We start from the raw sequence: 57,671 nt of genomic DNA on the forward strand, positions 1-57,671 counted from the left end.
TGTGCAGGCACAAAATGCTCTATTGGTAGGTATAGACCCCACTTTAAATAAAAAATTAAGCGAAACAATTTCAGATATTATTCAAAAATTGAATCAATCCAAAAAGAAATTAAAACAAAAAAAATTTAATGCTCTCCAAAAGTGGTTAGGTCTGGATTTAGAGTTCGGTGCGGGTCAAATTTCTTATATTCGTGATTTAGATAGACTCATTCTAGATGCTGATCAGCTGTCCCAACGTATTCACATTGAAATCCAAAAGTCTAGTTCTCGATTTCAGCAAGCAGTTGGTTTAAGAGAGCAAATGGCGCGCTACATTCAAGCAGCAAGACAATTTTTAACAGAATACACAGATTTTTCTCATCATCGCCATCCACTTGATAACTTTGAGGAGCGATTGGCTAAAAAAATACAAACATTAGAGTCGGTACAAGCAAACAATGATATTTCTCTCATGCAAATGCAATTGACTCAACAACTTTCATTAACTCTGACGGATCGTTTTCGTGAAGCGCAGCAAGTATTAATCCCAGCTTGGCAATATCATCTTGAGCAAACTCAAATTAAAAATGGCGCAGTCGATATTGACAAGTTAGATCAAAGTCGCGAACAACTGATTCGATCTTTAAAAAAATCACTAATTAAAGAATAAGGTGTGTTATGTCTGATTTTCCAATTCAAAAGAAAAATGAATCCTTAAGCTTAATCTCTACGGAGGAAAAGTTTTCCAAGTTAGATTTAAAAGAAATTGGGTTGACGACGTCAGACCTTGCAGCAGTCGAATCAGTTCACCAAGAACTAGCTGATATGAATCATGCTACGGTTGCTGAATATGGGAAAAATATCGCGACTAAAACAGCGACTTATACGGATGAATTACTGGATCTAGTTAAAAATAAAGATTTGGATGCAACAGGTCAAAAGTTAAATGAAGTTGTTACAGTGGCTCAACAGCTCAATACAAACAGTATTTTAAGCCCTGCTAAAAGTTCAGGCTTCTTGGGCAGTATCATAAATCGATTTAAAGGTGCGAAGCAGAGCTTTGATCAAAAGTTCAATTCCACTAAAGAACAAATAGATGCTTTAGTTAAAGAAATTGAAACCTCTCAACAAGGTTTAAAAGACCGTGTAAATACATTGGATCGTATGTTTGATGGTGTGCAGGATGAATATAAACAATTAGGGGTTTATATTGCTGCAGGGAAAATTAAACAACAAGAAGTTCAAGAGCAAATAGCTGAATTGAGTACGCTAGAACAAGATGCGCAAACCAATCAAAAAATCTACGACTTAAATCACTTAGCAAACAATTTGGAAAAAAGAGTGAGTGATTTACAGGTATTGCAACAATCTGCGATGCAGACATTACCGATGATTCGAATTATTCAATCAAATAATTCAATGTTGGTGGATAAGTTTTATGCGATAAAAAATATCACGCTTCCTGCTTGGAAAAATCAAATTAGTTTAGCGATTTCATTACAGGAACAAAAAAATAGCGTCCAATTGGCTAATACTATTGATGATGCGACGAATGAGTTACTTAAACGGAATGCAGATTTATTACACCAGAATTCAGTCGATACTGCTCGAGCAAATCAACGTTCAGTGATTGACATTGAAACACTTGAACATGTTCAAAATACCCTCATTAAAACAGTGAATGATGTTATTAGTATTCAGAAAGAAGGGATGCAAAAACGTGAAGAGGCATCAATCCGTATTAAGGCTTTGCAAGGAAATCTTCAACAACTTGTTTTGGATTCGAGTCAAAATCAGCTAAAACACTAATTTCTTGAGGTTTAAATTTGAATAAAACCAATGAATATCTTGTGGCGCAGACTGAGATTAAGAAAAGATTGCCCGAATTGTACAAACGAAATCGCATACTTAATTTATGGGGATTTTTGAGTACCAGTGTATTCATCATTTCAGTCGTGTCGCTTTTTATTCATCAGGACATGATTTATGGTTTTATGGGCATGAGTGAAACTGTTCAGCAGCTTCATTTGCCACATAGTTTAGATGAAGTCGTAAACGTGTACCAACATCAGCCTGACTATTTTTTTAATTTGATATCTTGGTTAGGTTGGTTCATTGTAAAAGTATTTAGCTCAGTCATTGGTGCTTTTTTTATTGTTCATTTTTTAAAGAAAATACGTTTTTTCTATGTGCGCTTTCAATCATTTGTGCTTAAGTTGGTTGGTTGGTTAATTGCTGTCATCTTAATTTGGTCAGGTTTGACCTATGTTCAATATGACTTGAATGATGAGTCATTGGAACAACAATATCAATTAAGTCATTATGATAAATCGATTCACGAAAGTCAGATTGCTGTCATCATGACTGAACAACAGGTCAATCCAGTGACTCAAGCCTACGTCCTTGCGCAAGTGGCCTTGATTCACAAACCTGAAGATACCAAGCTAGCAACTGCATATTTAGCTCGACTTGCGCAAGCTGAAAGAAATGAAAAACAGTTTGTCGAATATGGTTTTAATGCAGAGCAGTTATGGTCAATGCAGCAACAAGTTTATGGTCAATCTATTACTCCTTGGGCAAAAGCGATAGATCATCGGGCAAATCAGGCACGACTAATTTCAGAAGTCGTCAAGATGATATTAATGGTGTTCTCAGCCATCATGTTATTGTTAATGCTTATTTTCTTTGGATTAGCTCGTAGTTTTAAAAGCAGAATTCAAACGATCACTCAACGTTTGGAGATATAGTTAAAGTTTGTACTGTTACGACCATCATAAAAGAATCATTCATTTTTAAATGAATGATTTTTTAATTCAATTTTTCGATAGTCTTTATGCAAACTAACTGTTTTACCTATTTTTGTATTTCTTCTAATATAGCTTTATCAAATAAATATTACTCCTTTGGAGACGTTAGCAATGTTAGATCAAAATACTTCAGCTCAATTAAAAACGCTTTTAGAACGCCTTGAAGGTCCAATCGAATTGGTTGCGACTTTAAATGATTCAGACAAATCTGCAAAAATCAAAGAACTTGTGGAAGAAGTGGCAGCACTTTCTCCATTCGTCACAGCTCGTTTTGATGGTCAAAATAAACGTGCGCCGAGCTTTGGTATTGCAAAAGCAGGTGAAGAACCGCGTGTCTTCTTCGCAGGTTTACCAATGGGTCATGAGTTCACTTCTTTGATTTTGGCATTGCTACAAACTTCTGGTTATGCACCAAAAGTATCTGATGAAGTATTAGCATCCATCAAAGCTTTAGAAATCAAATCTGACTTTGACGTATTCGTATCTTTAAGCTGTCATAACTGTCCAGATGTGGTTCAAGCACTTAACTTGATCGCAATCTACAACCCTGGCACAACTGCAACCATGATTGATGGTGCATTCTTCCAAGACGAAGTTGAAGAACGCAAAATCATGGCTGTCCCAATGGTGTTCCAAGACAACGAACATATTGGTCAAGGTCGTATGACATTGGAAGAAATTGTTGCGAAGCTCGATACTAACTCTGCAGCGAAAGATGCTGAAAAACTCAATGCCAAAGATGCATTTGACGTGCTTGTGATCGGTGGTGGTCCTGCAGGTAACACATCTGCAATCTATGCGGCTCGTAAAGGTATCCGTACAGGAATCGTTGCTGAGCGCATGGGTGGTCAGGTCATGGACACCATGGATATTGAAAACTTTACATCAGTGCAAAAGACGCAAGGTCCTAAGTTTGCGGCTGAAATGGAAGCACATGTTCGTGAATACGGTGTCGACATCATGAACCTACAACGTGTGTCTGACATCAAAGGTGCAGATGAAACTGCCAACGGTTTAGTTGAAGTGACTTTAGAGAATGGTGCAAAACTTGAATCGAAAACGGTCATCCTGTCTACAGGTGCTCGTTGGAGAGAAATGAATGTACCAGGTGAGCAAGAATACAAAACCCGTGGTGTTGCGTACTGCCCACACTGTGATGGTCCATTGTTCAAAGGCAAACGTGTGGCTGTGATCGGTGGTGGTAACTCTGGTGTTGAAGCTGCGATTGATTTGGCTGGTATTGTTGAGCATGTCACTTTAGTTGAGTTTGATACTAAGCTACGTGCTGACCAAGTCCTTCAAGATAAATTGAACAGCTTACCTAACACGACTGTCATCAAAAATGCGTTGTCTACGGAAGTGGTCGGTGATGGCAAACAAGTGACTGCACTGAAATACAAAGATCGTGCGACGGATGAAGAACACACAGTCGAATTGGCGGGAATCTTCGTACAAATCGGTTTGTTACCCAACACGGATTTCTTAAAAGAAACCCAAGTTGAGTTAACCAACCGTGGTGAGATTCTGATTAACGATCGCAACGAAACCAATGTAAAAGGTGTATTTGCTGCGGGTGACTGTACAACAGTACCTTATAAACAAATCATCATTGCCACTGGTGAAGGCGCGAAAGCATCACTGTCAGCGTTTGATTACATCATTCGTTCTGGAGAGTAGTTCAATCATATTCTTTAAATAAGAAGTTTTTAGTTTTTTTAGTTTACAGAGGTTGAAGATGCTAACACTTCAGCCTCTTTTTTTTGTAATCATTCCCTTGCTTTATATTATTTGTTAAATCAAATCTATATTTTATTTGTAATTTTATTTCACAATAAATAGGTGTTTTGTGTAACAGGACCTGTTTATCGTGTCTGTTTTTTGTTTAAATATTAATAAATTCTTTAGCTTTATTAAATTATAAAAGACAGATAATAACCATGCTTGCCAACATCTTTTCGGCATTGGAACAGCTCGGCCTAACCGCCCAAAACAGAGCCCTCCACATCCAATTCAGTCATTCACAGCTGAATAGCCAAGTCTTCCTACAACGTATCGATGGCAGCCATGCCCTTAACGAAGGCGTGCAAGCAGAACTCGTCTGTCTCTCGACCAATGCCTTAATTCCACTCAAACAATTCATCGGCACACAAGTCGCCGTCGATCAAGTCACTGATCAAGGAACCCTGTTTAGAACCACTGGCATCATCACCGAAGCCTCACAAGGACAAAGCGATGGGGCACTGACTCTTTACAAACTTACGCTTAACGATGCAACCTCACTTTGGCACAAACGCCGCAACAGCCGTGTATTTATGAATAAATCCGTGGTCGAAGTGGTGGAAATCCTCTTTGAAGAATGGCAAAACAAAAGCCCACTCTTTGCCTCTAGCCTCAGCCTCGACCACAGTGGATTACAACGACAATACGACATCCGACCCTTCATCATGCAAAGCAACGAAAGCGACTACGACTTTCTGACTCGCTTACTACGCAGTGAAGGCATTAACTGGCTCATTGATGAAGCGCAACCGATTGTACCGAGCAACAACAGCCCGATCGAAGCACAAAAGCTCCGCCTGATTGACGACAACAGCCAATACCAAGCGCTTAACCGACGCAACATCCGCTACCACCGTAGTGATGCGACAGAACAATTTGATAGCATCACCAGCTTTATCGGACAACGCAGCCTACAACCCACCGCAGTCCACCTACAACGCTGGCAAGCCACAGCCCTCGAACAAGAAGAAGGCGCAGGCTCAGTCCAAAGCAAACACCAACACAGTGACCACCAAGACAATGCCAGCCTAGGCCTCGAACAAGCATGGCACATCAGCCCTGCATGGATCCAAGACCTCAAAGGTGAAGATCAAGCCACCGCCTCAGGCAACAGCCAAGTCGAAAAACTCAACCAACACCTCAGCGACTACTATGCTGGACAAAGCAAACAATTCATCGCCAAAGCCAGCGTCAGAGACAGCCAGGTCGGCTACTGGTTCAAACTCGATGGCCATCCAGAAATTGAACAACACAGCGGAGCTGACCAAGAATTCCTCATTGTAGGCAAACGCTACTACAACCAAAACAACCTACCCAAAGACTTAGACCAACAAGTCCAACAACTGCTACAACGCAGCCAATGGACGCCAAAACACAAGACAAACACCAACCAAGCAACCCACACGGACCAAGAACGCCAAGCCAGCGAACTTATCCTACAACGACGCAACATCAAAACCGTACCCGAATACAACCCACTACAACATCGACCTAGCACCCATCCGCAACGCGCCAAAGTGGTGGGACCTGCAGGAGAAGAAATCCATGTCGATGAATGGGGACGTATCAAAGTACGCTTCCTGTTTACCCGAGCAGAAGACCACCAATTTGATGGTGGTGCAGGCAGTAACAACAACGACACCGATTCAGCTTGGGTTGATGTACTGACCCCATGGGCAGGCGAAGGCTATGGCGCACGCTTCCTTCCTCGAATCAATGAAATCGTAGTTATCGACTTCTTTGACGGCAACATCGACCGTCCCTTTGTGGTGGGCCGCCTACATGAAGCCCAACGCAGCCCAACCCGATTCGACAGTCAAGGCCAACTGCCGGACACCAAAAAACTCGCAGGGATTAAAAGTAAAGAAGTCCAAGGCGAAGGCTATGGACAACTCCGCTTTGATGACACCACAGGACAAATCTCCACCCAACTGCAAAACACCCACGGGGCGAGCCAACTCAACCTAGGGAATCTCAGTCATCCCAAAGAAACCGCAGAAAGTGAAGGACGAGGCGAAGGTTTCGAACTTAGAACTGACCAATGGGGTGCAGTACGAGCAGGCGAAGGCATACTCATCTCCACCTACAAACAAGAACAAGCCAAAGCAAACCATCTCGATGCAAGCGAAGCCAAACAACAACTCGAAAGTAGCTTAAACAACGCCAAAGCTTTGAGTGAAGTGGCAAAAAATCAACAAACTGATCCACTGAGCTTACTCGAAAACCTACAAGGCTACCTCAAGAACTTAGAGAGTGAAGACCAAAGCAAAGCCGCAGCTTTCAAACAAGCGATCATGCTCTTGGCTTCACCAAGTTCAATTGCCCTAGAAAGTAACGAAGACATCCACCTCAGTGCAGATGGACAGATCAACCAAATTGCACAAGGAAGCATCAACACCAGCACCCAAGACAGCATCATCGGACATGCCAGCAAAAAGATCAGTTTATTTGCCGCGCAAGAAGGGGCACGACTGTATGCAGGCAAAGGCAAGATCGAGATTCAAGCCCAAGGAGATGGTGCTGATCTGATTGCAAGAAAGGGGGTGCAGATTATTTCGACGGAAGATCGAATTGAAATTAAAGCGGCAAAAAAAATAGTGTTGATCGGTGGCGGCTCACAGATTGAAATTAGCAGTTCGGGAGTTTTACCGACCACAGCTGGTAAGTTTGAAGTCAAGGCTGGACAACATTTATTTAAACCGGGAGCGAGTGTAAGTACTTCAGCTCAATTGCCAACAATGCAACCGTTAAAAGGCGCATTGAATCTTTTAAGAAGTTATGGTGGAAGTGAATTCTTTAAAGGAGCTGGATATAAAGTTATTGACTCTCTTGGTAAGACAATAACAGGGAAATTAGATGCGAATGGTTTTGCTCAAGTAACAGGAATTGCTCCTGGTGGTGCACAAGTCATTTTTGATAAAGATGAGCGAAGTCCTTGGGCATTATCAAGTCATTTTTCGCGAAGTTATGATTGGGCAGATGCAGTAATTCCTGGTGCATCTAATTTTGTGAACTCGAGCTTAAATCAGCTGGGTCAGAATTTAATGGCTCAAGTTAAAAATAATTTGACTCAACTTGATAGTATGAATTTAAAGGATATAGGCAAGAATGCTTTAAAAGGTCTAGCAGACCAAACTGTTGGCCAACTCAAAAATCAAGTGGCAAGTTCTACCTTAGGTGGAATTTCAGAAAAATTAAATTTAGGTTTAAGTCCTGATCAATTGAAGACTATAAGCCAAATGGCAGTAAATCCTTCTCAATCACTAGATATGATTCGTACGCAAGGCGTTGATTTTATAACTCAGCAGGCCACATCGAAGTTGATTCCGAATTTTATGAATTCAACTGGGTTTATGCCAAATACAAATTTTGATACAGCATTGGATCAGGAAAATATTACGAATCAATCTGAAAAGGTCATTGTAACTGATGACTACATTGCACAGAAATATTATCAATCTGGCGGATTAACGTATACCGAAACAACAAGAATCAGTACGAAATCGAATCCAGCTCCATTGTTAACAAATCAAAAGACTGTTGAGGTTAATAAGCCTATACAAGTGAATAAAGTAGATGTGAGTACAAAGAATTCAACATCAGTAGATGATCAGTTTATTTCACAAAAATATTATCAATCTGGCGGCATTAAATATACGGAAACAACTCGATTAAAAACGAGTAATGATCGTCCTGATTTAGAACAATATAACGCGAAAAATTTAAAAGATTAAAAATATATAGGTTAGTCATGGCAACTGAAAACGAACAAGTTTCTAATAAGGCACAATCGAGTGTTGAACTTGCTGTATTTAATTTAGACAGTGTGAGTAGTGTAGCGGACTTACAAGTTATTGCTAATCAAATTGAAAATTTCCTTGTGGTCTGTGGCCAAACATCATTACTTAAAGTCAAAGCAAATGCCCATATAACTACTGTAGCTAATATATATGCTTTAAGTGGAAGTGTGCTTGATTTATTGTTGTATGCAATGTCTCCTCAAACAGAAGTGCTTTCAATACAACGAAATGCTTTACTTGGTGCGAATTTAATTGGATTGTTTGCAGAGCCTAAACATGAAGCACATGCAAGGATGGGTTTACGTCCCATTTTAGGATTAATGGCTGAATGTCTATATCCTGAAAATGGTAAAATTAAGTCAACTGACATTCGACGTATGGAATTACATCTTAATGCAAGAATGGCAGGGAATTTAGAGACCTATCTAAAAGAGACACAAGCTAAATTAGCGGACTTATTAACGAATGCAAATGCCTTGGCTGTTCAGATTCTAAAATCTCTTCAATCATCTTCATTATCGTCTGTTGTAACGGAAATAACATCGAGCGCATCAGCTGAAAAAAGAGATCCAAATTTACAATTTCAAAATTGGGCAATACCATTAATAGATTTACTCAGTGTTGAGCCTCGAGCAGATTTAACGCCTAAAATTGAATCAACTCCGAGTCATTTTGAAACTTTACTTGTAGAGGCGATTACTTCGATTAGTAACGATTTGCAGAATCAGACAAACCCAAGCTTGCAATACAGTCTTGGTTGGCTCATTCAACAAACACTTAAGGCTATTCAAGATAATCAAAATAAGGGAAATGCCAGTGTTCCGATTAATCAAACTGGTGAGTTTGAGCGTCAAACTGATGGCGATATCCTTGAATTTGTCAGTTTGCAAGCAGATGCATTAATGGATCCTCCATGTTTGAATCCAGCTGAACCAACAACAAGTGCTGAAACCAATACTGCTCATAGTATTAGCTATTCTATAGGTGCTGAACGAGTTTCCCATGTAGACTTCAGCCTACCTAAGCTGGGATTAGTATTCAATCGACTTTATAACTCCCAAATGGCGGAATTCGATAACGGTGCTTTGGGTGCTCGTTGGTTAATGCCTTTTTCTAATTTGATTGTTCCAAATGAAAAGGGTTATTTGTTTATTGATGCAAAAGGCAGAAAACAACAATTGCCATCGATCATTATGAGTGAATCCTATGAAGTTCCATTCCAAGGTATTACAACGCGTCTAAATGAACAGGGTGAATTAGTCCTAAATTTTGGAACAGAATGGGATTATCAATTTAGTACATTCGATCAAGGTCAAAGTTATCAGCTTACACAAGAGAAAAATTCATCAACTCAAGAACAAGTTGATCTTCGTTATATATTGCTAAATAGCAAAGCTTATTTACAAACCGTCCATTTTAATTTTAAGAAGACTCAGCAAATTTTGAAATTTGCTTACAATGATGAAGCAAAAATTATCGCCATATTTGTGGATGATCAAGAACAACCTCTTGCTCGTTATGGGTACGATCATGACGGAAATTTAGTAGAAGCATATGATGAGAATGGTCACGCTCGTCAGTATTCATATAATGCGTATCATCAATTAACACGTTATACCGATCGATCAGGTCGTGGTCAAAATATTCGTTATGATTCGAATGAACCAAATGCAAAAGCCATTGAAGAATGGTCGGATGATGGAAGCTTTAAAACAACTTTAAAATGGCATCCTCGTCTGCGCCAAGTCGCTGTGTATGATGCTTACAACGTGCCGACTTATTACTACTTTGATTTAGATGGTTTTACTTATCGTATTCGATTAGCAGATGGTCGTGAAAAATGGTATTCACGTGATCAACATAAACGTATCACTCGAGAGATTGATTACAGTGGTCGTGAAACTCAACAGCAATACAATGAAGAAGGTCAGCTGAGTAAAATCATTCAACCAAATGGCGGAGTGATTCGATTTGCTTATGATGAATATAAAAATCTAACTGAAATAAAAGATCCTGAAGGTCATATTTGGAAACGCGAATACAATGCAGATGGCTTGATGACCAAAGAAATCAATCCATTGGGTCACACAACACAATATAATTACAATGCCGAAGGTCAATTGATTGAAATTACTGATGCCAAAGGTGGTGTTAAGAAAATCCAATACAACGACCTTGGACAAATGATCTCCTATATCGATTGTTCGGGTAAAGAAAGTGCTTGGCAATATGATGAGGAAGGGCTACTTAAGCAACAACAAGCCGCAGGTCAAACAGGTGTGCAATACATCTATAGTGATCAAGGTATAGACAAAGGCCAACTCAAAACGATCATTTACCCAGATGAACAAAAAGAACACTTTGAACATGACCAAGAAGGACGCCTTCTCAAACACATTGATACCAAAGGACTGGTGACTCAATATCACTACAATGCAGTGGGGCTATTAGAAAAACGCCTTGATGCCAACAAACACCAAATTGCTTATCAATGGGATAAACAAGGGCGTATACAGAAACTTATCAACCAAAACCATGCAGAATATGTATTCGAATACAACAGTTATGGTTATCTCACACGCGAACAAGCCTTTGATGGTGAAGAAAAACACTATAGTTACGATGAGCTTGGTCGACTTAGCCACATTCAACAACCGAATATCATCACACAATTTGGCTACTATGAAGGCGGACAAATTGCGTCAAAAACCTACATTCACCGCGAAAGTAAACAACAACAAACAGAAGAGTTTACTTACAATCTGAATAGCCAGTTAATTCAAGCAAAGAACCAACAGAGCCAAAACGACTTCTACCATAATGCGATAGGACAATTGGTTAGAGAACACCAACACTACCAAGTGCCAAATCTGAAACCAATGACTGCAGTACTACGCTATGAATACGATGAACTCGGCAATCTCATCAAAACTGTTCGTCCGGATGGTCAGGAAATTAGCCACTTAACTTATGGATCAGGACACATCTATGGTCTTGCCCTAAATAAAAAAGACATGGTGGGTTTTAAACGTGATGACCTACACCGAGAAACAGAACGCTACCTTGCCAATGGATTAATCCAAAGCAACCAATACAACGACGTTGGATTACTGATTGCACAGCGCATATATGTAGAACAAGAAATAGCCAATAGAACACAACATCAGGCACAACGCCAATACACTTATGATGCCAACTATTTGTTGACTCAAGTTCAAGATAGTCAAAAAGGTAAACTTAGTTGTCACTACGATGCGATTGGTCGCTTAATACAAGCGCAAAGCTCAAAGCAAACCGAACGTTACCATTTTGACCCAGCGGGCAACTTAATAGACCCAATTGCAACGCAAAGTGCAGAAATCAAAAACAACTTGGTGAAACACTATCAAGGCAAACACTACAAATACGATGCCCAAGGTAATGTGATTGAAACCCAGCAGGCAGACCAACAGTTGAAACTGAAGTGGGACAACTTAAATCGCTTAATCGAAAGCGACCACAACGGGCAAATCACTGAATATGGCTACGATGTCTTTGGGCGACGCCTGTATAAAGCCAACAAAGCAAATAACAGCCTGACCTTATTTGGTTGGGATGGGGATTTAATGATCTGGGAATCAAAAACCAGTTCAAAATTAACAGATAAAAATAACACAGAACAAAATAGTCAAAGTTATACCAAACACTATATCTATGAGCCGAATAGCTTTGTACCGCTATTACAAGCAGGGTATCAACAGTTTATACAACTGATAGAAACACCGAATTACGAAAGATTTAAAACGGAACAGTATTCCATCCATAAAGATCCAGTATGGAGAACAGATACAAGAAAGAATAGAGCAGAGTTAGAACGGATTGCGTTTTACCACTGTGACCAAGTAGGAACACCTCAAGCCTTAAGTAATGAACAAGGCGAATGTATTTGGGAGTTAACCCTGAATACATGGGGACAAACACAACAGATCAAAACAAAGAACCAAGAGAACCCATTAGAACAAAGTGATATCCGTTTCCAAGGGCAATATCATGATGAGGAAACAGGACTACATTACAACCGTTACAGATACTACGAACCATTTAGTGCACGGTATATAAGTAAAGATCCGATCGGTCTATTAGGTGGTTTAAATAACTTTGCTTATGTGAGTGATCCAAATCAGTGGATCGATCCGTTGGGGTTGGATGAAACTCTTGGTAGCGCTATGAGAGAGGCATTTGTTGAACGCATTCCTGGAGCAAAAATACCAACTAGACTTAAGGATGCACCAGAACTATATCAAATGACTGATAGGGTACTAACTGGTATGAATGTAAACGCTACTGCTGCAGCTTTAGTTGGTGTAACAGCATCTGCAGGCTATGATGGTAATGGGAAGTATAATGTTAGAGGCGGAAATGCATACGGAGTTGCTTTGGAAGTTACTTCAACAAGAGAAGTTATTAATGCGGGTACGCAAACAGATGGTAAATATTATGAATTGTGTGCTAGCGCAGGACTAGGATTAGCAGTACAAACTTGTGTTGGTTATTCAAGGGGGGGAGGGGTTTATGGAAATGCTTCAGTGGGTGTGGGATTAGGAGCAGCTGTAAGTGGAGTAAGTGGGGAGAAAAGATCAAAAGATGCCTTGGCTCCTGAAACAAAAATTGATTATGATCAAATTAGGCAAAATCAAAGAATGCTTCCAACAAAACCTTTAGATTTCGGGGGGCTAAGATAATGACTGATGGTTTAATTGTTTTAATTTTTATTTTGAGTTTGCTTTTTTTTATAATAAGTTTTTGTTTGGTTCGGTTTTATTTGTATAAATATCTTTTAGAAAAAGGAGAGGTTGACAGTTATATTGATTTTAACTTAAAAAGTATAAATCATATTGTATATATAAAAAAAATTTTATTTAAAGGAGGGGGTAGTGGTTATTATAGTGAAAAAATAAAATTTTTTTATATAGTGCAAATAGTATTTTTGATCATGTTTTTAATTTCTATATTTGTTATGTTGAGGTGATCTTTGATTAAATTTTTGTTTATATTTTTATTTTCCCCTTTTTTTGTATATGCAAACTGTATTGATATTGATTATTCTATAGCGGATAAAGTTATGGAGAATAGTTTATATAATTTACAGGGAAATAATAAGAAAGTTAAGTATAATATTAACAAAATGAATGATAATTTTTATAAAAGTTATTATTATGGTTATTCTTATTTGGTTGGGAATAATGTTCTAGTAGATTATGAAAAGGCTGAGATTTTTTTAATAGAGTCAGCTAAATATTGTTTTTCGCCGGCACATTATTCCTTAGGTTTTTTGTATCTAGAAAAAAATGAGGTTGAAAAAGCTAAGAAGTGGTTTTTGTCTGCCAAAAACTTGGGAGATAGTTTAGGGGCTTATCAATTAGCTTTAATTTATAGAGATCAAAATAATAGTAATAAAATGTTGGAAAATTTAGAGTTTTCAGTTGAAAACGATTTCTTGCCATCAATTACTGAGCTTGGAGTACAATATTACGATGGAAAGATAATTCGGAAAGATAATAATAAGGCGTTTCATTATTTTCAACTGGCTGCTAATATGAATGATTCATTAGCACAAAATAATTTAGCTTGGATGTATGAGCATGGAGAAGGTGTCGAAAAAAATATGGTTAAAGCTAAATATTGGTATAAACTCTCGTTGAGTAATGGATTTTTATTAGCTAAAGAAAACTTAGAAAGACTAGATGTGTTAAATCAAAATTAGTAAATTTAAAGCCTATTGATATTTTATTTTAAAAAAATGAAATAGTAGGCTAGAATTTTTATTGTGTTTATGGCTTTGTTGCACAAAGCTATTCTTAAGGGCTTCTTCAGCCATATAATTTTCAAATGAAGAAGTTTACACACAAAATCTACCGCACAACCAATTGGCCTGCATATAACTGAGCAATCATTAGATAAAAACAACACAGAACAAAGAAGCAAAGCTATACCAAACACTATATCTATGAGCCGAATAGCTTTGTAACGTTATTTAAAGCAGGGTATCAACACTTTTTTATCCAACTGATAGAAACATCGAATTAAGAAAGATTTAAAACAGAGTCATACTCAATTCATAAAGACCCTGTTTGGCGAACAGACACAAGAAAAAATAGAGCAGAGTTAGAACGAATTGCGTTTTACTACTGTGACCAAGTAGGAACACCTCAATCCTTAAGTAATGAACAAGGCGAATGTATTTGGGAGTTAACACTGAATACATGGGGACAAACACAATAGATCAAAGTTAAGCACCAAGAGAACCCATTAGAACAAAGTGATATCCGTTTCCAAGGGCAATATTACGATGAGGAAACAGGATTACATTACAACCGTTACAGATATTAATAGTGCACGTTATATATCAAAAGACCCGATTGGACTACTGGGGGGTATTAATACTTCGGCTTATGTAAGTGATCCGAATCAGTGGGTCGATCCAAAGGGGTGCAAGTTGGAATAGGATTTAGTAGTAAAAATAATACAATGATTATTACAGATGTTGATACGAAAGAATCAATGAGGATAGGTGCTTTCACTGGTGGTCATATTAGTCAAGAGGGAGTATTTAACGCTAATAGAAATAATTACGAAAAACCAATACCACCAGGATCATATTATATAACGGAATATCCTAATCCAGACAGACCGAATAATAATCATTGGTACGGGTTATTAAAAATTGATGAAAAAATAGATGATGAGACTATAGACCAATATGGTAATAAACGATTCGGTTTTCGCCTTCATCCGGGTACTGTTAGTCATGGTTGTGTAACAATCAGTAGTTTTGATCAACAAGGGAGAGAGAGTTGGGGTAAATTAAAGGAAATGCTTGACAAAACATCGACTTCAACGATTGAGTATGAGGATAAATGGTACAGAAAGAATAGACAGCTTAAACTTTATGGAATATTACATGTTAAATAAATTAGAATGGAATATGTTATGATTTTAAAAAAAATTTCTTACATTTTTTTTGTATTAATTTTGGCTATATTGATATTATATTTAGCTTTATTATATAAATTTAAATCGATTGATTCGAGGTTTCAATTAGAGTCATCTAAAGTTTTAATGTCTTTTTTCCTTAAAGATTTTTATTTATTTTGTGGGTTAGAAAAGCAGTCATTAGAAATTGAAAGAAAAAATCAAAAAGACCAAGATAATTTTTACTATTCAATAATAATATTGGGCTCAAAAAATTTAGAGTATAATGGTGGTGGTTTGTTGCTTTTAAATGAATTATTATCAAAGAGGGATAATACAAATTTAATTCTAAAAATAAAAAAATTTAAAATGAGTAAGGGTTATGAAAGTCTTAATAAAAAAGATAAGGATTCAATAAATTATTGGGAAAATATATTATTAGAAAATAATAGCTCTATTAGATCTCTTTCATAAATCAAAAAAAGATCTATCCCTTGCTGATTATTTGTTACGAATAATTTTAAATATTCATGCATAATTTGCGAACGAAATACATCGACTCAAAGAAGCTTTCAGAAGCACAGTTTAAGCGATATACAGGCATCTCATGGTCAACCTTTGATTTAATGGCTAAACAGCTAAAAATGCTTGTACCTGCTAAAGGTAGACCATCTAAGTTAAGTGTAGAAGATCAAATCCTTCTGTGCTTAAGTTATTGGCGTGAATATCGAACATTGTTTCATGTCGCAACGAGTTATGGTGTGTCAGAGCCTACTGCTTCAAGAATCGTCCGCCACGTAGAGGATTGCCTGATCAAGTCCAATCTATTTAACTTACCCAAGAGTTTGCCTGAAGGTGAAGGTATCGACTGGAATGTGGTGATCGTAGATGCCACAGAAATTCCAATACAAAGACCTAAAAAAACAGAAGAAAAGCTATAGTGGTAAGAAGAAAGCTCATACTTTCAAAGTACAAGCCATCATCCACTCTAAGACTCAGCAAATTCTGAGTTTATGTACGAGTCGTGGTGCTGTACATGATTTCGAGCTCTTCAAACGCAACCTGAATCAAATTCCTAAAGGGTCTTTTATCCTTGCAGATAAAGGCTATCAAAGGATTTATACGGTGTATCCAAATAGTCTATTGCCATTAAAAGCAAAAAAGCACTGTAAACTAGAACCTGAGCTAAAAGTTTACAATCAAGAAATCAATAAAAGAAGAATTGGGATTGAGCATGTATTTGGGACTTTGAAGACCTTTAGAATCCTTGCTGAGCGATACCGTAATCGAGGCAAAAGATTGGGATTAAGATTCAGTTTAATCGCAGGGATTTATAATTTAGAACTGAGTAAAAAATGATTTATGAAAGAACCCTATTGTTTACTAGTATTAAAGTTAATACATTAGAAACTAAGTGTTAGTGATTACTGTGAATGTTGAATATTTGAAATGACGATATTGCTTCTAGTTCAACATTGCTGAATAAAGTTGCTACAGAGTTAAATCAAGATTAAATCGATTTAAATAATAGGGTAAATATAACACTCAATAAAAAAACCGAGCAAAAAAGCTCGGTTTTTTTATTGTACGTAATTTTATTTTTCAACAAAAGCACGTTCAATCACATAATCACCAAGAACACCCATACGTGGAGATTCTTTTAAGCCATGTTGGTCAAGAAGTGCAGCTACATCGTCAAGGAATGCAGGAGAACCACATAACATTGCACGGTCAGTTTCAGGATTAAAACGAGGTAAGCCAATTTTCTCGAAAAGAGCACCAGTTTCAATCGCAGTTGTAACACGACCTTGAGTATGGAAGTCTTCACGTGTAACTGTTGGGTAATAAATTAACTTTTCTTTCGCACCAAGTTCCCCAAAGAACTCATGGTTTGGAATTTCATTTTGAATAAGGTCTTGATACGCCAATTCTGAGATATAGCGTGTACCGTGTACAACGATGATTTTCTCAAAACGCTCATAAGTTTCTGGATCACGGATAGTCGAAAGGAAAGGAGCTAAACCAGTACCTGATGATAAAAGATACAAGTTTTTACCAGGATTTAAATCATCAAGAACAAGTGTACCAGTCGGTTTTTTAGAAACTAAAATTTCATCACCAACTTTTACTTTTTGTAGGATTGATGTCAAAGGACCATCTGGAACTTTAATAGAGAAAAACTCAAGTTCTTCTTCATAGTTCGCGCTAGCAATCGAATATGCACGCATTAAAGGCTTGCCATTGACTTCTAAACCAATCATCACAAATTGACCATTTTTAAAACGCAATGCTGTATCGCGAGTCGTTTTAAAACTGAATAATGTGTCATTCCAGTGGTGTACGTGAGTAATCTTTTCGACGTTAAAAGCAGCCATTAAAGGTCTCAATAAATTATCAAATTAGAACAGCTTGCTATTCTAAACTAAAACCATTCTCGATAAACTGAATATATTTAATTGAGCTTATCAAAAAAAGTGATTATGAATGAGCTGACTTTACCTGTGATTGGTATAATGAGATCTCCCTACAAAGAAAAGTTTGGTATTCCACGTCAGCCAAATTTAGTAAATGTTGAAAGTTATATTGAACTATTGGCGCCATATAATGATGAATTGGCTTTTGAAGGTATACATGATTTCAGTCACTTATGGCTGATTTGGCAGTTTCACGATAATAAAAATCAGAATAATCAAAAATTTAAGCCTCAAGTCAGACCACCACGTTTAGGTGGAAATAAAAAAGTGGGGGTCTTTGCGACAAGAAGCATGTACCGTCCAGCACCTATCGGTATGTCAGTCGTACAATTCAAAAAACTTGTTAAAGAAGGTGATTCTTTGAGATTGTATGTGTCTGGCAGTGATTTACTAGATGGAACACCCGTTATCGATATCAAACCATATATTCAATATTCTGATGCCGTGGTTGAGGCGACGAGCAGTTATGCACAGGATAAGCCAATTCAAAAAAAAGTTGTTTGGTCAAAAACTGCTGAAATTCAAAGAAATGAACTGTTAGTGCAACAACATGTCGCAGAAAGTTTAATCAAAGAATTGGAACAAGTTTTGTCATTTGATCCAAGACCATCTTATCAAAATGATCCTGAGCGAATTTATGGGCTAAGTTTCGGCCCCTTAAATGTCAAATTTAAAGTGGATACTGAGGTTGAGATCGTTGCACTGGAACTTTGTTCAAACGAATAAATTGTTGGACTGATGTATTTAAAGCTGAATTTGATCTAATGAATTTAATTGTAAATTCTGAATAGGCTAAAGGCTAATGTTGAATAAAGAATTTGCTATAGTTGGGCTCAAGGAATGGGGCAATTTGAATGAATTTTAATTTTGAAATTGATACAACATGGTGTTTAGAACAACTACTAAAAGATGGTCGTATTTTAGAGCGAGATAAGTTGCTCATACAAACCCGACACCGTCAAAAAGATCAATTTAAATGGCATCCATTGCAGTGGATTGCACATTTTGAATTGGTTGATCAAGTTCAACCTCAACATAAGTTAACATTGCAACGCTTATGTGAATGGTTAGCATTAAAAACACAACTCCAATATTATGTGATCGACCCGCTTAAAGCAGATGTTGCAGCACTGACTCAGGTCATGTCACAAGAATATGCATTCAAAAATAAAATTCTAGCGGTGGAGGTGCATCCTGATCAGATCTTAATTGGTACAGATCAACCATTCTTGGATGATTGGGTTAAGAATTTAGAAAAGAGCTTAAGTCCTAAAAAAATTGTTAAGGTTTTACTGAATCCAGAGCAGTTACAACGTTACTTGATTGAATATTATCAAGTGAGCCGAGCAGTAAACTCTTCTCAATATTCAGGAGCTTACGACCGACAGAGCCGAGGTGTTGAATCCCTTTTACAATTGGGTGATAGTCAAAATCCTGATGCCAACGATCAGCACATCGTAAAATTAGTCGACTGGTTGCTTCAATTTGCCTTTGAACAGGGTGCGAGTGATATTCATCTTGAGCCTCGTGCGGAGAAAGGACGTGTTAGATTCCGTATCGATGGTGTGCTGCATACGATTTATAACATGCCTAGCAATACACTCACGGCAGTAATTTCTCGTATTAAAATTCTGGGTCGTATGAACGTTGCAGAAAAACGACGTCCTCAGGATGGGCGTTTAAAAACGCGTACACCTAAGGGTCAAGAAACTGAACTGCGTTTATCAACTCTGCCTACTGCAGCAGGCGAAAAAATGGTAATGCGAATTTTTGATCCTGAAGTATTAGTGAGGAGTTTCCAACAACTGGGTTTTGAAGGAAAACTGCTAGAACAATGGAATGCCATTACAAAAAATAGCCACGGCATCATTTTAGTGACAGGTCCAACTGGTTCAGGTAAAACCACAACCCTGTATTCATCAATGAAACAACTTGCGACTGAGCAATTAAATGTTTGTACGATTGAAGATCCTATCGAGATGGTAGAGCCGAGTTTTAATCAGATGCAGGTAAACCCTGCAATTGATCTTCATTTTGCCGATGGTGTGCGTGCCCTCATGCGCCAAGATCCAGACATTATCATGGTAGGGGAAATCCGAGACCAAGATACAGCGAATATGGCGATTCAAGCTGCATTAACAGGTCATCTCGTACTTTCAACACTTCATACAAATGATGCACCTTCAAGCTTGACTCGTTTACATGATCTAGGGGTGCAGCCATTTTTAACGGCTGCAACAATCTTAGGGGTATTGGCGCAAAGGTTAGTCAGAAAATTATGTTCTCATTGTAAAGAAAAACGGGAAACTAATGCTCAAGAATGGGAGCATCTGACCTATGGGTATTTAGTGAAGATGCCTGCTCAAGTGTATCATGCCAAAGGTTGTGAACATTGTCGTCACACAGGGTATAAGGGTCGGGTGGGTATATATGAGTTTATGCCTGTGTCTCTAGAAACAAAACAAAAAATCAGTGCTAATCTTAATTTAGATGAATTACGTGCTCACGCAAAAAAAGAAGGTGTAGAGCCGTTGCGTATTGCGGGTGCTCGAAAAGTCCTTGAAGGGGTAACGACATTAGAAGAGGTGCTAAGAGTCGTACCACTAAGTTAATTGTCAAAGATTAATAAATATTCATATTTCTTAAGATTCGCTTCAGCTTTGTTTGTTTTAATAGCTTCATCGAAACAAACATCACTTGAAAAGGTATAGAAAATGAAAATGTTTAATCAAGCTTTAATTGCGACAGCTTTAGTCGGTGCAACTACATTTGCAATGGCTAATACGGCAGTGAACCAAAGTGCTGTTAATCATGCAGCCATTGCACCACAAGCAATTACGACTGTTAAAAGTGCTTTAACTGCCAAAGATGATACGCCAGTGAAATTAAAAGGCTATATTGTTAAGGCAACTGGTGATGAAAAATATCAATTCCGCGATAGCACGGGTGTGATCACTGTGGATATTGATGATGAACTTTGGCAAGGTAAACCAATCTCTGCAAAAACACCTGTTGTATTAATTGGTGAAGTGGATATTGATTATAAGCCTGCTAAGCGTGTAGAAATTGATGTAGATCAAGTTCAATTTTAATGAGCTATCTACTGAATTGAGTATTTGATTTATGGCTTTTAAGTACTCAAACCAAAAAAACCACATTCTCCAGAAATGTGGTTTTTTTATGCATCTTTTTTTGAAAAACTTTATAGTGAATGAATTGTGGCTTAGTGAAGAGAGACATGCGTATATTATTAGCAGAAGATGATGTGTCACAAGCTGAAAGTATCAAAGCTTGGTTAGAAATGGATGGATATAGTGTTGATTGGGTCGAGCGTGGAGATCATGCGATATTAGCAATTGAGCAGCATCAATATGATTGTTTATTACTTGATCGTGGATTACCGAAAGCAACTGGTGATGACATTCTGACACATTTAAGAAAACACCAACACAATACACCAGTTATTTTTATTACAGCCCAAGACAGTATCCAAGATCGTGTTGGAGGACTTGATTTGGGGGCTAATGATTATCTAGTTAAACCATTCAGTTTAGATGAGCTCTCGGCGAGAGTGAGAGCACAATTACGTACTCAGCACAAAGGCACGTCTCAAATCCTAATGTATGGATCCGTGAGTTTGGACCCCCAAGCCAAAGTTGTTAAATTAAATTCAGAAATTGTCAATCTCACAGCGAAAGAGTACCAAATTTTATATAAGTTAATGCAACATCCTGAACGTGTTGTGACACGTGAGCAACTAGAAGAGTCCTTATATGCCTGGGGTGATGAAATCGAAAGTAATGCAGTTGAAGTTTTTATTTATCAGATTCGGAAAAAAATAGGTTCAACCATGATTAAAACGATTCGTGGATTAGGTTATCGAATGAATCTGGATCAGGCTTAAGGTAGAACAGTGTTGGATCAGCAACCTATATCTTTACAACATCGTCTTGTTAAGTCTTCAATGCTCAGTTCGATGTTGGCGGGCGTTGTCGCATTAATTCTTTTATTGGTGATCTCTCTTTACCAAAATATGCAGACCCATGACAATATGATGGATGAAATCGCCGATTTAATTCTGGTCAGTGATATTTCAAGTCATGTAGGAAATGAGTTAGATGATTTAAGTGAACAATTTGATATCAAATATGAATTAAAGCTCGATGAACTTATTTTGATTGAATCCCAAGACCTTGCTTTCAATCAAATTGGTTCCAAGGTGTTTTTTCAGAATGATCACTTTGGTTTTGTTTGGCTAGAAGGACGATTATTTCGTTATTACAGTGAGCAAAATGATCAGCAAATTCTAACTATGCTTCAACCCATGTCAGCGCGTGTTGATCAGTTATTCAAAAGTTTGCTGGGCTACGGTGGTGTTCTCATTATTTTATGGGGCATTCAATGGTTTATTCTACACTTTATTATACGACGTCAGTTTAGATCTATTCACCAACTTTCAAAATTAATATCGCAAAAGACTGTTAAGGATTTATCACCGATTACACCCTCAAAACCAGAACTAAAAGAACTGCAACCTATTGTGAGTCAAATAAACCAAATGATGGAGCGTTTAGATCGGGCAATTACTGCGGAACAACGTTTTACAGCAGATGCATCCCATGAATTAAGGTCGCCACTTTCAGCGATTCAAATGCGGTTACAACTTTTAAAACGAAAATACCAGTCTGATCATGAGGATTTGTCACAAGACTTAGAGCAGATTCTAAAAGATGTGAGTAGAGGCTCAAATATTTTAGAAAATTTACTTTTGTTGGCTAGACTTGACCCATCTTCAACGCAAGATGTACCTATACAGTCCATAGATTTAGACCGTTTGACGAAAGAGGTTTTACATTCAGTACAACCTTTGAGCCAAGAAAAAAACATTCAGTTTAAAACTGAGTTAGGAAATCATGCGATTAATGCAAATCCTGAGTTAATGTTTAGCTGCATCCGAAATTTAGTCGATAATGCAATCCGCTATACGCCACCGAATGGAATCGTTGATATTTCAATCAAACAAAATAATAATGAAATTCTATTTGTGATTGAAAATGAAGGTCACGGCATTGAGCAAACAGTAATTGATCGGCTGGGAGAAAGATTTTATCGTAAGTTAGGCACACGTACATCGGGCTCAGGATTAGGATTATCAATTTGCCGTAAAATTGTCGAACTACATCAAGCCGAGATTGTATTTAAGAAATCGGAGTTAGGTGGGTTAAAAGTTGAAATTAAATTTCATTAAAATTAATTATCAACAAATTTGAAGAAATAAAATTAAAGAAGCAGTATGCGCTGATTCATACTGCTTAGTTCCACGATTATTATTATCAAATTTTAGAATTTTTATTTTGTCAAAATGAGTCGATTATTTCGTGTGAGACGAAGGCGATATTCTTCTCCTGCATGCATGATGCGAATTTCTCTGCCTAGAGCAAATAGATTATTTGAGTGAAGCATTGGTAATGCTTGGTGGTTTTCGTTATTACGTGTGAATAAGCTAAATGGTGCGTTCATTCCTTGGACTCCGTGGTATGTGGTGAACGATTTAAATGATAATCATTATCGAATAGGGCTGTCAACGATAATTTTTCTCATTTATAAAAAAACATAAAATGCTTACAATTAAGCACTCATTTTTTGAAAGATAACCATGTCAAAAAAAACTCTTAATGTTTCTATAGCGTTGTTATTCCACAAAAATCAAGTTCTTGTCGGGTGGAGAGAAGTCTCTTTACATCAGGGGGATAAAGCTGAGTTTCCTGGAGGAAAAGTGGAGTTAGGTGAAACTCCTGAACAAGCTTGCAAGCGTGAAGTTCAAGAAGAGGTGGGAATTTTTCTAGATCATGTCTATTTATTCGATATTATTACGCATGAATATGAAGATCTAATCGTAAAATTGCACATTTATCAGGCTTATGTAGATCAGTCTCTACTAGATCATATTGAAAGTCCTTGGACATGGCATGATCGTTCAGCACTAACCATTTTGAATTTTCCTAAAGCCAATGATGCCATTGTTAAACGACTACTCTGGCCGAATAAAATGGCAATAAAAAATATAGATCGTCTCGATACAACCATTGATCTTAATCGAGTTAGCTATTTGAGAACTGAAAATGCTTTAGATTTTGCGCTGCAACTCAACCAGTATAATCAACTGGATCAGCTCATTATCAATCGTGATGTGTGGATAGGATTATCAGAATCAAATCAGAAAAAAGTATTTGCCGTACAATTTAAACATGATCAATTGATGCAATTAAATTCTGATTCATTTATGGAGGAATGGAAGGGCATTAAACGCATCGCATCCTGTCATGACCATTCTAGTGTCAGTCGAGCTGTAGCGTTAGGTTTTGATGCAATATTTTTAAGTCCAGTACTGTGTACAACATCGCATCCTCAGCAAGCACCCTTAGGTTGGACGCAGTTTGAATTGTTATCAAAAGATATACATATACCAGTTTATGCGCTAGGCGGTATGAAGCCTGAATTATTAGATCAGGCCATACAACATGGAGCTTATGGAATTGCTGGTATTCGTGCTTTTTAAAGGCATTAAAAAAGCAAAACTCATGCTTACATCAAAATTTCTTGATTTGGTTTTGTGCTTCTTGGATGAGTTTTTGATTTTTTTGGAGTTGACCTGATTTCAAAATAATTTGCCAAAGTTGTCGCTTCATCGTTGCTGTTTGAGCATAACTGAGACCTCGTTTTGCCAACGATTCAGCATTTTTTGCCTCATTTTTTTGATTGGCAATCATCGCGAGATACATATAGGTCTCTGCAGATTGAGGGGCAAGTCTTTGTGCTTGGAGTGCGGCTTTCTCAGCTTCACTCCATTTTGCTTGACGAAATGCATGATGGGTTTGTTGCATTAGATTTTTAAATGCGGGAAGTTGGCGGCCATCATCGAATTTTTGAGTTGAGCTTTTCTGTTCAGGAATAACAATTTGTAATTGTTCCCGTTTAATCTCAGGTCGATCGTAAGGCGTAATTTTAATACCATCGGCATCTTTTTGGGATGGTGTTGTTTTAGTCTCAGCTTGTTTAGGTTTCTGAGACGGTTGTGAGTTTTGAGAGGAGGTTAAAGTTTGGCAACCGCCTAAGAGTAATATGCTGGCGAATAGTACGCTAAAATTCAGTTTTGTCATTAACCTTAACTCCTCCTAAACTTATTTTAAGGATTATAACTTCCACTCGAAAGTACTCGAGTGGCATTCGTATTTAAATCCCGTTCCATTTCTGTTTCGCTCTCACGAATATATTGGTCGATGCTGTCTTCTGCTGGAATTTCTTCTGCATTCGTTTCAGGAACGTAAGTCGGCTCTACTTGGTAGTGTGGTAAGCCACATGCTGTTGCGCGACGAGGAACAGTATATTTAAGTATCGGTACATAGAGCGCACCTTGACAACCTTGTGCTGAAAGCTCGCCGCTATTTGAGTCAATCCAATGCCACTGTACTTCATCAGGTTGACGTAAATTGACAGGTTTTTGCTTCAGTTGCTTCATTACGTTGGTCCACACGGGTAAAGCGCCAGATGAGCCCGTTAAGCCTGTGACTTTATTGTCATCTAATCCAAGCCAGACAACTGCCAAATGATTACCTGAATACCCCGCGAACCACGAGTCCCTTGTATCATTGGTCGTACCTGATTTACCCGCTAGATTTAGATTCGGAGCGAGGCCGTTATAAGCAGCACGTCCTGTACCTGCCGACATCACACGTTGTAATCCGTAATTTAAAATATAAGCAGCCGATGGGTCGATCGTTTGTTGAACATTTAAACTGTAGCGATTAATGAGCTGCCCATTGGTATCAACAACTGTTCGGATAGATTTTGTAGGATATTTAAACCCTCCAGTTGCAAAGTTGCCATAAATATTCATGATTTCCATAGGCGACATTTCAACAGCCCCTAAGAAAATCGATGGGTAATTTGGAATAGGTGAAGTCACGCCAAACTTCATTAAATGATTGGTAAATGAAGAAAGTCCAAATTCTTGTCCTAAGCGAACTGTAGATAGGTTATACGAATTGGCTAAAGCTTGAACCATTGGGACGTAACCATACGAAGTTCCGCTATAATTTTTGGGTGTCCAAGTCTGATTGCGATCGACTGGCACACTAATTGGCGAGTCTTCGATTGCCGTCGCCCAGTTATAACGACCAGATTCCAAAGCAGTTAGGAAAATAACAGGTTTTAATAATGAGCCTACCTGACGTTTTGCATCAACTGCGCGGTTAAAACCTGTGAAGTCAGATACTGAACCTACGGCTGCAATCAATTCACCATTTTCAGGGTGAGAAACTAATACCGCGCCTTGAAGCTCTTTCAAGCGTGCAGGATTGGTCTTAGACAGTCTTGATACTGAATCTGTAAATGATTTTTGTACTTTGATTTGTGCGATTGGATCTAATGTGGTGAAAATTCGAAGACCTTGTTTCGTTAAATCGCTTTCTTGGTATTCTGTTTTGAGTTGACGACGAACGATGTCTAGGAAATCAGGGAAGCGAGCTGGGCCTAAAGTCGGTTTTTTAATCACGTTTAAAGGTTTAGCTGACTCAGTTTCATATTGCTCTTCAGTCAAATATCCCATGACTAACATATTGTTTAGAACAACATTACGGCGTTTTAATGCACTTTCAGGATTTCTCCAAGGATTGTATAAGCTAGGACCTTGAACGAGCCCGACAAGGAAAGCCTGTTGCGCTATACTCAATTCTCTAAGTGGTAAACCAAAATAAAATTGAGACGCTAAACCATAGCCATTGATCGAGTAATTACCATTTTGTCCTAAATTAACTTCATTCAAATATGCTTCCAGAATTTCATCTTTGTCATAATGAAACTCAAGCAACAACGCCATAAAGGCTTCATTCACTTTACGTTTGATTGTACGTTCAGGGGTCAAATAAAAGTTTTTAACCAATTGCTGTGTGAGTGTAGAACCACCTTGACGCTTACCACCAGTAACGTTGCTTACAACTGCGCGTGCTGTACCACGAAACGAGACGCCGTGATGATGATAGAAGTTGCGGTCTTCAGTCGCAATAAGCGCTTGAATTAAAGGTTTAGGAACACGATTGAGTTTAATGAGAACACGGTCCTCGTTGTGTTGAGGGTAGATTCCCCCAACTAACATTGGTTCTAGACGGGCAATCCCCGTACTCGATGGTTTTGTTGCTTTAATCTCTGAAATTTGACTAGCGCCAAAACTGACTTGGAGGATTTGTTCTGGTTCTACACTATCACCAAAATCGAAGCCACGCGTGTGGACATATATAGTATTGCCTTGAACCAAAAAATTACCTGGCTTGGTATAGTCTTCAGCGTTTTTATAACCCAACAGACCTAGCTCTTGAATGAAGTTTTGTTGCTCAACGGGTGCATTAGCATAAACTTCCAAGGGGCGTGCATATACTTTCGCTGGAATATCCCAACGATTGCCTTCAAATTTATCGCGAATAATATTATCTAAACGGATTAGATAAATACTAAAAGCCACAAATGCAGAAATCACCAGCACTGAGAAAATCAATGCAATTAAGCCAATACCACGTTCAAACTTCATAGATCAAAAAGCAAAACCCTGTTTTATTGCGCTCATCATGCGAAGCTTTTTTATAATTTGCAATAATTAAACTGTGAATTTATGCCTTTTTTAGATAAATGTAATGATTTATCTAATTCAATATTAAGGAGAAAATTAAGATTTTAAGTTGGGGAAATGTGAAATTATTCGTGAAATTCATAACATGAAACAGGCTTGAAATATGTAAGTCACAGAATGATGATGATATGATACTTAACAATTCATCTGGAGCCGTAGCATACGTGCAACTTTCAGCAAAGTCATTTCGTAATATTGGATTAATTGGACGACCAGATAAATCATCTGTGGTTGAGACTTTAAGTCTAATTCATGACCATTTGATTAGTTTAGGTTTGCATCCAGTTTTTGATTCAGAAACCGCTAAATTGGTCCCTTATAAAAATTCGCAAACGGTCAGTCGAGCTTTATTGGGTGAAGTTGCAGATTTGGTGATTGTCGTAGGTGGTGATGGTTCATTGCTTCAAGCGGCTAGATCCTTAGTGAAATACAATACTCCAGTCATCGGGGTAAACCGTGGGCGTTTAGGTTTCCTAACAGATATCAAACCGACAGAAGTTTTATTTAAATTAGATCAAGTCTTGAAAGGTGAGTTTCAGCTAGATCGCCGTTTTTTATTAGAAGTCGAAGTTCGTAGTAAAAATGAACTGATTTATGATGCAATAGCATTGAATGATGTGGTGCTGCATTCAGGTAAGTCAGTCCATATGATTGAGTTTGATCTTCATATTGATGGTCAATATGTTTATCGCCAACACAGTGATGGTTTGATTGTATCGACACCTACGGGTTCAACAGCATACGCACTTTCTGGTGGCGGTCCAATTTTGCACCCAAGTATGGATGCGATCGCGCTAGTGCCAATGCACCCGCATACGCTTTCTTCTCGTCCGATTGTGGTGGGTGGTCAAAGTGAAATTAAAATTCAAATTCGTAAGAATCGAGTGTTGCCAATGGTGAGTGCTGATGGGCAACACAGTGTTTCTTTAAATGAAGGTGATTGGTTGCATATTCGCAAACATCCTTTCAAACTTACTTTATTACATCCACCTGGATACGACTTTTATATGGCATGTCGTACCAAACTAGGATGGAATCAAGATTACGATTCATTTCATCAGCAGGACTAAACATGAATATTGAACAAATGTTATCAGTTTTGGATGCAGACATCGTTGCTCGTTTAAGAACTGCCGTTGAAATCGGTAAATGGCCAAACGGTGTAGCTTTAACTCAAGAGCAGCGTCAGATTTCAATGCAAGCAGTCATTGCTTGGGAAGCTAAAAATCTGCCAGAAACAGAAAGATCAGGGTATATTGATAAAGGTCATAAAGAGGAAGGTGATGAATGTGATTCACATGTTCCAGAGCCAGAATTTCAACCTATACGTTTTGTATAATGTTCTATGCTTAAAAAAGACACCTGATGGTGTCTTTTTTAATCCGAAGTTATACTCGATGACGTGATTGCCAGTATTCTTGAGCCAAAGTCTGCGCTTGTGTAAATGTATCAGCCACATTTATGGTGTAAAGTGCGATTGCCATAGTTTCAATAACAGCCACCTCTCCGTAAGTATGTTGGGAATCACCTAACCATACTTCTTTGAAAGTATCTAAGTTCAACTCTTCTTCAATTGCTGAACGATCAGCTGTGAGTTTCGGAAGTTCAAGCTCATACAGTTCACCGTCTCGTATACCACAAATTAAGGTTTTTGCATCTGGGTTTCGTTCAAATTCACCGCCTTCACCTTTAATCACCGCACTGTTAACGTAACCTAATTTGGCAGCAGTCTGTTGATGAGAACTGCGATACGCAGGGTGAAATATCGCTTGCAAAGTGGCTTTGGCATTGAAGGGATTGATGAGTCGTGAAAGCGTATGAATGGGTGAGCGTAAGCCCATGATATTGCGTAATGCAATTAAATCACTCAAGGTAGGTGAAATGACTTCGAGTGGTATATAGGCAAAGTTATGCTGATTCAGTTCTGATGCCACTTCGTTTTCATTTTGACAAATGGTATAACCTAAATACTGTAAAACTTGTTCTGTATATAATCGATTGATGGTATGTCCAGAAGCCCCATGCATTACAATACGATGACCATGTTTTGCTAAGGTTAACGCCGATAAGATAAACCACGGATAGTGTTTGCGTTTCCCCGCGTAAGAAGACCAGTCTAGGTCGACATCAATAGCTCTAAATTTAAGTTGATCACGAGTCGCTTGCACAAAGCCAGCCAGTTCATCTACAGATTCTTCTTTCACTCGTAAAAGCATTAAAAATGCACCCAGCTGAACGTCTAATACCTCATTTTTTAAAATCATCTCAAATGCTTGATAGGCTTCTTCATAGGTCAGTGATCGCGCACCATTTTTTCCTTTGCCAAGAATACGAACAAATTGCGCAAATGGATGTTCAAAGTCTTTATATAAATTACGTTTTGTATTCATGATCAATGCAGTTGGATGTTCTTAATGACAGTGTAACGTGGAATGATGCTTCGAATAAAAGCTAAATATCAAATTCAATGATCAAGCATTATTTTTAGCTTTTGAGACTGACCTAATTGTATGAATTTTCAAGCGCTTTTGTCCATGACAACTGGAAAAAAACGGGATAGCATGAAAACTTATAAAAAAATGAAGTGTAAGGAACACAAGAATGTTGGCATATGATGCAGATTTAGAATTATTCCGTGATAATTTCAAACGTTTTATGAGTGAGCACGTTGCTCCTCATTATGAGCAGTGGGAACGTGAAGGAAAAATGCCACGTTCAGTGTGGAATGCACTTGGTGAAAATGGCTTCTTGTGCGTAGATGTTCCTGAAGAATATGGTGGTTATGGTGTCCCAACAGAATATTCTTTAATGTTGGTTGAAGAGTCGGCACGTGCAGGTTATAGCGCATTATCGACAGGTATTTCATGTCACTCAGAAATTGCAGCACCATATATTTTGCACATTGCAAATGAAGAACAAAAAAAATATTGGTTGCCAAAAATGGTTTCTGGTGAAGTGGTCGGGGCAATTGGAATGACAGAGCCAGGTGCTGGTTCTGATTTACAAGCCATCCGTACGAATGCCATTTTGAATGGTGATCATTATGTTTTGAATGGCTCTAAAACCTTTATTTCAAATGGTCAGCATGCAGACTTGGTTGTGCTTGCCGTTAAAACAGATCCTCAGGCACGTGCTAAAGGCGTCTCACTTCTATTGGTTGATACTCATTTAGAAGGGTTTAAAAAAGGCACAAATCTCGACAAAATCGGTTTGCATTCCCAAGATACCTCGGAACTCTTTTTTGACAACGTTAAAGTTCCAGCTGATCAGCTTTTAGGTCAAGCGGGTCAGGGATTTGCCTATTTGATGCAAGAATTACCACGTGAGCGGACAGCGATTGCTGCGACAGCATTAGGAGCAATTCGAGGTTCAATTGATGTGACAGTTCAATATGTCCAAGAACGTCAGGCTTTTGGTCAAAAAATTGGACAATTCCAAAATTCTCGTTTTGTTTTAGCACAAGCGAAAATCGATGAACTGGCTACGGCTGCTTTTTATAATCAAAACCTAGCATTGTATAAAGAAGGGAAATTGGATGTTGAAACAGCAGCTGCATTAAAAAGTTTCAGTACAGATATGCAAATGAAAGTGGCGGATAACCTACTGCAACTTTTTGGTGGCTATGGCTATATGACGGAATATCCTATTTCACGCTTCTTTGTGGATGCACGTATTCAACGAATCTACGGCGGAACCAACGAAATCATGAAAGAAATCGTAGCACGTGGCATGCTAGGACGTTAATTTTTATCCGTATTTACATCTCGCTTGATGAATACAAGCGAGATGTATTCGAATGTGTTTTCAATTTTAAAACTTATAGAACGCACTGATTTTAAAAAAAGATTAAAGCTATCCTATTCAATATTCTTGTCTTTTTTCTAATTTATAGCGCATATTGGATTGATGATTATTTCAACTGTATATTTTTAAGTCTTATTGCCATAAAGTTTGGTTGCTTAACATTTGAAAGCTAACTATTGTTATACTGTTTACATAACTGATTCTGTAAGGCGACATTACAATGATCAACGATGATCAAAACACGACGAATTCTTTAGACTTAGCTAAAATCCGCGAAGATATCGACTCAGTAGATCAACAACTCCAACAACTGATTAACCGTCGAGCACGACTTGCTGAAGCTGTAGCAAAAGCAAAATTTGCTTCTGAAGAAAATCCAATGTTTTATCGTCCTGAGCGTGAAGCACAAGTTTTGCGTAATGTGATGGAGCGTAATGAAGGTCCTTTATCTGACGTGACGATGGCGCGTTTGTTTAGAGAAATTATGTCTGCATGTCTTGCTTTAGAAGCACCACAAAGCATTGCTTTCCTTGGTCCAGTAGGAACTTACACCCATTCGGCAGTACTGAAGCATTTTGGACATGATGCGGTTGTGCGCCCACTTCCTACAATTGATGAAGTGTTCCGTGAAGTCGAAGCAGGCAGTGCACATTATGGTTTAGTTCCTGTTGAGAACTCATCCGAAGGCGTGGTTAACCACACGCTTGATTGTTTTAAAGCGTCACATTTAAATGTGATTGGTGAAGTTGAATTACGTATTCATCATCAATTTTTGATTTCTTCAAATACGCGTAAAGACAGCATTAAACAAATCTATGCGCATCAACAAACTTTAGCTCAATGTCGTGGCTGGCTCGATGCTCATTATCCAGGTGTTGAACGTGTGGCTTTGAGTTCGAATGCTGAAGCTGCTCGCCGTATCCGTAATGAATGGCATTCTGCGGCAATCGCATCTGAAACAGCTGCGAGCTTATATGATTTAGAAATCTTACATAGCAATATTGAAGATAATCCAGAAAATACAACACGCTTCTTAGTTATTGGGCGTGAAAAAGTACCACAAAGTGGTAATGATAAAACTTCTTTATTGATCTCTGCACATGACCGTGCAGGTGCGTTATTAGAAATTTTAGCGCCGTTCGCTAAACATAACATTAGCTTGACCAGTATCGAAACAAGACCTGCATTGCCTGAAAAATGGGCTTATGTATTCTTTATCGATTTAGAAGGGCATATCGAACAAGAGAACGTACGTGCGGCTGTCGAAGAAATTCGTCCATTAGTCAAAGAAATCCGTGTTCTTGGTTCATACCCGATTGCGGTACTTTAAAAAGAGTTGATACTTAGATATGTCTCAACCTTTATTTAAAAAAGTTGCATTTATTGGGCTAGGATTGATTGGATCAAGTTTAGCACGTGTCATTCAAGCACATGGTCTTGCTGAAAATGTTGTGGCATCTACGCGATCTGTTCAAACGTTAGAAGATGCTAAAGCTTTAGGTTTGATTAGTGACGGATATGCTGATGCCAAAGATGCAGTGGTTGATGCAGATTTAATTGTTCTTGCTTTACCCGTGAGAGCTACACAATCTGTATTAAACTCGATCAAATCTGTGATTACTCCTGATACCATAATTACAGATGTGGGCAGTACCAAAGGCAATGTGGTTGAGGCTGCAATTGCGGTTTTTGGTGAGCAGTTACCCGCAGGTTTTGTTCCAGGGCATCCAATAGCTGGTGCTGAACATACTGGTGTTCATGCAGGTAAAGTAGATTTATTTGCTAACCACAAAGTGATATTAACGCCGTTAGCAACAAGTGCTGAGTGGGCAGTGCAAAAACTAATTCAGTTATGGCAAGCTGCTCAAGCTGAAGTAATTTGTATGGATGTGGAAAAGCATGATGAAGTGCTTGCGCATACAAGTCATCTGCCACATTTAATGGCATTCAATTTGGTTGAGCAACTGGCAAATCGTGAAGATAATCTGGACATTTTCCGCTATGCAGCTGGTGGTTTCAGAGACTTTTCTCGCATTGCGGCGAGTGATCCACAAATGTGGCATGACATATTCTTTGCCAATAAAAAAGCGATTTTGAATGCTGTTGATGGCTTTGAGAACCAATTGGCTCATATTCGACAGCTCATTGAAAACGAAGATTCAAAAGCACTCATGGGATTGCTTGGGCATGCTCAAGCAGCACGCCAACATTTTAACCATATGCTTGCCAAGAAACCTTTAATGGAGAACAAAACTGTGACACAGCAATTTACTATTCTGCCGGGTGCTAAATCATTTTCTGGAAAATTTAGCGTGCCAGGTGACAAATCTGTGTCACACCGTTCAATCATGTTTGGTGCGATCGCTGAAGGTACAACCCATGTTACTGGTTTCTTAGAAGGTGAAGATGCCTTAGCAACACTTCAAGCATTCCGTGATATGGGTGTAAATATTGAAGGTCCAAAAAATGGTGAAGTCACGATTCATGGTGTAGGAATGTATGGCCTTAAAGCTCCAGCAAGTGAGCTTTATATGGGTAACTCTGGGACTTCGATGCGTCTTCTGTCAGGGATGTTGTCTGCGCAAAAATTTGACTCAGTAATGACTGGTGATGCATCGTTGAGCAAACGTCCCATGGAACGTATTGCAAAGCCACTCCGTGAAATGGGTGCTCAAATTCAAACAACAGGTGAGCGTGGCACACCGCCAGTATCGATCACAGGTAATCAGCAACTTAAAGGTATTCATTACGATTTACCAATGGCTTCTGCACAAGTGAAGTCTGGCATTCTGCTCGCTGGTTTATGGGCAGAAGGTGTAACGTCGGTGACTGAGCCAGAACCTACACGTGATCACTCTGAGCGTATGTTACGTGCATTTGGGTATGATGTGAAAACTGAAGGTAACCGTATTTCTTTAAAAGGTGGTGGTAAGTTAGTTGGCACGAATATTCAAGTGCCTTCAGATATTTCATCTGCTGCGTTCTTTATGGTGGGTGCTGCCATTACTGAAAATTCAGATGTAACACTTGAGGCAGTGGGTATTAACCCTACTCGTACTGGTGTGATCGAAATTTTGAAGCAAATGGGGGCTGATATTTCAGTCGAGAATGAACGAATTGCAGGTGGTGAACCAATCGCTGATATTCGAATTCGTGGCACTCGTACTTTGAAAGGCATCCACATGCCTGAAGATCAAGTACCTTTAGCGATTGATGAATTCCCAGCATTATTTATTGCTGCAGCTTGTGCTGAAGGTCAAACAGTGTTAACTGGTGCAGCTGAACTTCGTGTAAAAGAGTCTGATCGAATCCAAGTGATGGCTGATGGATTGAAAACCATGGGTGTTGATTGTACGCCTACGGATGACGGTATTATTATTGAAGGTAAAGGTAAGTCTGGTGATTGGTCTGCTATCTTTACAGGTGGTGAAATTGAGTCTCATCATGATCATCGTATTGCCATGAGTTTCTCCATTGCGGGTCTGCGTACTTCAGGCGCAATTAAAATTGTGGGAACTGAAACCGTTGCAACAAGTTTCCCAACATTTACTCAACTCACTGAACAAGCGGGTCTATCTATTCAAGTTAGTGAATAATACGACCAAAGATTTGTATATTTCTTTTCAAACAGCCAAGCAAAAGCTTGGCTGTTTTGTTTATATTGCTTATTCTAATTCTATATAATTAAAAAGCCTTTGGATGAGGAAATGAAAAAATTACAATTTTTAGTTGATCAAACGAAATACGCTAAGGCTCATTCAAGTCATTCTCATGATAATGCACAAACTTACGTTACAGCATTGTTATCTGAACAGTTGGTGCAACATGGATTTCACACTCAAACTACGAATCCGCATGAATTAGAAGTCAGTGTCTCTGATCACCCAATCGCTTTAGGGGTGAACTGTAATCAACCAGATGGCGAAGGACATTTTGTATGTGAAATAAGTGCGCATGCAGATGAGGAACAGGATTGGTTTCAAAAAATTGAGACGCAGAGTGTGATTAAACAACTTGCGCAAGCAGTAGAGCAGACATTAAGAGAGGATGAGTCGTTCCAGTCGCTAGAATGGAAATCCTAACGAGGAATAAAACAAACCCAATGTAAAGAATCTACACTGGGTTTTTCTGAAACACGTAATATTTATATTAAGCCGTAAGGAAGCGAGTGATCGCGACGCGAAGTTGCTTCAAATAACCTGTGAAGAAGTGATTAGCACCAGGTAGCACTGTAATAATATGGCGCTGAGGCTTTGCCCATTCAATCAAATCGGATAATAAAGTGACTTCATCTGCCTCACCATGAATAAACAGAATATCACCTTTAATTGCTGGAGTAACATAGTGACGGATACCAGCAACTGTGGCTGTTGGTAAACCACATAGAATGACTTGTTCAGGTTGAATTTCTTGAGGTAGTGCATGATATGCCTTCGCCATAACGTGTGCACCAAAACTAAAGCCTCCAACGTAGAAAGGCAATGTAAGGTGTTTTGCACGTACTTGACGAATGACTTCTAAAATATCTTCTGTTTCACCAAATCCTTCATCGTGAACCCCTTCACTTTGACCTGATCCACGGAAACTTGGACGATAAACGATATAACCACGCTCAAGGAACATTTGAGCTAGCAGAGTGGGAACTTTGTGCTGAGGAGTACCACCTTGAAGCGGGTGAGGGTGACAAACGACCGCAAATCCTTTTACTTCAGACTGAGGATAATCTACAAAAACCTCAATTTTGCCAACAGGGCCTTGAATGAACATTTGTTCAGACATAAAAATACCGATTAACGTGCAGGAGAATCGTATATTTTAACGTCAATAATTAAAAAAAACACAATTGGAAATAAAATAAGTCTACTGTTATAGTTTGATTAATTGTTTTTTGATCAGGTTTCTATGTTTGCCTTAATTTCTCCTGCTAAGACATTAGATTATGAATCTACACTTCCAACTGATGAACATACTTTACCAAGATTGCTTGACCACTCACAACAGCTTATAGACGTAAGTCGTAAACTGTCTGCTTCAGAAATCGCCAAATTAATGAGTGTGAGTGAAAAAATTGCGAATCTTAACGTGGAACGCTTTAGAGATTGGCAATCAGACTTTGATTTATCAAATTCACGCCAAGCAATATTTGCCTTTAAGGGCGATGTTTATACAGGTCTGGATGCGTATTCGCTTACGCAAGCTGATTTAGAATATGCTCAATGCCATTTAAGAATGCTATCGGGTCTCTATGGATTACTTCGACCACTGGATTTGATGATGCCTTATCGTTTAGAAATGGGCACGAAATTAGCAAATCCACGCGGTCACAATCTTTACGAATTTTGGGGAGATGAAATTACCCAATTGATCAACCAAGATTTATCAGAAGCCAAGAGTGATTTATTGGTCAATATCGCATCCGATGAATATTATAAATCGGTGAAAGAAAGCAAAATTAAAGCTGAAATTATCAAGCCCGTATTTTTAGACCAGAAAAATGGAAAATATAAAGTAATAAGTTTCTATGCAAAAAAAGCGCGTGGATTGATGGCACGTTATATTATCGAAAATAAACCTAATACTGTGGATGATCTTAAATCATTCAATACGGATGGCTATTATTTCGATGCTGAAAGTTCTTTGAAAGGTGAGCTCGTATTTAAACGTGATGAGCAGGCTGCTTGAAAATAAATAGGCGGTAGCTGGGCAGGGTGTCTGATGATTGATTCATATTTAAAACAGTTGAGAAGATACTGGGCCGCTACTGCACAACAGCTTGAACTATCCTCAGAGGATTCCATATCTATTCTTGATAGATTAGAAGTTCATTACAGTGAGCCTCATCGGCATTATCATACAGTGCAGCATATCGTTGAATGTATGGATCACTTACAATTGGTTCTACCAAATTTAAAAGATCCTTTATCAGTCTCTATAGCTCTTTGGTTTCATGATGTAATATATGAGCCTAAGGCACACGATAATGAACAACAAAGTGCTGATCTGATGCTGAACATCATATCTCCCCACATGGAGATGAGGAGATGTGAGAAAATTTATCAGTGGATATTAGCGACCAAAGAGCATCGTTGTGCATCTGATTCGGATCTTAACTATTTACTTGATATTGATCTTGCAATTCTCGGTTCAAACGCCAAACGTTTTGAAGAATATCAGCAGCAAATTCATCAAGAATTCAGTTGGGTACCCTCTGAAATTTATACATTAAAACGAAATGAAGTTCTTAATAGCTTTTATCAAATGGAATCCATTTATAAAACAGCATATTTTCATGACACTTTAGAAAATCAAGCCAAACAAAATTTAGAACGAGCATTCGTTAGGCTGATTTGAAAGCAGCTAATGCGCGCTGTCGACTCATCTTTAAATCAACAATAGGTTTTGGATAATTGAGTTTAAGATTCGGATTTTTAGCATAAGGCTCATGAATGATTTTTGCATCAAGATGAGCTAATTCAGGTACCCATTTGCGAATATAATTACCTTGACTATCAAATTTTTGTGATTGACTAATGGGGTTGAAAATACGGAAATAAGGTACAGCATCTGTACCTGTTGAAGCACACCATTGCCAGCCACCATTATTTGCCGCTAAATCTCCATCAATCAAATGTTGCATAAACCATTGTTCGCCTTTACGCCAGTCGATGAGCAAATTCTTACTAAGGAACATGGCGACAATCATTCTGACACGATTGTGCATCCATCCTGTTTCAAGCATTTGACGGATTCCAGCGTCCACAATTGGAATCCCAGTTTGTCCAAACTTCCAAGCATTTAATTCATCGGGTGCGTCACGCCATGGCACATTAGACGTGTTTAAATTGAATGGTTGATATTTCGATAATCTTGGAAAGTCAAACAGGATATGTTGATAAAATTCTCGCCATAATAACTCATCTAACCAAGTTTGTTGACCATCAGAGTAGAGATGAAAATTGCCATTTGAGCGACTAAAAATTGCAGCCAAACATTGTCGAATCGAAATAATTCCTAGATTTAAATACGGTGATAATTGACTGGTTGCATCAATGTTTGGAAAGTCGCGTTGTTGTTTGTACGTCTCTAAATTCTCATCAACAAATTTCTCGAGCATTTGTAGTGCAAATGACTCTCCAACAGGCCATTGATATTTAATCTGAGCATCAGGATAAAAATCATGTATCGATGGAATTTTGGAGGTATGAAAGCGTTGTATAAGCTCATGAGGCTGTACTTTAGGTACAGGGAGTGGTTGAGGAACAGAGATATTCAAGATTTCATAGCATGCACGTTTATAAGCACCAAAAACTTGATAAGGCTGGTGCGCCTTATTACGAATTGATTCAAGTGGGAAAATTGTGCGGTCATGATAATACTCGACAGTTACTTGATGCGATTCTAATAAGGTCTGCACTTGTGCATCACGATGTAACTCATTCACGCCGATTTCAATGTTGGCGTGTATCACAGTAACTTGATATTTATTTGCGAAAGTTAATAATCTAGCTGGTACATCGTCCCATTGGGGAACGATTTCCACTACAAGTGGGATATTGAATTGCTTTAACTCAATTTCAAGTGACTTAAGTTGGCGAAGATAAAAGTCAATTTTAATCACTGCATCATCATGCAATTTCCATTGTTCAGGCGAAAGTATCACCACTGCACAAGTATTCCCATGCTGGGTTGCCTCCATTAACGCCGTGTTGTCCCTAACTCTTAAATCCTGACGAAACCAAATGAGATTCATATGATTAATATCCAAATATCCTCAGGAAATTATAAGAATTTGAATCATTTAAATCGTTAAGCATTGTAATTTTTTGCATAAAAAAAAGGCGAAGCAGAAGCTTCACCTTTTTGTCCTAAAATCCGTAGATTTTAGTGGTGGTGACCACCTACACCGTGAACGTGACCGTGATCTAACTCTTCTTGAGTTGCTTCACGGATTTCAACGATTTCAACATCAAATGTTAAGTCTTGACCAGCAAGTGGGAAGTTAGCATCAACGATTACGTTTTCGCCTTCAACAGCTTTAACAGTCACAATTTGAACGCCATCATCAGTTTGCGCTTGGAATTGCATACCAGCTTCGATGTTGTCTACGCCTTGGAACATTTGTTTAGGTACTTCTTGAACTAAATCAGTGTTGTACTCACCATAAGCTTCAGCAGCAGGAATCGTTACTGTGAATTTGTCACCAGTCGTTTTACCTAACATTGCTTTTTCTAAGCCAGGGATAATGTTGCCAGCGCCTTGCAAATATGCAAGTGGTTCACCTTGAGATTGATCGAGAGTTTCACCCTCTGCATTAGTCAATTTATAGTTAAATAAAACCACAAGGTCATTTGCAATAACTGTCATGTTAATGATCCATTCAAATATTTTAAGGGTACATCATAAAGTGAAAACCAATTTTTGTAGACAATTTTCTAAAAAAAATGCAGTTTCGATAATTTATAACGCTTAAATATTACATTGGGGCGTCTTTTAGATTTTTCAATGCAATTTGATTTTAGGTGCTATTTTTCTGGTCACAAAATCTTTGGCTGTGAGTAACCCTGCCTGTGCATAACCATAAATCGTGGCTTGATGCAGTCGGTAAAGAGATACATACATCGACTTCGCCACAAATCCTTGAACATTGACCTGACCAAGTAATTCACCGACTGCTTTATTCTCACTTAAAGATACAAGTGAGCCTTTGTCAGAAAAATTGAACATCGGTTGTGATTTTCCTGAAATTCGCGCTTTCATTGCATCAACGAGGAAAGCAGCCTGTTGACTTGCAACTTGCGCACGCGGTCCTAAAGCTGTTTCACGGGCATCTAAAATACAGGATGCGCAATCACCGAAAGCAAAAACATTCGGATCTGCTTTTGTTTGGAGTGTTGCAAATACGTGTAAGCGACCCATACGATCTTTTTCGAAGCCTTCTAGCTTTTGAATCACTGCTGGAGTTTTAATGCCTGCAGCCCAAACTTTTAATTGTGCTGGAATTGAACTTCCATCATTAAAGTAAATTTGATCTGCATCGACTTTTTCGACACGTTTAGACGTTAAAATATCCACATTCATGCGCTTAAGCTGCTTGGTGCTGTGGTCTGACATTTTTTCAGAAAGAGCCGGTAGAATACGATCCGCGCCTTCAATTAGTGAAATTTTGACGTTTTTAGGGTCAATTTTATTAAGACCGTATTTAAAGAAGTTTTGTTTGGCTTGAACTAATTCAGCTGCAAGCTCAACACCTGTTGCACCTGCACCTATAATGCCAATATGCAGCTCACGATGGTCATTGTTATTTTGAGCTTCGATATAAAGATGAAGTAGATGCTGCTGGAACTGTTCGGCCTGTTTTGGATTATCTAAATAGTGACAATGTTCTTGCACACCTGAAGTATTAAAATCATTGGAAACCGAACCAACCGCTAGAATAAGAGTGTCATAACTTAGCGTTAAATGATCAGTCGATTGGTCATAGGTCGATGCAACAGGTTTGAGCAACTGAATGGTCTTGGCTTCACGATCTAATTGTTCAAATTTACCCAATACAAACTCATAATGATGTTTCGCAGCATGACCAAAATAGTTTGTTTCTTCATCACTAGGGCTTAGCGTACCTGCTGCAATTTCATGTAAAAGTGGTTTCCAAATATGTGTAAGCTTTTGGTCAACTAATGTAATTTTTGCTTTTTTAGATTTGCCCAGCGTGTCACCCAGTTGTGTTGCTAGTTCTAAGCCACCAGCACCACCACCCACAATGACAATATGATGAAGATTCGACATTTAATATTCCTATTTTTATAGCGTCATAAATAAAAAAGAGATGGGGGTTAATATGCCATCTCTTTTTTAAAGAATTATTCTTTTTGTATTACAAGTTACAGATTTACAATAAAAAACTGCAATCAGTTTAAAGGATAGATTTTTGCTTGATTTGCACTGCTAGATCCGAAACTAAATAATTGTTTAAACCAATTCAAAATACTTTCAAACCATGATGCTTCATCAATTTGAAGTTCATCCTCAATCAATACCGTTTGAATGAGTCGATTATTTTGATAGATATGAATACGTGCCAACTGCTGAATTTGCGCTATAGGTGCGGTTAATGATTGTGTTAGTAGCTCGACGTTCATATGCGTTTGAGTTTGCTGTAAAGGCTCAAGAGCTGAAATGAATCCAAAAGCATCTGTTTGAATCAAACGATGAGTTTGATTGTCAAAATTACGCATATCAATCATTTGATTCGCGTTATACAAAGAGGTCGTCACGATACTTGGCTTTTTAGTTTCGACTCTGAACATTTTTAAGGTAGATGCGACTACAGGGAGTTCAGCAATTAGTTGCTTATTTTTAATTGCAATTTCATTGCGTGTATAGGCATAGGATAGGTTTAAAAGTTGATGTGCGATTTCTGCGCGTTTGAAGCCACTTTGAGCACCGAGTACCACAACAATAAGTCTTCTTTGATTGAGCTCAAATTGTTGAGTTGGTCGGTTGGCTGTAAGTGCAAGGTTATAGCCTGCAGCACGAGTAAACCCTGTTTTTAAACCATCAACAGTAGCATCTTGTTTTAGTAAGATATTCGTTGCACGGTGAAAATGCTGATTGTAAGTAAAACTTTGCTGTTTCGAGTAGTCAAGGTAATCGGGTGTTTCATTGGTGAGTGCTTGTGCGAGCACGGCTAAATCATGCGCTGTTGAATAGTGCATATCCATTGTAATGCCCGCAGGATTGGCAAAGTTTGTATCTTTCATGCCAAGTGCTTTGGCTTCTTGATTCATGCGTTGAACAAATGCAGGCACTGATCCTGAAATTCGTTCAGCCAATGTGACAGCAGCATCGTTGGCAGACATGATAATTAAGCCTGCTAAAAGCTGATCAATCGTAATTTGTTGAGTCGGCTTCAGATACATCTGAGACTCATCCCATTGAACTACATTGACAACTGGTGTGGCAGTAATAACTTCATTTTTGCTAATTTTACCCGCTTGAATGTCTTTCAGCGCGATGTAAGCCACCATCATTTTGGTTAACGAAGCTGGTGCACGTTGGACATGGCTATTGTGTTCAGTAATGACTTGACCTGATTGTGGATCTAAGACAGTCCATGCTTCAGCTTCTAAACTTTCTGGTGCAACTTCGAACAAGGAAGCATGTGTGATATTTACTATAAAAAAACTAAAAATTATGAGTAGAGCAGAGTAGAGTTTCAACGGGTTTACCTATATAAGCCAATCCAATGGCATAGATCATCAAGCACACCGCATGCTATGCCTTTTTTTTCTGAAACTCTAGTCAGATTTGTAGACAATTAATACGAATCGCGCAACTCCAAGTAAAAAAATGCTAATCTAAATACAAGTTGGTTCTATAGTTTCTCAATTAAGACATTATGTTGCATTATCAGATCGAATTTGACGACTTTCGTCAGCATCTCATTCACGTTACTGTTCGTTTCGTTGCTCAACCAACTCAAGTATTGAGCTTGCCAACTTGGATTCCTGGAAGTTATCTCATTCGAGAGTTTTCTAAACATATTGAGTCTGTTCGTGCCTATGATGAAGATGGTCGAATACTCAAGATTCGTAAAAATGAAAAAAATAAGTGGCAGTTATTTAATACTGATTTTGAGCTGATTACGGTTGAGTACGACGTCTATGCATACGACCTCTCAGTACGTGGTGCTTATGTTGATGAAACACGCTTATATGTGAATCCTGCTTGTGCGTGTTTAGGTTTAGAAGGACAAGAAGATAAAGCGGTAGAAGTTGAGTTATTTTTGCCAGATGAATTGAAACATTTCCAACTCGCTACAGGATTGACATCTAAAAGTTTAGTGCGTGGTCGCTATACGCTTAAGGCAAAAAACTACGCTGAATTGATTGATTCACCATTTGAGCTTGCAGATCAAACTCGTTTTGCTTTTGAAGCAAATGGTATTCCACATGAGTTTGTGGTTTCTGGCAAACATGCGATGAATGTCGAACGTATGAAACAAGACATTGAGAAAATCTGTGCGACAGAAATATCGATGTTTGGTTCGGCACCTTTCGAAAACTACACATTTATGACCATCGCGACGGGTAATAGTTATGGTGGTTTAGAGCATCCGAACTCAACGAGTTTGATTTCTCCACGTGATGATCTACCTAAGTCCAATGAATCCGTTGAACCTTCCGCTGATTATCAGCGTTTCTTAGGGTTGTGTAGCCATGAATATTTTCATTCATGGTTGGTGAAATTTATTCGCCCTGAAAATTTTGTGAATTATGATTTAGACAAAGAAGGCTATACCTCTTTGTTATGGATTTTTGAAGGCTTTACGTCCTACTATGATGATTTAATTCTACTTCGTAGTGGTGTGATTTCTCAGGAATCTTACTTGAAGTTGTTAAAGGCGCAGATCGATCGTTATTTGCAAAATCCAGGTCGTTTTGTTCAAACTGTTGCAGAGTCAAGTTTTGATGCATGGGTCAAATTCTATCGTCAAGATGAAAACTCTAACAATGCTGGCACAAGTTACTATAACAAGGGTTGCTTAGTAGCGCTGTGTCTAGATTTAGGTTTACGTTTAAGAGGTTCAAGTCTTGATGCATTGATGCGTAAGCTGTATGAAAATGCGCAACAGGGTATACAGGTTCATGAACGTACCATCTATGAACTATGCCAAGAATTAACAGGTGATGATTGGTCTGAACAAATTAACCATTTGATTAATACCACGGATGAGTTACCGCTTGATCAATTGTTCCCTGAATTTGGCTTAGACTATGTTTTAAAGCATGATAAATCTTTACCATTTGGTTTAAAACTTGTAGATAAACCTGAAGGTGTATTAATTCAGTCTGCTCGTCGTGATGGCGCTGGTGTTAAAGCTGGGCTTTCTGCTCATGATATTATCATCGCAGTTGATGGTTTAAAGGCGACCACTAAACAACTCGACAAGTATGCAAAATTGGAAGGTACTTTTAATGTGCATGCTTTCCGTCGTGATGAATTAATGCAATTTGAAGTTCAATCGGGTGGTAGTGAACTCCCTGAAGTAGAACTTAATGTTTCCGATCAATCTAAAGTTGAGAAATGGCTTAAAGCTTAATTTGCTTAGATTAGAAAATTCATGAAAAACCCATGCTTAGCTATGGGTTTTTCATAACTCCAGTTCTCGTCTTAGATCTTCCAAACGCTTTTCAAATATTGTTTTGTCTTTTGAGTATTTTTCAAAAGCAATTTGAACCTTTTTTATAGATTCTTTTCTTCTGTTTACGTCGGTTTCTGTAGCGTAATTTTGACCATAATTTACCTCACTCGAATGAGCTTCTGAAACAAGTCTATGAGCAGAATCTATAGCAGTTTCAAAAGTTCTTAAAACTTCTTTAAAATTTTTATGCTTGTTCACATTTTTTTCTTGATTGAGCCACTGTTGAAGATTTATTAATTTGTCGTAGTAATACAGATTATTGAATTTATCTTCATAAATTTGCTCTTCTAAATTAAATGAGTTGTGTAATTCATAACCTTTAGCGCGGATGAGTGAGTTTTTTAATTGGTATAAGATGGTGTGATATTGATTTGAAATAATCTTGAGTTCTTCAAACTTGGATAAAGTTTCAATTGCTCTATGGAATTTATAGGCATCTTTCCATGATTCTAGGGACTTCAGTACGAAATATAGGCTGATCCAAGCTGTGATTATCCCAAGAAATTCAGCTAAAGATAAGATTTCAAGACAAATATAGTTATCACAATAGTGAGATAACTTGTTTTCATTCAATGCATAAAAGAAGTAGTAAAGAATTGATAAAATAAAAGCAGCGTAATAGCCTTTAGGAAAGCTTTTTTTATGTTCATAAGAAATCCTTATTCTTTTGAATAGGATAATTAAACTTTTAAAATTAATAAAGAAATAAAAAAGCTCACATAATGTGAGCTAAATTTGTGTCATAAATGATCAACAAAAAAACATTAGTTCCCTCGATAGGTTGAATAACCATATGAACTTAACAACAACGGAATATGGTAATGATCTAAACTACCATCAATCAAAAAAACCACTGGCACTTCTGGAAAAAAAGTACGCTTGTTGTTTGCTTTAAACCAGTCGCCAGTTTTAAAAGTTACTCTGTAAACACCTTTTTGAAGATCTGTTTCGGCTGGATATAGAGCCTTGATACGACCATTTTCATCCGTTTTAGCTTCGTTGAGCTTTATCCATTTTTCACCCTGCTGCGCTTCAAGGGTAACTGCAATATTAGAAGACGGAAGACCAGTTTCTTGATTAAGCACATGAACACTTAAAGGATTTGCCAAAGTGAATGTTGAGAATGCAAAACCTGAAAGAGCAAGCGTAAATTTTTTCATAAGTATCAACTCACAATAAGCAAATAATCGAAAAAGTGTACTTAAAATGAGAGATTATTTAAGTTAATTTATGTATAAAAAAAGGATGCAATCGCATCCTTTTTACTTTTTTATACAATAGCTTGAGCTTAGCGTGCGCGTCCACGTGGAGCTTTTGTATTTGGGCGAGTAGTACCATTGGTCTTACGACGTGGTTTCTCATGCTCTTCCATTTGCCAAATACGTTTAGTACCCGATTTTTTCTTAGTACCATCTTTATTGACTTTCTTATTAATCGGTTTGCCACCTGTACCGCCCGGTTTCTTCACATAAGAGCGTGAGCGGTATGGCTCTTCTGCAGGAACATTTTGAAAGTCAGGATAAAGTAATGGTTCAATTTCTCTAGTTTCGCCAGATTCAAGACCCATCTGTACTAAGTCTATTGATCCAATTTTAGTGCGAATAAGACGTAAAGTTGGGAAACCTACTGCTGCAGTCATACGTCGAACTTGGCGGTTACGACCTTCGCAAATCGAAATTTCAACCCAAGAAGTAGGTACAGAAGCACGGAAACGAACAGGAGGATCACGATCCCATAACCACTCAGGCTGTTCAACTTTTACAGCTTTTGCGGGTAGAGTCATACCGTCTTTAAGCTCTACACCTTTACGAAGCTGTTCTAAAGCCTCTTCAGTCACATCACCATCAACTTGAACCAAATAAGTTTTAAATTTCTTATTGGCAGGGTTGGTAATGAACTGATTTAAACCACCATGGTCGGTTAAAAACACTAGACCTTCAGAGTCCATGTCTAAACGTCCAGCAAGACGTAATGTCGGATCGTCAACGAAATCAGACATTGTCATATGCGCTTCGTCTTTACGAAACTGGGAGAGAACGCCATAAGGTTTATTGAGAATGACGATTTTCATATAAAAACTTCAATAATGTGCAAATAGTGAAAGGTCTGACTTATCAAGAATTTATGAACATCCTGAATTGATCTGAGGATTCGATCATTGAAGTCAAACAAAATAAATCGGGGAATTGGTGACTATTATGCGTGATTCAAAAAAGAAAGTATCGTATTGATCAAAAAAAATATGTAATTCTGACGATTTAATCGATATAAGCAGGCTTTTATTGGTTTCTGACAAGTGCTTTTAATTTAAACAATACAATGCAAACGTCGATCAGACGCTAAAATTTAACTCAATTTAAGATGTTAGGTTGTATATGAAAAAAAGGATTATTGGATTACTCATTGCAATCAGTTGGATGCTTACTGCTTGTCAGCCCCCAACTTCGGGCGAAACAGCAGGAATACAATATCCATATTTGTACTGGAAACTTCAACAGCAAGCGTTGACAGTGCCATTAGCGATACCTGTTGAAGGAGTCAAAGTAACTCAATTAGCAGATACTTGGGGCGCGGCACGTTCAAATGGTCGTACACATCAAGGAATTGATATTTTTGCCAAACGAGGTACGCCTGTATTGAGTGCTACACAAGGTATTGTAAGTCGTATCGGCACAAATAGTTTGGGAGGTAAAGTCGTCTGGGTGGTAGGACCTCAGTTAAGTCGCCATTACTATGCACATTTAGATGAATATGCAGCACACATCCAAGAAGGTGACTGGGTTGAAGTCGGTGAAGTATTAGGATATGTGGGAAATACTGGCAATGCGATCAATACACCTCCACATTTACATTATGGGATTTATTTAACGAGTGGTGCTACAAATCCATATCCATATTTAAAAACAGATTTAAAACCAGAGGAATAAGTCTCGTTAATACAAGTAAACAAATGAGAGAGCCTTGTAAGCCTCGTAACATATATCAATTTTAATCCTCTGAAATTTAAATAGCTTACACAATGGAAGTTACGATGCAGTATTTTGATACAGCTCTATGCTCGCAGTTTCGTGCAAAAGGGTTATGGTTATTTGTATTGGTCTAATTCAAGTGAAAAAGAATTCAAGATCAGTATCAAAATCTGATAATCATGGAGATATGAAATGAGTAATCAATACAATCAAGATCAAAATGAGCAACAGCAACAAAATCACCAGCAACGTCAACAAGGTCAACAGCCACATCAACAGCAACCCAATCAGCAGCAACAGCAACAAGATCAACAGCAGCAGAATCAGCAACAGTCCCGTCAACAATCACAACAGCAATCTGATTTAGATCAACAAAATCGTTAATCCATTAATCATGAATTGAATGGGAATTTAGGGATGAATGCCCATTCTTGTCAGTAAATTCAAGCATTAACAATTTAAAGTGAATGACACGAGGAAGATAAGATATGGCGAATAAGTCCAAGTTAAAAATTAAAGATTTAAAAGATCAAATTAAATCGAGACTTAAGAAAATTTCTAAGCATGAATCTAAGTTAAAAGATTTAAAGAGAGCGCTCAAAAAGCGTAAATAGCAAAAGACCCTCATGTGAGGGTTTTTTTATGGAAGATCATTAGAAATATACAGTTGATGAACGAATCTTTGTGAAGCAATAATTTATAGTCAAGATTGAAATTAATCTATGATTTGAAATGATAAAAGATTATTATTCTCAATTAGAAGTTTGGAAATATTAGGGTGTATTTATGAAAATGTATCAAGTTGATGCCTTTACTACAGCGTTGTTTAAGGGGAATCCTGCAGCTGTAGTTGTCAGTGAAGAATGGCTTGATACATCACTCATGCAAAATATTGCATTTGAAAATAATTTGGCTGAAACGGCTTTTGTTAAAATTATTGATGATGAAAATTATGAAATCCGTTGGTTTACACCTAAAGTTGAAGTCGATTTTTGTGGTCATGCCACTTTAGCGAGCAGTTATGTACTTTTTAATGAGTATACTCAAGCGAAAAAAATTAAATTTCATGTCAAAGATTTAGGAATTTTTACCATCACTCGACAAGATGATGGAAAAATTACAATGAATTTCCCTGTTCGAATCCCTCATTTAACTGAAGAGTTTCCTGAGTTATTAAAAGAAGTGGTTGATCGTCCAATCAAGGAAATTTATCTAAATCAACAAGCTTATATTTTAGTCTTGGAAAGTGAACAAGATGTGCTTGATGCCAAACCTAATTTTGCCAATATTAATGCAATTGCTGAAGCATATGAGGTTAGTACTTGTATTACAGCATCCGATCATCCCGATATTGCTATAACTGCAGCATCAGAACAATATGATTATGTGGCACGTTATTTTGCACCACATAAAGGCATCAATGAAGATCCTGTAACAGGTTCTATGCATACAGGATTAGCACCCTTGTGGGCTGAGAAATTGAATAAAACAGAACTTATTGCTTTTCAAAGCTCAGAACGAGGTGGCGTGTTGTATTGCCAACTTAAAGAGAATCAAAGAATTGAAATTTCTGGCTATGCCAAACTTTATATGAAAGCTGAAATTTACCTTTAAAGCATAAACCCTATTGATCATACCCTTGTCAGGCGTGTGATCAATTTTTTTATATCAATAATTGGAAGAACAATGCTAACTCGTTTTAAAAAACTTTCACTTACTTTAATGATCGTTGCGGTCAGTTCTAGCGGTTTAGCACAACCTGTTTTGGTCAAGACTGAACAAAATATTGAAGAATACAAACTAGAAAATGGTTTACGGGTAATTTTGGCACCGATACCTAAAGAAAATAAAATTTTTATGAATATGGTGTATTTAACTGGAGCTTTGAATGACCCACAAGGTAAAGGTGGTTTAGCACATTTACTTGAGCATCTCGCGTTTAAAGGCACAGAAAATGTAAAAGGAGATGAGTTTCAACGTCGTCTAGATCAGCATACGCTCATGAGTAATGCGATGACTGACTACTATTCTACCCAGTATATGAGTGTCATCCGTCCAGAAAAAAAAGCCATTGATGAAATGTTGTATCTGGAGGCAGAGCGAATGGATAAGCTCGTACTTCAGGAAAAATTTGTTCCGTCAGAAATCGCAATCGTAAAACGAGAGCGTGAGGTTCGAATGGATCAACCTTTTTCAGTATTGATGGATCAAATTTGGAAATCTGCTTACGGAAATCAGTATCTAGGTCGTCTACCGATTGGTGATTTAACTGAGCTTCAGTCAATCAACATGAAGGAACTGAATCAATTTTACCGACAATGGTATGCACCGAATAATGCAGTTCTAGTGATTGCAGGTAAATTTGATAAAGCGGATATTCTGAGAGCAGTGGATAAAAATTTTAATCAAATTCCTGCGCGTCAAATTCCTGAGTCAACCCAAGTTCCAATGCTTGATTCGACCAAGATTAAAGAGCGTCAATTTGTCGTGCAAAAGGGAAGTGATTTAGGTAAATACAATATTTATCTCAATGGCGCCCAGCAAAAAACACAGACCGCACTCGCTTTAGCACCTTATTTATTTACAATGCAACCTAGTGGTCATTTGTACAAAGATATTGTAGAAACAGGTACAGCCACACAGGTTCAATCGACGACATGGTTAACACCTGATTTTAATCTTGTTTTTATGGGGGCAGTATATGCTCCTAATCATGATGAGAAAAAAGTTGCCCAGTCTCTAGAAAAAGGAATTGAGAAAAAGCATCAATTTAATGAAACAGAATTAAATCGTGTCAAAAACATGATTAAAAATGGTCAAGAGAGCATGATGACCAATGCCTCTTCTGTGGGTGGTTTCATTAGTGATTATGTGGTTTCATCCAATGGGGATTGGACAAAATATTTTAAAGACCAAGCAGAGATACAAAGTTTAAATGTCGATCAGGTTAATCAGGCAATAAATCAATTCTTGGTTGCTGAGCATCGCATTTCGGGAGACATACAACCTACGCCTGAGGATCAAAAAAAGGCACTCGAGCTAGACGCTCATGAGCAAGAATCAAAAACTTTAGATCAAGTGACAACTCTAGAAGAGCCTTTAAAAGACCCAGCTGTGTATAAAGCTGAAGTGGCTGAGCACTTAAAAAACTCCAAACAGTATGTTGAAAAGTTAGAGAAAAAAATCAAGCGTGGTACTTTGAAAAATGGGATGCAGTATGCACTATTCCCAACGTCAACACGCGATGACAAAACTTACGCATCGATATCTTTAAATTTTGGGACAGCACAATCACTTAAAAACCAAGGTGAAGCACTAGGCTTTATGTCTTATTTGCTATTGAGAGCATCTGAGCAGTATAGCCTGCAAGATATTGCAGACAAATCAATCGAGGCGGGTGGTCGAGCATCTGCTTCAGCTGTTGATAATGGTATTGTGATTAACGTATCTGCGAAGAAAGAAAAATTTCCAGAATTCTTCAAGTTTATTGTCGACGTTATGAATAATCCGAAATTTGAGCAAAGTCAGTTTGACCTCATCAAATCGCAAACATTGTCGTCATTAAATCGACCATATACAGAGCCTGAAACTGTTGCAGGACTGACTATCGCTAGAATCGTAGAGCGATATGAACCAGGTGATTTGCGATATCATTTTGAACCTGAGCTAGCAAAGCAGCAAATTGAAACCATCACCAATGATCAAATTAAAGCTTTGTACCAAAAGTATTTTACAACTCAAAATGGTCAAATATCGGTGACTGGTGATTTTGATGACAAAGCCATTCTGAAATATTTGAACTCATCTTTAGGTCAGTCTAAGACAAAAGAACCATACCAACGTTTGCAGGGCAGTCATATAGATTATCCTGCTCAAAAAGTTCATGCGCTGGCTGAACAGCGTCAATTTGGTAATTATCAAGCGGTTATTGCCATTCCAGTTGGTAATAATCATCCTGATGCAGAAGCATTATATGTGTTGAGCCATATTCTAGGCGAGTCACAATTATCATCACGCCTTGCCATGGAGTTACGTGAAAAAAATGCGTTGGTTTACAGCTTTGGAAGTAGTTTGAGTTTGGATAATTTTATCAATGCTGGTGCTCTAGGTGTAAATGCTAATTATGCAGCAGGAAAATCAGCTCAAGTTTCTCAAGGTGTGCATAAAGTATTCACTGACTTATTAAAGAATGGTGTGACGGAGCAAGAGCTTGAAGCGGCTAAAGCCAATATTATGAAACAGCGTGTCACGAATTTAGAGGATGAGCGCCGTATTCATCGTGGATTGAACAGTCAGCTTGAGCAAAATAAAACACAGCTTTCAAGACTAGAGCGAGATCAGGCATTTGCAAAACTGACGAAGCAAGATATAGATGCAGTGATCAAAAAATATATTAAACCTGAGTTTTTGGTTGAAGTTATGGCAGATCAGTATGGTAAACCACAACCTGACATGATTTCAAAGCCTAAAACTTAGAACCACAATGTACGATTCAAAAAGGCTCATTCGATCGTGAATGAGCTTTTTTTTTAAAGCTTATAAAATTGCTGCGCATTTTTACAAAATATCTGTTCAACAACATCTGAATTATAGGTAGCGACAATGTCGCTAAAGGCATCAATGATATTTGTGAGTGATGTGCTCACTTTATCCATCGGGAAGTTGGACGCAAACATGACACGATAAGGCCCAAAACATTGTAAAGCATGAATAATCATAGGAGAGACCAATTCAATGATTTGTTGTTTAGATGCTAGTGTTCGTCGTGTATGAAATTGATGACCTAAAACAGGCATGAAGAGTCCAGACATTTTTGTATATACATTCGGACATTGAGCTAATTCTGCAAGATCTTCTTTCCAGTGGAAATAGATATTGTCTCGCGCAGTTTGGGTGATTCCTGTGTGTTTACCTACTGGGCCGAATAAACCTGCTGGTGTGCCCAAATGGTCTAAGACAATCGAAGTCTCAGGAAAACGTTTTGCCAAAGCAATAACATCTTTAAGCTGGCTAGAATAAACCCAAGCATCAAAGCTTAAATTGTACTGGGCTAAGGCTTCAAAACCTTTTAAAAATTTTCGATCAGTGTAGAGGTGGGGATCATCGTTCCATGCATGAATTCCAGCATCTTCATGATGTGCAGCCATTTTTCGAATACCACGAAAATGCGGAGATGCCTTTTTATGCATTTTAAGAATTTTTTTGAAATTACTTTCACGAGGATCAGCTGTTGCAACGATTCCAGCCAATTTGATGTTTTCTTGAGAAAAAGGAAGCTGCTGAATAAATTGCGTTTCTTCTACAACGCCAGTCCCTTTTTGATGATGCCAGCTGGCTTCGACATGTACAACACGGCTCACAGTATAGTGTCCAATGTCTTTGTGGTAATCCGCTGGTAAATAGGGTGCTGTGATGTAATCTGTAAGTCCTACTGTATCAATTAAATCTTTAGGTTTTACGAGACGAACGACTTTATCCAATATTTTTGGATGTTTTCCAAAAAGCTTAACAGCTAAAGCGGCAGCATGCGGCGTGTGATAAGGATCCCATTGATGGATATGAGCATCGACGATGGGAAAGTTGAGTTGATTCATCGCTATCCTTAGTTGAGTCATCAATAAGAATAACATACGAGAAATTGATCAATTTTTGAATTGCATTTTCGTTTGAATATTAGAGTTTAAGCATTAAAAAAGCCCCCTAAAGGAGGCCCAATGCACACAATGCAAATCTATTTAATGTTCGTGGTCATGTTTATTTGCATGAAACTCTTCATTACGACGGAAGCGAAGGTAGTTCTCAAACTGTTCGCAGTATTCGTCATAATTATCTTCAAGCATCATATGAAACTGTTGCATGATATAAGACATCACTTGTTCTTTAGCATCACGCATTTCATTGCCGTCTTTAAAGTTATTGGCAGCAACCCATGTATTAAAACGAGCAGTACCAAATAGCATCGCAGCACTGACTTGACCACGAGCATCGGCTGGTTTAACAGTAGAACCTTTTTCAACACGGCAAAATTCATTGGCTTGCTTAATAAATTCATCAGCACGTTCGAAGAAAATCGCATTCAATGCTTCTTCTTCAGTGACATCAGTCGCTTGAATCTTTTGAACCATGAATTGTTCCTAATAAATAACTTAATTCAAGCACTATTATAGGCAAAGGCTTGCATAAACTAAACCTTTCACTTAATCTAAAAATAGCCTAAGTAATTTTCATGAGCCTTTCTATGCAAGATGCTATCGCAGTTCAAAGTTTAAAAAGTGATATTGCGTTACTGAGACAGAATATTTGGCCACCTGTCGATCTTGTGAATGTCGAAGGTCTACCCATTTATTATGGTAGCAAAGAGCAAGTTGCTGCATATTACCAGCAGTGGACAGGTCTAATCGAAAGGGCACAAGATTTATTTCAACCTTTTATGGAAGACGAGGTTTTAGATGCCATTCATTTACCGAGTCATCTAAATTTACCGCTGTTTTATTTTCATGTAGACCGAATTCGCATTAACAAAACACGTGCAAAGGAATCAAAGACTTTTCGTGGTATTGCTAGTGTATTAGAGAAGTGTGGACAGTTTGAACCTGAACAAGTTTTGGCAATGAGTCGTTGGTTGGATCATGATGACACTGCTGCATTAGTTGCGCATCGCGAATTTATAGATTTAAGAACTTATGTATTTCAGCATGGGCAAAGTGAATATACGAGAACACGTTTTTATGTAAATGGTATTGTCTTAAGTGTTGAGCCTCATTTCGAATTGGTTGATGCTCGCGATAAACCACGTAAGCAACGAAATGACTCATATAGCGATCCATTGGCGGATAACAACACGTGGCGTATTTATGGAAAATATCGTTAGTTGAGCTGATTGAACTTAGTTTTTAGACATTAGAATCAATGATTAGCTACTTTATAAGTACAAAGCTTCTACGATCAATATCCAAACTTATTGATTAGTATTGTTTAAAATAGTCATCACGAAAAATAACTAATTTAAAGAATGATGACTGAAAAGATTAAACAATTTAAAAAGGCGTGGATGTTATTCCGTCAACATGATGAAAATGGATTAAGTGTATTCTTCGTTTTAGCCATACTTCAAATTTTAATTATTGGTACGAGTGTTGGTTTACCGTATTTGTTTAAGCTGCTGATTGACCAGACCAGTGAACCTGATCATTACTATTCGATTCAAGACTTTTTTCAAATTCATCTGCTCTATTTATTCGCCGTAGCTTATGCACTCGCTTGGTTTATTAATGAAGGGATGAAGAATGTAAATAATTTTGCCATGTCTATGATGATCAGAAATGTTGATGCATCCATGCTTAAAGCTGGTGTATTTAATTTTCTAGATTTGAAATTAAAAGATCAACGTCAACAAGATATCGGTGTATTTAATGCCAATTTAATTCGTGGCAGCGAAGCACTTGGTACAATTATTTTTACTATATTTTTTGTCATTGTACCTACGGTATTTAAAATCTTAGGTATGGTGTATGTGCTCGGAAATACGATCAATCTTGAATTTGGTGTGTATTTTTTCGTATTCTCAGCTTGTACAGTTGCTTTATCGCTCATCATTACCTTTAAGACACAAGATATCTTTACGATTATGTATGGTGCTCGAAATCAACTGAATCAATTTGTGATTGAAAAACTACAACAAAGTTATGATATCAAACTCAGTCATTCGAAATATTACGAATTTGAAGAGTTTAGCCGCAGAATTGATGACTATAAAATAAAGACTCAGGATACCTATAAAAAACTTCAGTATCTCATGATATATCAACTGTTATTTGTGTCATTTTTTCTTTTGGTATTCATGGTTTTATCAGTCTATATGTTTGAATATCAAAATTTTAGTTCAGGTGATTTTGTTTTAGTCAGTACCTATATTATAGGTTTAACCATTCCTTTAATGATGATGTCTCAAAACATCATTCATTTGAAAGGTCATATTGTGGCTATTGATCAGTACCTAGAATATTTTGAATTGGAACATGAGTCATTCAGTACGAATGATCTAACAGCTGAGGAACAGAAAGAAAGTGCGGTGGCGTATTCATTTCAAAATGTGACATTTGATCTAGGTCAGCAGACGATTGAAAATTTTAATTTAGATATCGTGTGTGGAAAAATATATTTAATTCAAGGTCGAACAGGTATTGGAAAATCAAGTTTTCTTAATTATTTGGTGGGAATAGAAAAGATCAAATCTGGGCGACTATTCTTCAGAAATTTAGAGATCACTTCAGTATTTTCAGAAAAGATATTTGATCAGATTGCTGTGGTCAGCCAAACTCCGATCGTTTATTCAAGCTCATTAAGACAAAATTTGATTCAAAATACTGAGATCAAATATTCTGATGAGGAGCTTAAACATTGGCTAAAAGAGTTCGATTTACTCCATTTGCTGGAAAAGAATCAAATTGAGTTAGACGATGATATACAAGAAATTTATAAAAACTTCTCTGGTGGTGAAAAACAACGATTAAACATCATTCGTGCATTATTAAAACAACCAGAGCTTCTGATCTTAGATGAACCTACAGCAGCCTTAGATGAGAAAACAAGTTCGAAAATTTTAAAAATTATTCAAGAGCGAGTTGAAACGGTCATTATGATTTCTCATGAACGTATGGCGACAGAAATCGCAGATGAAATTATTGATTTCAACATCATTCTAAATTCTATCGATGAGGATTAAATGATGATTGTTGTGGCATGAATATCAATCAAAAAAAGCGATTTTTAAAATATGTATTTATTTGATTAAATTTAGTCTTGAGCAACGATTCATGTACTTGATGATAGATTTTGATGTCAGTTAAATATTTTTTAGCATGAGCTGAATGATTTTTATGCTATGAAATATTTATGATAATACAAAATCTACAGCTGCTTGCGCATGAATAGAAGTTGTATCAAATAGAGGGACTGAGAATTTTAGATCTCCTATAAGCATACAAATCTCAGTGCATCCTAAAATGATTCCTTCAGCGCCAGAAGATATTAATTCTTCGACAATATGAATATATTTCTTTTGCGAAGCTTCGCTAATTATGCCTAAACATAATTCGTTGTAAATAATATCATGAACAATTTTTCTACTCGCTTTATTAGGTGTTATTACTTTAAGTCCTTTTTCCTCCAATCTGCTTTTATAAAAATCTTGTTCCATCGTAAATGCAGTACCAAGCAGCCCAATTTTTGTAATTTTCTGGCTCATGATTTCCATGGCTGTCGCATCTGCTATATGAATAAATGGTATGTTGGTTGATTCCTCAATATAAGTTGCTACTTTGTGCATTGTATTTGTACAAAGTACTATGCCATCTGCACCTGCTTTTTCTAATTGTATGGCTTGATCTCTTAAATAGATTCCTGCATCTTCCCATAATCCTTTGCGTTGTAATTCCTCAATTTCAGCGAAATCAACGCTAATAAGAATAACCTTAGCAGAGTGTAACTTGCCAAATTTCGTTTGAACCATCTTATTGATTTGTTGATAGTACAAATCAGTCGACTCCCAACTCATTCCACCTAATAAACCAATTGTCTTCAAGTTCGCACCTTTAAAAATTAAATATTTAATTTATCAATATAATGAAAATTATCGAGTATGAAATTGCTACTTTTTAAAATAATGACTTAATCAAAGTGAGAAAAGTTCAGCTTTTGATGTGTATTTTTAGGGATGAATGTATATAAGTTTAGCAGCAGAATTTACCAATCTTATGGTTGAGTAAGCTTCTCATCGGAAGAATTCACATTAACCCCGAACTTAGATGCCATAAATAGAGGAAAATTATTGTATTGCTGAACAATCCATGTATAGAGCATTCTAGTTCAAAATCTTGTAGGATATCAATCAAAAGGCTCATTCATGAGCCTTTTGATGAGTGATTTGAAAGATTAAAAAGTCTATTGTTCATAAGATTTTTAAAATTAAATCAACGTGTCTACAACACCTTTTAATACACCTAATCCTAGTGAATCAATTGTTCCATTAAGTGTTTCATTTACGCCAGTGCCAATTTTCACTAAAGGATCTTTTAATCCTACAAGAGAGCCGACAGTACCAAGCAAATTAGTCACTAAACCTGCACCAGATACTGCTTCAATTTCATCTAATGTAAGTTCTTTTAAAGTTGTTGGATTTGAATTATTCATTGTATTCACCATTCATGTTTGATTTTATTTT

At 37.7% G+C, this 57,671-nt stretch carries 49 protein-coding genes and 1 pseudogene (1 of these 50 cut by a window edge); 33 read left to right on the forward strand and 17 right to left on the reverse strand.

Annotation, left to right across the window (positions count from 1 at the left end):
- The 12 genes and pseudogenes from AC1M85_RS04960 to AC1M85_RS05015 all read left to right on the forward strand — a co-directional run.
- Positions 1–649 carry the 3' portion of a tellurium resistance protein gene (locus AC1M85_RS04960; protein WP_481607610.1) on the forward strand. The gene continues 134 nt to the left of window position 1, outside the view, so only the last 649 of its 783 coding nucleotides appear in the window; the start codon falls outside the window, past its left edge; the stop codon is at positions 647–649.
- An 8-nt stretch (positions 650–657) separates the two neighbouring features.
- The gene (locus AC1M85_RS04965; RefSeq protein WP_488213661.1) at positions 658–1,788 is read left to right on the forward strand and encodes a toxic anion resistance protein; all 1,131 of its coding nucleotides are present in this window, start codon (positions 658–660) and stop codon (positions 1,786–1,788) included.
- 17 nt (positions 1,789–1,805) lie between these two features.
- A complete protein-coding gene (locus AC1M85_RS04970; protein WP_488213662.1) occupies positions 1,806–2,726 on the forward strand; it encodes a hypothetical protein in 921 nt (306 codons plus the stop codon).
- Positions 2,727–2,897: 171 nt separating this feature from the next.
- Complete coding sequence (gene ahpF, locus AC1M85_RS04975) at positions 2,898–4,463, forward strand: alkyl hydroperoxide reductase subunit F (protein ID WP_488213663.1); 1,566 nt, start codon at positions 2,898–2,900, stop codon at positions 4,461–4,463.
- Positions 4,464–4,723: 260 nt separating this feature from the next.
- On the forward strand, positions 4,724–8,299 hold the full coding sequence (locus AC1M85_RS04980; RefSeq protein ID WP_488213664.1) for a type VI secretion system Vgr family protein: 3,576 nt from the start codon (positions 4,724–4,726) through the stop codon (positions 8,297–8,299).
- A 17-nt stretch (positions 8,300–8,316) separates the two neighbouring features.
- Positions 8,317–13,086, forward strand: a complete 4,770-nt coding sequence (locus tag AC1M85_RS04985) for an RHS repeat-associated core domain-containing protein (protein ID WP_488213665.1) — start codon at positions 8,317–8,319, stop codon at positions 13,084–13,086.
- A 380-nt stretch (positions 13,087–13,466) separates the two neighbouring features.
- The gene (locus AC1M85_RS04990) at positions 13,467–14,108 is read left to right on the forward strand and encodes a tetratricopeptide repeat protein (RefSeq protein WP_481586434.1); all 642 of its coding nucleotides are present in this window, start codon (positions 13,467–13,469) and stop codon (positions 14,106–14,108) included.
- 206 nt (positions 14,109–14,314) lie between these two features.
- Positions 14,315–14,834 (forward strand): annotated as a pseudogene (locus AC1M85_RS04995) (RHS repeat domain-containing protein); the annotation flags it as partial.
- Between the two features lie 71 nt (positions 14,835–14,905).
- On the forward strand, positions 14,906–15,316 hold the full coding sequence (locus AC1M85_RS05000) for a tlde1 domain-containing protein (RefSeq protein WP_488213852.1): 411 nt from the start codon (positions 14,906–14,908) through the stop codon (positions 15,314–15,316).
- An 18-nt stretch (positions 15,317–15,334) separates the two neighbouring features.
- Positions 15,335–15,790, forward strand: a complete 456-nt coding sequence (locus AC1M85_RS05005) for a hypothetical protein (RefSeq protein ID WP_488213666.1) — start codon at positions 15,335–15,337, stop codon at positions 15,788–15,790.
- A 56-nt stretch (positions 15,791–15,846) separates the two neighbouring features.
- Complete coding sequence (locus AC1M85_RS05010) at positions 15,847–16,257, forward strand: transposase family protein (protein WP_218947400.1); 411 nt, start codon at positions 15,847–15,849, stop codon at positions 16,255–16,257.
- Entirely contained in the window at positions 16,205–16,675 is a 471-nt protein-coding gene (locus AC1M85_RS05015) for a transposase family protein (RefSeq protein ID WP_218947401.1), read from the forward strand. The genes AC1M85_RS05010 and AC1M85_RS05015 overlap by 53 nt, the downstream gene beginning before the upstream one ends.
- A 236-nt stretch (positions 16,676–16,911) precedes the next feature.
- Here the strand turns inward: AC1M85_RS05015 and AC1M85_RS05020 are convergent, their stop codons facing one another.
- A complete protein-coding gene (locus AC1M85_RS05020) occupies positions 16,912–17,691 on the reverse strand; it encodes a ferredoxin--NADP reductase (RefSeq protein ID WP_035267346.1) in 780 nt (259 codons plus the stop codon).
- A 105-nt stretch (positions 17,692–17,796) separates the two neighbouring features.
- On the opposite strand from AC1M85_RS05020, the gene tsaA reads away from it, so the two are divergent.
- The 5 genes from tsaA to AC1M85_RS05045 all read left to right on the forward strand — a co-directional run bounded on the left by tsaA (position 17,797) and on the right by AC1M85_RS05045 (position 23,038).
- Positions 17,797–18,516 carry a tRNA (N6-threonylcarbamoyladenosine(37)-N6)-methyltransferase TrmO gene (tsaA, locus tag AC1M85_RS05025; protein WP_488213667.1) on the forward strand — a complete coding sequence of 240 codons (720 nt, stop codon included), beginning with the start codon at positions 17,797–17,799 and terminating at the stop codon, positions 18,514–18,516.
- A gap of 128 nt (positions 18,517–18,644) precedes the next feature.
- Complete coding sequence (gene tfpB / locus AC1M85_RS05030) at positions 18,645–20,402, forward strand: type IV pilus assembly ATPase TfpB (protein WP_488213668.1); 1,758 nt, start codon at positions 18,645–18,647, stop codon at positions 20,400–20,402.
- A 108-nt stretch (positions 20,403–20,510) separates the two neighbouring features.
- Positions 20,511–20,882 carry a NirD/YgiW/YdeI family stress tolerance protein gene (locus AC1M85_RS05035; RefSeq protein WP_373683345.1) on the forward strand — a complete coding sequence of 124 codons (372 nt, stop codon included), beginning with the start codon at positions 20,511–20,513 and terminating at the stop codon, positions 20,880–20,882.
- 146 nt (positions 20,883–21,028) lie between these two features.
- Positions 21,029–21,694, forward strand: coding sequence for a response regulator transcription factor (locus AC1M85_RS05040; protein ID WP_180028567.1), 666 nt, complete (start codon positions 21,029–21,031; stop codon positions 21,692–21,694).
- Positions 21,695–21,703: 9 nt separating this feature from the next.
- Positions 21,704–23,038, forward strand: a complete 1,335-nt coding sequence (locus AC1M85_RS05045; protein WP_488213669.1) for a sensor histidine kinase — start codon at positions 21,704–21,706, stop codon at positions 23,036–23,038.
- Between the two features lie 101 nt (positions 23,039–23,139).
- Here the strand turns inward: AC1M85_RS05045 and hemP are convergent, their stop codons facing one another.
- Positions 23,140–23,310 (reverse strand): hemin uptake protein HemP, encoded by a 171-nt coding sequence (gene hemP, locus AC1M85_RS05050; RefSeq protein ID WP_035267337.1) that lies wholly within the window; start codon positions 23,308–23,310, stop codon positions 23,140–23,142.
- Positions 23,311–23,446: 136 nt separating this feature from the next.
- On the opposite strand from hemP, the gene AC1M85_RS05055 reads away from it, so the two are divergent.
- The gene (locus tag AC1M85_RS05055; RefSeq protein ID WP_092767173.1) at positions 23,447–24,349 is read left to right on the forward strand and encodes a thiamine phosphate synthase; all 903 of its coding nucleotides are present in this window, start codon (positions 23,447–23,449) and stop codon (positions 24,347–24,349) included.
- 31 nt (positions 24,350–24,380) lie between these two features.
- On the opposite strand, the gene AC1M85_RS05060 is transcribed toward AC1M85_RS05055, so the two are convergent.
- Both AC1M85_RS05060 and mrcB read right to left on the reverse strand, forming a co-directional pair.
- Complete coding sequence (locus AC1M85_RS05060; protein ID WP_488213670.1) at positions 24,381–24,950, reverse strand: tetratricopeptide repeat protein; 570 nt, start codon at positions 24,948–24,950, stop codon at positions 24,381–24,383.
- Between the two features lie 26 nt (positions 24,951–24,976).
- Positions 24,977–27,373, reverse strand: coding sequence for a penicillin-binding protein 1B (gene mrcB / locus AC1M85_RS05065; RefSeq protein WP_092767169.1), 2,397 nt, complete (start codon positions 27,371–27,373; stop codon positions 24,977–24,979).
- A gap of 227 nt (positions 27,374–27,600) precedes the next feature.
- Here mrcB and AC1M85_RS05070 point away from each other — a divergent pair, with 227 nt between their 5' ends.
- On the forward strand, positions 27,601–28,542 hold the full coding sequence (locus AC1M85_RS05070) for an NAD(+) kinase (RefSeq protein WP_035267328.1): 942 nt from the start codon (positions 27,601–27,603) through the stop codon (positions 28,540–28,542).
- A 2-nt stretch (positions 28,543–28,544) separates the two neighbouring features.
- Entirely contained in the window at positions 28,545–28,811 is a 267-nt protein-coding gene (locus AC1M85_RS05075; RefSeq protein ID WP_035267325.1) for a YeaC family protein, read from the forward strand.
- 49 nt (positions 28,812–28,860) lie between these two features.
- Here AC1M85_RS05075 and AC1M85_RS05080 read toward each other — a convergent pair whose 3' ends face one another.
- The gene (locus AC1M85_RS05080; RefSeq protein ID WP_488213671.1) at positions 28,861–29,862 is read right to left on the reverse strand and encodes a glycosyl transferase family protein; all 1,002 of its coding nucleotides are present in this window, start codon (positions 29,860–29,862) and stop codon (positions 28,861–28,863) included.
- 211 nt (positions 29,863–30,073) lie between these two features.
- Between AC1M85_RS05080 and AC1M85_RS05085 the strand changes: the two genes are divergently transcribed.
- The 4 genes from AC1M85_RS05085 (at position 30,074) to AC1M85_RS05100 (ending at position 35,358) form a co-directional block, all read left to right on the forward strand.
- A complete protein-coding gene (locus AC1M85_RS05085) occupies positions 30,074–31,216 on the forward strand; it encodes an acyl-CoA dehydrogenase family protein (protein ID WP_035267322.1) in 1,143 nt (380 codons plus the stop codon).
- 280 nt (positions 31,217–31,496) lie between these two features.
- On the forward strand, positions 31,497–32,606 hold the full coding sequence (gene pheA, locus AC1M85_RS05090; protein WP_035267321.1) for a prephenate dehydratase: 1,110 nt from the start codon (positions 31,497–31,499) through the stop codon (positions 32,604–32,606).
- Between the two features lie 19 nt (positions 32,607–32,625).
- Positions 32,626–34,872 carry a bifunctional prephenate dehydrogenase/3-phosphoshikimate 1-carboxyvinyltransferase gene (locus tag AC1M85_RS05095; protein WP_488213672.1) on the forward strand — a complete coding sequence of 749 codons (2,247 nt, stop codon included), beginning with the start codon at positions 32,626–32,628 and terminating at the stop codon, positions 34,870–34,872.
- Positions 34,873–34,983: 111 nt separating this feature from the next.
- The gene (locus tag AC1M85_RS05100; RefSeq protein ID WP_092767159.1) at positions 34,984–35,358 is read left to right on the forward strand and encodes a hypothetical protein; all 375 of its coding nucleotides are present in this window, start codon (positions 34,984–34,986) and stop codon (positions 35,356–35,358) included.
- Between the two features lie 67 nt (positions 35,359–35,425).
- On the opposite strand, the gene AC1M85_RS05105 is transcribed toward AC1M85_RS05100, so the two are convergent.
- Positions 35,426–36,055 carry an alpha/beta hydrolase gene (locus tag AC1M85_RS05105; RefSeq protein WP_035267316.1) on the reverse strand — a complete coding sequence of 210 codons (630 nt, stop codon included), beginning with the start codon at positions 36,053–36,055 and terminating at the stop codon, positions 35,426–35,428.
- Between the two features lie 123 nt (positions 36,056–36,178).
- On the opposite strand from AC1M85_RS05105, the gene yaaA reads away from it, so the two are divergent.
- A complete protein-coding gene (gene yaaA / locus AC1M85_RS05110) occupies positions 36,179–36,958 on the forward strand; it encodes a peroxide stress protein YaaA (protein ID WP_092767157.1) in 780 nt (259 codons plus the stop codon).
- A gap of 33 nt (positions 36,959–36,991) precedes the next feature.
- Entirely contained in the window at positions 36,992–37,627 is a 636-nt protein-coding gene (locus AC1M85_RS05115; protein ID WP_092767155.1) for an HD domain-containing protein, read from the forward strand.
- Here AC1M85_RS05115 and AC1M85_RS05120 read toward each other — a convergent pair.
- The 4 genes from AC1M85_RS05120 to AC1M85_RS05135 all read right to left on the reverse strand — a co-directional run bounded on the left by AC1M85_RS05120 (position 37,614) and on the right by AC1M85_RS05135 (position 42,495).
- Positions 37,614–39,026, reverse strand: a complete 1,413-nt coding sequence (locus tag AC1M85_RS05120; RefSeq protein ID WP_488213673.1) for a cryptochrome/photolyase family protein — start codon at positions 39,024–39,026, stop codon at positions 37,614–37,616. The two genes, AC1M85_RS05115 and AC1M85_RS05120, sit on opposite strands and share 14 nt — an antisense overlap.
- Before the next feature lie 131 nt (positions 39,027–39,157).
- Entirely contained in the window at positions 39,158–39,640 is a 483-nt protein-coding gene (locus AC1M85_RS05125; RefSeq protein WP_092767151.1) for an FKBP-type peptidyl-prolyl cis-trans isomerase, read from the reverse strand.
- A gap of 135 nt (positions 39,641–39,775) precedes the next feature.
- Positions 39,776–41,062: an NAD(P)/FAD-dependent oxidoreductase gene (locus AC1M85_RS05130; RefSeq protein ID WP_488213674.1), complete on the reverse strand. Its 1,287-nt coding sequence runs from the start codon at positions 41,060–41,062 to the stop codon at positions 39,776–39,778.
- Between the two features lie 122 nt (positions 41,063–41,184).
- Positions 41,185–42,495 carry a D-alanyl-D-alanine carboxypeptidase family protein gene (locus AC1M85_RS05135; RefSeq protein ID WP_488213675.1) on the reverse strand — a complete coding sequence of 437 codons (1,311 nt, stop codon included), beginning with the start codon at positions 42,493–42,495 and terminating at the stop codon, positions 41,185–41,187.
- Positions 42,496–42,674: 179 nt separating this feature from the next.
- Between AC1M85_RS05135 and AC1M85_RS05140 the strand changes: the two genes are divergently transcribed.
- Positions 42,675–44,378, forward strand: coding sequence for a M61 family metallopeptidase (locus tag AC1M85_RS05140; protein ID WP_488213676.1), 1,704 nt, complete (start codon positions 42,675–42,677; stop codon positions 44,376–44,378).
- A gap of 51 nt (positions 44,379–44,429) precedes the next feature.
- Here AC1M85_RS05140 and AC1M85_RS05145 read toward each other — a convergent pair whose 3' ends face one another.
- The 3 genes from AC1M85_RS05145 to AC1M85_RS05155 all read right to left on the reverse strand — a co-directional run bounded on the left by AC1M85_RS05145 (position 44,430) and on the right by AC1M85_RS05155 (position 46,551).
- The gene (locus AC1M85_RS05145) at positions 44,430–45,053 is read right to left on the reverse strand and encodes a hypothetical protein (RefSeq protein WP_488213677.1); all 624 of its coding nucleotides are present in this window, start codon (positions 45,051–45,053) and stop codon (positions 44,430–44,432) included.
- A 191-nt stretch (positions 45,054–45,244) separates the two neighbouring features.
- Positions 45,245–45,640 (reverse strand): hydroxyisourate hydrolase, encoded by a 396-nt coding sequence (uraH, locus tag AC1M85_RS05150; RefSeq protein ID WP_488213678.1) that lies wholly within the window; start codon positions 45,638–45,640, stop codon positions 45,245–45,247.
- Positions 45,641–45,768: 128 nt separating this feature from the next.
- Positions 45,769–46,551: an rRNA large subunit pseudouridine synthase E gene (locus AC1M85_RS05155; protein ID WP_481613978.1), complete on the reverse strand. Its 783-nt coding sequence runs from the start codon at positions 46,549–46,551 to the stop codon at positions 45,769–45,771.
- Between the two features lie 304 nt (positions 46,552–46,855).
- Between AC1M85_RS05155 and AC1M85_RS05160 the strand changes: the two genes are divergently transcribed.
- The 4 genes from AC1M85_RS05160 (at position 46,856) to AC1M85_RS05175 (ending at position 51,925) form a co-directional block, all read left to right on the forward strand.
- Positions 46,856–47,407, forward strand: coding sequence for a M23 family metallopeptidase (locus AC1M85_RS05160; RefSeq protein ID WP_488213679.1), 552 nt, complete (start codon positions 46,856–46,858; stop codon positions 47,405–47,407).
- Between the two features lie 234 nt (positions 47,408–47,641).
- Entirely contained in the window at positions 47,642–47,833 is a 192-nt protein-coding gene (locus AC1M85_RS05165; protein ID WP_035268717.1) for a hypothetical protein, read from the forward strand.
- 402 nt (positions 47,834–48,235) lie between these two features.
- Positions 48,236–49,063 (forward strand): PhzF family phenazine biosynthesis protein, encoded by an 828-nt coding sequence (locus AC1M85_RS05170; protein WP_092767133.1) that lies wholly within the window; start codon positions 48,236–48,238, stop codon positions 49,061–49,063.
- A gap of 72 nt (positions 49,064–49,135) precedes the next feature.
- The gene (locus tag AC1M85_RS05175) at positions 49,136–51,925 is read left to right on the forward strand and encodes a M16 family metallopeptidase (RefSeq protein ID WP_488213680.1); all 2,790 of its coding nucleotides are present in this window, start codon (positions 49,136–49,138) and stop codon (positions 51,923–51,925) included.
- A 53-nt stretch (positions 51,926–51,978) separates the two neighbouring features.
- Here AC1M85_RS05175 and AC1M85_RS05180 read toward each other — a convergent pair whose 3' ends face one another.
- Positions 51,979–53,043, reverse strand: a complete 1,065-nt coding sequence (locus AC1M85_RS05180) for an amidohydrolase family protein (RefSeq protein ID WP_488213681.1) — start codon at positions 53,041–53,043, stop codon at positions 51,979–51,981.
- A gap of 141 nt (positions 53,044–53,184) precedes the next feature.
- Positions 53,185–53,574: a DUF3144 domain-containing protein gene (locus AC1M85_RS05185; protein WP_092767127.1), complete on the reverse strand. Its 390-nt coding sequence runs from the start codon at positions 53,572–53,574 to the stop codon at positions 53,185–53,187.
- Between the two features lie 113 nt (positions 53,575–53,687).
- Between AC1M85_RS05185 and AC1M85_RS05190 the strand changes: the two genes are divergently transcribed.
- Positions 53,688–54,320, forward strand: a complete 633-nt coding sequence (locus tag AC1M85_RS05190; RefSeq protein ID WP_488213682.1) for a hypothetical protein — start codon at positions 53,688–53,690, stop codon at positions 54,318–54,320.
- Between the two features lie 144 nt (positions 54,321–54,464).
- Complete coding sequence (locus AC1M85_RS05195; RefSeq protein ID WP_488213683.1) at positions 54,465–56,174, forward strand: ATP-binding cassette domain-containing protein; 1,710 nt, start codon at positions 54,465–54,467, stop codon at positions 56,172–56,174.
- A gap of 168 nt (positions 56,175–56,342) precedes the next feature.
- Here the strand turns inward: AC1M85_RS05195 and AC1M85_RS05200 are convergent, their stop codons facing one another.
- Together AC1M85_RS05200 and AC1M85_RS05205 are read right to left on the reverse strand one after the other, a co-directional pair.
- Positions 56,343–57,032, reverse strand: a complete 690-nt coding sequence (locus AC1M85_RS05200; protein WP_488213684.1) for an aspartate/glutamate racemase family protein — start codon at positions 57,030–57,032, stop codon at positions 56,343–56,345.
- A gap of 383 nt (positions 57,033–57,415) precedes the next feature.
- On the reverse strand, positions 57,416–57,640 hold the full coding sequence (locus tag AC1M85_RS05205) for a hypothetical protein (RefSeq protein WP_180028591.1): 225 nt from the start codon (positions 57,638–57,640) through the stop codon (positions 57,416–57,418).
- Positions 57,641–57,671: the final 31 nt, after the last annotated feature.

It is taken from the genome of Acinetobacter sp. 24-47-64 (assembly GCF_057737055.1).

Coding starts and splice junctions, on each gene's coding strand:
- AC1M85_RS04965 (WP_488213661.1), top strand. CDS start 658: ATGTCTGATTTTCCAATTCAAAAGAAAAATGAATCCTTAAGCTTAATC.
- ahpF (WP_488213663.1), top strand. CDS start 2,898: ATGTTAGATCAAAATACTTCAGCTCAATTAAAAACGCTTTTAGAACGC.
- AC1M85_RS04980 (WP_488213664.1), top strand. CDS start 4,724: ATGCTTGCCAACATCTTTTCGGCATTGGAACAGCTCGGCCTAACCGCC.
- AC1M85_RS04985 (WP_488213665.1), top strand. CDS start 8,317: ATGGCAACTGAAAACGAACAAGTTTCTAATAAGGCACAATCGAGTGTT.
- AC1M85_RS04990 (WP_481586434.1), top strand. CDS start 13,467: ATGGAGAATAGTTTATATAATTTACAGGGAAATAATAAGAAAGTTAAG.
- AC1M85_RS05000 (WP_488213852.1), top strand. CDS start 14,906: ATGAGGATAGGTGCTTTCACTGGTGGTCATATTAGTCAAGAGGGAGTA.
- AC1M85_RS05005 (WP_488213666.1), top strand. CDS start 15,335: ATGATTTTAAAAAAAATTTCTTACATTTTTTTTGTATTAATTTTGGCT.
- AC1M85_RS05010 (WP_218947400.1), top strand. CDS start 15,847: ATGCATAATTTGCGAACGAAATACATCGACTCAAAGAAGCTTTCAGAA.
- AC1M85_RS05015 (WP_218947401.1), top strand. CDS start 16,205: ATGCCACAGAAATTCCAATACAAAGACCTAAAAAAACAGAAGAAAAGC.
- AC1M85_RS05020 (WP_035267346.1), bottom strand. CDS start 17,691: ATGGCTGCTTTTAACGTCGAAAAGATTACTCACGTACACCACTGGAAT.
- tsaA (WP_488213667.1), top strand. CDS start 17,797: ATGAATGAGCTGACTTTACCTGTGATTGGTATAATGAGATCTCCCTAC.
- tfpB (WP_488213668.1), top strand. CDS start 18,645: ATGAATTTTAATTTTGAAATTGATACAACATGGTGTTTAGAACAACTA.
- AC1M85_RS05035 (WP_373683345.1), top strand. CDS start 20,511: ATGTTTAATCAAGCTTTAATTGCGACAGCTTTAGTCGGTGCAACTACA.
- AC1M85_RS05040 (WP_180028567.1), top strand. CDS start 21,029: ATGCGTATATTATTAGCAGAAGATGATGTGTCACAAGCTGAAAGTATC.
- hemP (WP_035267337.1), bottom strand. CDS start 23,310: ATGAACGCACCATTTAGCTTATTCACACGTAATAACGAAAACCACCAA.
- AC1M85_RS05055 (WP_092767173.1), top strand. CDS start 23,447: ATGTCAAAAAAAACTCTTAATGTTTCTATAGCGTTGTTATTCCACAAA.
- AC1M85_RS05060 (WP_488213670.1), bottom strand. CDS start 24,950: ATGACAAAACTGAATTTTAGCGTACTATTCGCCAGCATATTACTCTTA.
- mrcB (WP_092767169.1), bottom strand. CDS start 27,373: ATGAAGTTTGAACGTGGTATTGGCTTAATTGCATTGATTTTCTCAGTG.
- AC1M85_RS05070 (WP_035267328.1), top strand. CDS start 27,601: ATGATACTTAACAATTCATCTGGAGCCGTAGCATACGTGCAACTTTCA.
- AC1M85_RS05075 (WP_035267325.1), top strand. CDS start 28,545: ATGAATATTGAACAAATGTTATCAGTTTTGGATGCAGACATCGTTGCT.
- AC1M85_RS05080 (WP_488213671.1), bottom strand. CDS start 29,862: ATGAATACAAAACGTAATTTATATAAAGACTTTGAACATCCATTTGCG.
- AC1M85_RS05085 (WP_035267322.1), top strand. CDS start 30,074: ATGTTGGCATATGATGCAGATTTAGAATTATTCCGTGATAATTTCAAA.
- pheA (WP_035267321.1), top strand. CDS start 31,497: ATGATCAACGATGATCAAAACACGACGAATTCTTTAGACTTAGCTAAA.
- AC1M85_RS05095 (WP_488213672.1), top strand. CDS start 32,626: ATGTCTCAACCTTTATTTAAAAAAGTTGCATTTATTGGGCTAGGATTG.
- AC1M85_RS05100 (WP_092767159.1), top strand. CDS start 34,984: ATGAAAAAATTACAATTTTTAGTTGATCAAACGAAATACGCTAAGGCT.
- AC1M85_RS05105 (WP_035267316.1), bottom strand. CDS start 36,055: ATGTCTGAACAAATGTTCATTCAAGGCCCTGTTGGCAAAATTGAGGTT.
- yaaA (WP_092767157.1), top strand. CDS start 36,179: ATGTTTGCCTTAATTTCTCCTGCTAAGACATTAGATTATGAATCTACA.
- AC1M85_RS05115 (WP_092767155.1), top strand. CDS start 36,992: ATGATTGATTCATATTTAAAACAGTTGAGAAGATACTGGGCCGCTACT.
- AC1M85_RS05120 (WP_488213673.1), bottom strand. CDS start 39,026: ATGAATCTCATTTGGTTTCGTCAGGATTTAAGAGTTAGGGACAACACG.
- AC1M85_RS05125 (WP_092767151.1), bottom strand. CDS start 39,640: ATGACAGTTATTGCAAATGACCTTGTGGTTTTATTTAACTATAAATTG.
- AC1M85_RS05130 (WP_488213674.1), bottom strand. CDS start 41,062: ATGTCGAATCTTCATCATATTGTCATTGTGGGTGGTGGTGCTGGTGGC.
- AC1M85_RS05140 (WP_488213676.1), top strand. CDS start 42,675: ATGTTGCATTATCAGATCGAATTTGACGACTTTCGTCAGCATCTCATT.
- uraH (WP_488213678.1), bottom strand. CDS start 45,640: ATGAAAAAATTTACGCTTGCTCTTTCAGGTTTTGCATTCTCAACATTC.
- AC1M85_RS05155 (WP_481613978.1), bottom strand. CDS start 46,551: ATGAAAATCGTCATTCTCAATAAACCTTATGGCGTTCTCTCCCAGTTT.
- AC1M85_RS05160 (WP_488213679.1), top strand. CDS start 46,856: ATGAAAAAAAGGATTATTGGATTACTCATTGCAATCAGTTGGATGCTT.
- AC1M85_RS05165 (WP_035268717.1), top strand. CDS start 47,642: ATGAGTAATCAATACAATCAAGATCAAAATGAGCAACAGCAACAAAAT.
- AC1M85_RS05170 (WP_092767133.1), top strand. CDS start 48,236: ATGAAAATGTATCAAGTTGATGCCTTTACTACAGCGTTGTTTAAGGGG.
- AC1M85_RS05175 (WP_488213680.1), top strand. CDS start 49,136: ATGCTAACTCGTTTTAAAAAACTTTCACTTACTTTAATGATCGTTGCG.
- AC1M85_RS05180 (WP_488213681.1), bottom strand. CDS start 53,043: ATGAATCAACTCAACTTTCCCATCGTCGATGCTCATATCCATCAATGG.
- AC1M85_RS05185 (WP_092767127.1), bottom strand. CDS start 53,574: ATGGTTCAAAAGATTCAAGCGACTGATGTCACTGAAGAAGAAGCATTG.
- AC1M85_RS05190 (WP_488213682.1), top strand. CDS start 53,688: ATGCAAGATGCTATCGCAGTTCAAAGTTTAAAAAGTGATATTGCGTTA.
- AC1M85_RS05195 (WP_488213683.1), top strand. CDS start 54,465: ATGACTGAAAAGATTAAACAATTTAAAAAGGCGTGGATGTTATTCCGT.
- AC1M85_RS05205 (WP_180028591.1), bottom strand. CDS start 57,640: ATGAATAATTCAAATCCAACAACTTTAAAAGAACTTACATTAGATGAA.